A 42151-nucleotide genomic window follows, 5' to 3' on the forward strand; every position below is an offset into this window, starting at 1 on the left:
AGTTTTATACCTTGCCAACCGTATTTCAATTTCATCGCTTCTAGATTTTCTAACCCGCGCTCACCATGTCGAGGATCAAGCGTCCCATTACATATAAAACGATTTGGATATTTTTTTGAAAGGGCATCATTCACATCAAAATCTCCAAACCCGTTTTTGTAAAACTCCTTAAGATATACCGGTTGAAAAATAGCCATATCAGCATATCCTTTTACAATGACATCCTGTACCAACGTTTCAGAGCCATATTTCTCGAATTTTTCCCTTGGCCAAAAATATTCTTCAGGACTCAAGTTCTTATGATAATCATAGAAACAACTAATAAACTGTTCCCCATGTATGTTTAGCTGGTTTTCCTTGCTTCCATCCCAGATTGCCACATGAGAATCAATAACAAAAATTTCTTCCCCGCTTTTCGTTTTATACAACATTATCACCCCTTCAAGTTTTGCCTTTCTCTTTACTTCATTGCAAATACTGTGCCAAAACTTCCTTCTTTACTATCAAAAATTATTAAATGTTTCTTTAATACAAGCAAGAGTACCTCTATTCCGATATTTATCAGGTTCTAAATAATTGGAAATTTGGAATGATAACTATAGATTTAAATAAAAATATTGAAAGTTCTGTATTTTTTTCTAATGATATATGGTGCATTAAGCGACACTGTATCTAAAAGTGACAATCGTAATTAAGCAAAGTGCGACACACCTAACTTATAAGTTTGATTAAGAATAGTAGATTATATTTGAGAGTGGGAAAGCATAGTGGAGACTAACAAGATTGATAATTTAGATAATTGGTATATAATATGTGTAACTATATTACCAACGTGATGGAGAGCTTTTTATTATCAATCACTTAAAAATATTGTAAGCGTTTACTGAAAGGTCAGGGTGATTTCAGAAACATGGCACGTACTTACATTAAAAGGAAGGTACCGGTATGAAGAACCCATATATTTCGTTGGATATTTTCTCTTCACCGAAGACTGAAAAGGATAGAATCGAAAGAGCCTGGGAGAATTTTATATCAGGCCAAAATTTAGTATCTGAAGTGAGATCCTTAACTTATCAATCTTGGGAGCGCTCTATTCGTCATGGAGTACACCCCACCAAAGGGAGAGCCCCACAGGTTCTGTCACAAAATGAAATACAAGAATATCAAACAACCCACACGTTCTTTTCTATTTCAGAATCCCTTCTACCAAAACTTAAAGAATCAGCAATAGATTCAGGTCACTTAATTGTGATTTGTAATCATAAAGGAGAATTATTATATCTAGATGGAAATGCCTCTCTCAAAAAGAAAGCCGAAAATATAAATTTTGCAGCAGGGACTTCATGGTCAGAGAGCTATGTAGGGACAAATGCTATGGGCACTTCTTTGGCTACAGGAGTCCCCATGCAAGTCTTCGCGGGAGAACATTTCTGCCAACCTGTTCACAATTGGGTATGCTCAGCCTCGCCGATTAAAGATCCTGCAACACAAAAGGTTCTTGGAGCGGTCAACTTAACCGGTATTTGGGACGTGGTACATCCCCTCTCTCTATCCGCTGTTGTTTCTATCACTCAAACAATCGAAGAAAAGCTCCAAAGCCAGCTCAAATTTGAGCACTTTTTGCTACTTGAACATTATAATGAAACAACTCGTAAAAGCCCCAGTAAAATAGTGGCTGTGCTCGATCGTGGACATCAAGTCATTAAAGCCTCCACCCCATGGTATGACAAAGGTTGGATTGATTACAATAACCGATTAATAAATTCATTATCAGTTTGCAGTGGCACAGAAGGCATGAAAGACGGATGGATTTTTGAGTCAGTCCCTTTATATCATCAAGGATTCCCTATTGGTTTTATGATACATGCGATTTCAAAAGTCAAACCTTTAAATAAAACGGGATTTAGTACAAAGTACTCCTTCACAAATATGATTGGGAAATCTCCGGAATTCCAATCTGTTATCGATGAGGCGCATACAATGGCCAATTTGGATTTACCCGTTTTAATTGAGGGAGAGAGCGGTACTGGCAAAGAGTTATTCGCCCAATCCATACACGCTTATAGTCATCGATCTGAAGCTGCTTTTGTAGCTGTTAATTGCGGGGCAATTCCAAAAGAACTCGCAGCAAGCGAATTATTCGGTTATGAGGAAGGCACCTTCACAGGAAGTATAAAAGGTGGCCGTTCCGGAAAATTCCAACAGGCTGAAGGAGGAACAATTTTTTTAGATGAAGTTGGCGAGATGCCACTAGATTTACAGGCCATGTTTTTACGCGTGCTTGAAGAAGGAGAAATTGTACGAATGGGTGGAAGAGAACCGATAAAATTAAATGTACGGGTAATTGCGGCAACAAATTGTAATTTAAAAAAAGCCTGCGAGGAAGGCACTTTTCGTAAAGACCTTTACTACAGACTTAATATCCTTTCCTTGGAAGTCCCCCCACTGCGCGAAAGAACAGGGGATGTCCCCTTATTATTAAATCATTTTTTGACAAAAACATGTGCAGAAATTAGGAGACCACCACTTAAAATAGGCGACCAAGACATGTTTGTCTTAGAGCAGTATGGATGGCCTGGGAATGTACGTGAATTAAGGAATTTTGCCTACAAAGTGGCCATAAAGGCAAATGGCAATATAATCACAAACAGTGATTTCCCAAAAGAAATCGGACTAACTAAAAGGATAATAAATTATTCAGCGACAGATCATACACATCAAAAATTGAATAATAAAGAACAGCCATTAATACTTACTAATCCTTCCTCATCCCACGAAGAATCAGTGAGTTATCCAATCTCTTTAAAGCAGCAAGAATTGCATATGATTCTTATGGTACTTAATGAGGCAAATGGCAATGTTACAGCGGCTGCAAAAAAACTTGGCATTCATAGAAGCACAATTTATAGAAAGCTCGGGCGGAATACTAAAAATGAAGGTTTATCTAATAACAATGGATAATGAAAAACCAGGATGTCCTTTCTTGATTTCATTGTGTTTATTGGGAAAATTATAAGTTCTGCCGTTTTTAATTCCTTATTTCACAAATGACCTGATAATTAAAAATCATCAGTATATTTAACACTATTTCTTAAAGGGAAAAAGTATATATATTTTCTGAAGTAAATGATGAACTGTAGAATTTCCACTTCAAAGAGCACCATGATACTTAACTGCACCCCAATTGTTAGACAACATCGAGGTGCTCACATCAATCATAAAATAGTTCTCCGATTGATGAATGAACTAGGATTGAAGTCATTGGTTCGCATGAATAAATACCGTTCGTACAAAGGGAAAATCGGCAAGGTTGCGACCAACATTCTAGCACGTGATTTCAAGGCGGCAAAGTCCAATGAAAAATGGGTTACCGACGTCACGGAATTCCATCTAGCTGGGGAAAGACTTAACTTATCGACTATTCTTGACCTGTTTAATGGAGAAATCATCGCCTATAATATCGAATCTCGGCCTGTTCATCCTCGTTTCCAAAATGCAGGATAAAGCCTTTGATAGCTTGGAATCGAAAGATTCACCCATTCTCCATATTAAAACCTATTGCCTCCCAGCTTTTCACTTTCTGCTGCTGCTTCTTTTAATGCTTCTTCACCACGGCCACAAATTACAACATTGGTTGGTGCCTTCCTTGGCAAACGCGACGGCAATTGCTTTTCCAATACCCTTACTGCCGCCTGTCACGACTGCCGTTTTATCTTTTAATCCCAGGTTCACTTTAGATCCAATCCTTTCTATGGGTGTCTATTGTTGATTACATATTAACAATAACATCTAGTCATAAACAAATAAACTATGGCTGATTTTCTGCTCTAATACTCAAAAAAGGAGGGAAACCAATAAGATGGTTTCCCTTTAAAATGTACCGTCTTGTTTAGTATAAGGTATATTCTTATACCACTGAGGTTCCATTATCAATTCCCTCCCTAAAGCGATTAAAGGTACACCTATTTCAAATGCTTTCATCACTTCATCGGGTGTCCGCAGCATTCCAACACCCATCACAGGAACACGACCGCCGACACGCTCATGGAACATAACAACTCGGGATGTCTGATTGTTATCTTCATGGATTGATCCGTTCCAAAAGCCGCCGACAGAAATATGGAGATAATCCAGGTCCTGGTCTGCTAACTTGTCCACTAATTGCAACGTTTCTTCTATGGTGATGCCAGTTTTGACCTATTTTAGCTGAGTAATTTCTGCCAATATTTCATAGGAATGGAGACGTGCCTTATGATCGTAAACCTGGGCGATTGCCATAATTTCATCGGCTTGACTTTCATCCAGAACCTTTTCCAGCTTTTCTTTTACGATTTGAGGACTGCCGACAATCGAAGTTCCTAATTGATTCTCAAGGGCAGCTATTTCATAGTCGCTAGCTATATCATTAATATTATCCACTGGCGGCTGCAATGGGACTTCCTTCCCGCGCATCAAATTCAAGAACTGCTGCTGCAATGTTGTAGCGAGCCGCTCAGCTTCTTGATCTGTATCGGCCGCAATGATGTTTAGCCCTACCATTGCATGCGGCTTGTCCAGTACTTTAGAAGGCTTAAACGAACGGCGGTACAGCTGGATAGCCGGCAGTGTGTTATGCGGCGAGAAATGGCTCGCAAATGCAAACGGCAGTCCAAGCTCTCCTGCCAGCTGGGCACTGTATCCGCTCGAACCTAACAGCCAAATAGGTATGTTTAATCCTTCACCTGGAATTGCTTTAACATGACTATATCCTTGTGCCAGGGAAGGGTCAAAGTAATTCCGGAGCTCAGCCAGCTGCTCAGGGAAATCTTCTCCTGAACTTCTCAAGTCACGTCTTAATGCACGTGCCGTAAGCTGATCAGTGCCTGGTGCACGGCCCAAGCCAAGATCAATACGTCCTGGATATAATGATTCCAGAGTACCAAATTGCTCAGCAATAACAAGAGGTGCATGATTCGGCAGCATAATGCCGCCTGAACCTACCCGGATTTTTGATGTACCTGCTGCAACATGGGAAATGACTACCGATGTTGCAGAGCTGGCGATAAATGGCATATTATGATGCTCAGCGAGCCAATATCGGTTATACCCCAGCTTTTCAGCGAGCCGGGCCAGCTCCAAAGTATTGCGAAAAGAATCAGCCGGCGTCCTTCCATCTGCAATTGGAGAGAGATCCAGGACCGAGAATGGAATATCCGTAATTTGTTTTGTATCATTTTCAGGCATATGCTCATCTTCTTTCTTTAAAAATTTCGTTTCAAACCTATAAAAGAATTTACAGGTTGTTTTCTTTGTCTTCTTATACTGCTTCAATCTAAATCACATTAATTTAACTGATTTAATATCTGCAGAAAATACATCCTTTATTAGACTAGACAATAATGTTTAATTTACTGCAGCCTGAGCCAAAATTTCATAAGAGCGCAGCCGTGCCTTACGATCAAAAATCTCTGTATGATTCATAATTTCATCAGCGTCAGTCTTTTCTATTAACTCATGGAGCTGCTGCTTCACACCTGCAGGGTCCCCGATGATGGAAGTGAAAAGCTGTTCTTCAACCGCCCTGCGTTCATTATCGTTCCAAAGTTTGACCATATTATCAACAGGTGCCAAAATGAGCGAAGGCTGTCCGCGGGTTAACAAAAGAAATTTTTGATACATCGAAGTGGCAAGCCTTTGTGCTTCCTGTTTCTCATCAGCAGCCACCACTTGAACGGCTAACAGTACATAAGGCTCCTCCAAAAATTGAGACGGACGAAAATAATCCCGCTACAATTTTATGGCCTCCATCATGTTACCTGGAGCAAAATGTCCCGCGAAAGAGAATGGTAACCCAAGCATTCCAGACAATTGTGCACTATAAAACCCTGAACCTAACAGCCAAATTGGCACATTTTTTTTCGCCGGGAATGGCGTGAATGCTAAATGAACCATTCTTTGTGGCTGTTCCTGTACCATAAAGATATGCGATAAGCTCCTCAAGTGGGGCATCAAATTCAGGTTCACCAGCAACCCTATGCCGCAATACATTTGCTGAATATTGGTCGGTGCCAGGTGCCCGCCCCAATCCAAGGTCGATTCGGCCAGGGAAGAAGGTTTCTAATGTTCCCAATTGCTCAGCCACGGAAAGAGGAGAATAATGGGAATGCAGCATTGCACCTGATCCAATACGCATTTTTTCCGTGACAGAGACTACTCGTCCAATTACGATCGGGGATGCTGAACTCGCCATTCCTGCCCAATTATGATGTTCAGCAACCCAAACCGTTTATATCCCCACTGCTCTGTTTTCTTTGCTAGATCAAGCGTGTTTGAAGGGAAAGTCGGCTGATCCTCCCTCGACAATTGGGGAGGGTTCTAGCACTGAAAGTTCTATTTTCTTTGTCATAATTCTTCCTCCTTTTATACAATTAAATTTTTTAAAACTGGCCTGTACCTCTATGGGTTGGAAAGTAGGGTAAAACAAATTCTCCAAGTTCCTGGATTACTTCCTCTGGAGGGCGCTTGGAAAAATACAGAACAAACGCCAAATGGTTGACACCAATCGCTTGAAATTGATGAAGTAGATCAACTAAACGGTTTCTTCCTACGGAATAGCCTAAGGGTATGGGGACAGGCATTTCATCGGGATTTTCCAATAAATTGATGAACAAGCTTTGAGAGAAGGGTTTAAAATCTCCTGGAGCATGAACTTCAGTTAAAGCACGATAATCCTGGATAAGCTGCGCCTGTTGAGTAATGCTTCTTGGGTATTGAAGCCACCCATCCCCATTCCTGGCTATCCAATTGATAGACTGATTGCTAAATCCAGTCACCATGGTCGGAATCGAAGATACAGGCTTTGGGATTAACCTCATATCTGTACCATCGATAAGTCCGGCGTGGCTGTGGATTGTCGGCTGATCTTCTTTTAACAGCCGGTCGAGAATTTCGAAATTTTCTTTAAATAACGGACCGCTTTCTTGCTTAGATATCCCTAAAGCTGTAAAGTCTTTTTCCCTGTCCCCTGATGCCACTCCCATAATCAATCGACCTGGAAACAATTGATCAATTGATGCAGCTTCCTTGGCTACCCTGACGGGGTGGCGCAAAGGTAGAACTACACTTCCTGTCACTAACGCAATGTGCTTCGTATAGGCAGCAAGATACGTCAAATAAATCCATAAATCGAACTTTTGGCCGTTATCATCAATATTCAAATCCTGCATCGTAATATCACGGAGCCATAATGAAGCAAAGCCATATTCCTCAATTTTACGGGCAAGCTCCAGCTGATTCTCCATAATCGGATTTTTAGACATCCTGGCAGTCGGGAGGATAAATCCGAGTGTCATTTTGTCTTTCTGGTACATGCTGTTATAGGCACGATGATTTTGAAAACTCACTCTTGGTCCTCCTTAAAAGGTTATATTTTTAAGCCTATATACTTTTCAAACTGTTTAATGGTTTCCTCATTCCGTCGATAATAAGTCCATTGACCGATTCGTTTCATTTCCACCAAACCGCTTTGCAATAGGATAGATAAATACTGGGAGGTAGTGGACTGTGATAGTCCTACTTTGCTGCGAATATCACTAACACAAACCCCGCCATCAAAGCCTTTTTCTTTGATGATATGGGCCTGCGGGGAAAAGTTATTATCAGGTTCTTTCAACATTTGCAGAATATTTACTCTTATTTGATTTGACAGAGCCTTGAAAATTTCAACTGCCTGTTCGTCATTTATCATATTTGATTCCCGATTCAACGTTGCCCGCCCCTTTCTGATCTTAAAATCTATTTTGCTTGGAATGAGTATAAACTAATCGAACAAAAGGAAATTGATAATTTGCGATATCTCTATATTATTTTCCTTTATACCCAAAATCAAATTTTTTGCTTTAGACAGGGCTAGGAAACGGCTTTAAAGGAACTACACAAATCAGCTTAGAGAACAGGTGGCAAAGAAAGAAGGATTATTTTGGTTATTTAACATGTTTACACCTAATTGTTTAATGGAAAGATTCCCATTTTTTAAAGTTACTTGAAGAAATCGAAAAGTTTGGAATTGAATTTTTCCAGCAGAAGATAATACTATAGAAAAATGGAAACATCCTAATCGAATTATTTTAGGGTTTGGGCATCAAAAAATGAAGAAGTAAAAGAAGGCGTAACCAGATTATATCAAGCAATATATAACGGTAAATCCAAAAGTAACAGCCGAACTTCCTTAGAGTAGGAAAATCGGCTTTTTTGATGTCGAATTTTGCTTAGCGTATGTTTTCCGCGTTTTGCTACCGGAACCCCTTTATGCATAATCCTACTTTTGAATGTAAGACTAGTTTAATTCTCCCAGCTTGTAGGGTAAAGATGACTGCCTTAATTGAGCATGGCCACATTTTGGACATTTTTCATTAATCTGTAGTGATTGTTAAACATCTTTCACAAACCCTTCGTTGATTTGTTTTGAACATTTCCATGGGTACCTCCTCTCTTTATAAGTTTTGTTAACGCAACAGCATACAAAAGGCACTGTTACATGAAAATTAATCACTTCATGTAACAGTGCCTTTTGTTCCAAGCCCTTTTATTAAGATTCATCTATTTTCATTTCATTTCATTATAGAAGTTAATTATGGAGATACTGATTTATTTAAAGATCTATCACCATTGACAGACTTTTGATGTTCTCATGAGTTTTTTTCATGCTTGTTATAGCCTTCCCTTAACTTACAATTGCTAAAATTAAATAAATATACCAATTACTGGGTCTTTGTATAATATTCCTAAAAACGAAAAGGTTTTCCCCTCTGAGTAGACACTCCTTCATTAAGCAAACCGTACACCACCATGGCTAGAGATTTGCACCATGCCGGGTGCATGTGAAAAGGTCAGCGACTATAGAAAAATCGCTAACCTTGGCTTTTAATAACTGATTATTAAATGTTGTGCTTTTCTCTACCTTAATTTGATACGTGACCATATCAAGGTAAAGAAAAAGGAGAAAACATCTTTGAATAAGAAAGAGGGGATAGTTTTTCTACTTGATATCCTCTTTTCTTTTTACTTGGCCCCCAACGACATTCTCCATATAATTTTTACCCCAATTATACATCGAATCAAGAATCGGCATCAGGCTTTCTCCTTGTTCTGTCAGAGAGTATTCCACTTTGGGAGGTACAATTGGATAGACTTTGCGATGAACAATAAGATCTTCTTCCAGCTCTCGAAGCTGGTTAACGAGCATTCTTTGAGTGATGCCCGGCATAAGAGCCTTCAGTTCACCAAAACGCTTGGTCCCCTGCTTGCCTAGGTGCCATAAAACAAGCATCTTCCATTTCCCCCCAATAACAGAAAGGGTCAATTCTTTCTCACAATTGAATGTTTTATTCTGTAGCCTTGTCATTCAAATCAACTCCAAATATAAATCCTAAATCACATAGTATACTTTTTAACACTATGTAAAATTAAAGTGCGTACTTACTAAAATATTATACTTAGTATACGATACATTGTACAGTCCAGTCCATATGAATTTCTTGCTGCGCAATGATTGATTGCCAGAGGGACATACTTACTGTGCAACAAACTAAAACATACTATTAGGAGTGAAGGATAAATGGAATTACAATTGGCACTGGATTTAGTAAACATTCAAGAAGGTATTGAATTGGTTAAACAAGTGGAGGAATATGTTGATATCGTAGAAATCGGTACACCTGTGGTTATTAATGAAGGGCTTAGGGCTGTTAAAGAAATGAAAGAAGCTTTCCCTTCTTTAAAAGTATTAGCTGACCTAAAAATTATGGATGCAGTGTTATGAAGTGATGAAGGCATCTGAAGCTGGCGCTGATATCATCACGATTCTTGGTGCAGCTGAAGATATCTCCATCAAAGGGGCTGTTGAAGAAGCTAGAAAACAAGGCAAAAAAATCCTTGTTGATATGATCGCTGTGAAAGATCTTGAAACTCGTGCTAAAGAAGTGGATGCATTTGGCGTCGACTACATCTGTGTGCACACTGGCTACGATCTTCAAGCTGTTGGAAAAAATTCTTTTGAGGACCTTCAAACCATTAAACGTGTTGTAAAAAATGCAAAAACTGCTGTAGCAGGCGGCATAAAATTAGATACACTTCCGGAAGTCATTAAAGCACAACCTGACCTTGTTATTGTTGGTGGAGGTATCACTGGACAAGCTGATATTAAAGGGACAGCTGCCCAAATACAAAAATTAGTAAAACAAGGCTAATATCCATCATGCAGACTTCTCAATATTTAGCTGAATTCATAAAAGAGCTAAATCGTTCAGTATACTTAATAGCTGATGAAGAAGCTGAAAAACTGGTTAATGGGATTCTTGAATCAAAGAAAGTTCTTGTAGCGGGTGCAGGAATCCGGGCTTATGGGTAAATCCTTTGCCATGCGAATGATGCACATGGGATAGTAGCTTGGTTTATGCCTAAAAAATTTTTAAAGTCTTCAGGTAACTGCATAACACTAGCTCCTTTTTATTTTTTTCAAAGGGGTACCACCAGCAAAACGCAAATTTACAACGTTAAGGAAATACCAATATTAAAAAGCCCAATTTCTCAGCATTAAATTGAGAAATAGGGCTTTTTTCCATACTGAAGATAATGCCTCCATTGTGGAAGATCGATAAATTTGAACAAAAAAGTGATTATTTCTACATCTTTGGGTGAATCATATCATTTCACAGAAACTTTACCTTGAACTTCAATTTTAACATCTGCTTTTTTCAATATATTTCCGACATCGCACCCTTTATCTGCTGCTTCTGTCGCTCTTTGTGCAGATTGAATTTGTTCTTCTGTCGCGCCAGCAGATAAAACGATGTGAGGATAATGGATAATTTTAAACTCATTATCAGATATACTTGCCTCAGAGTTCACTGTAAGTTCCGCTACAGGAAGTTTTCTGCTTTCAAGCACAAATGTCAGTGTTGCTGCATAACAAGTTGTTACAGAAGCAACGAGAACCTCTTTTGGATTTGCTCCGTTACCACTACCTCCTAATGATGTTGGAATAGCGATTTTTGTATCAAGATACTCCGCTTTAAGGGTTCCATTCCCTGTTACCCCACCATCCCAAATTGCATTCACATTTATTTTCATATCACCCATAATTAACACTCCTTCAATATATTAATTGCATATATATCTTGCCTATTCACGTATGTTTTTACTCGATGGGTATCGCAATCACTTCGTTAAAAGACAAGAAGAACATTTTTTTACGTTTTAATCAGTACCTACCAGTCGGTACAAAAAGTAGTTTAACGGATTATGATGGTATTATTCGAGAGTGGAAGTATATTACTCGAAAGTTAAACGCAGATATTGTGGTATTAGAGAATGAGACGCTTTTTGATAGCCGGAAATTCCTGGGAATGGTGATCTTGGGAAGTTAATGGAGGACCAATTTTTAGTCTACTTTCTTATGTTCCTGAGCAAGAACGTAAAAAAAATAGACAACGGCAGGCTGAAGGAATTGAAGTAGCAAAGAATAAGGGAGTGAAATTCGGGCGACGTAAGTACAAGATCAATGCTGATTTCATTCAGGTGTATGATGAGTGGAAATCTGGATTTATTACTTCGACAGAAGGAATGAAGCGTCTTGATTTAAAGCCAAATACCTTTTATCGACGATTCATTGTCATCGCGGGACTACAATCGATTAGGCTTTGCCGTCCAATTAGCACTACTACGTTATGCGGGAATAATTCGAAAAGGATATTAAACTTCCCCGATAAAAAAACTGTATGGAATAAATTCTACACAGTTTTTTTGAAATTCCTATTAGATTGTCAGCAACTCAAACAATATTCCCTCTTTAAAGTGAATTTTCAAATAATATCCAATGGCATTTTCCTAGTAGGTTTAGGAAATACTTGATCTATTCTACTGAGATCTTCTTCAGTAAACTCAATTGCTGCTGCTTCAGCATTTGCTAAAACATGTTCATCTTGAACCGCCTTTGGAATAGAGATGACGTTATTCGAACGGATGGTCCAAGCAAGAGCGATTTGTAATGGTTGGACATTGTATTTGTCAGCAATATCATGAATAGCTGGATCGTTTAAAAGCTGTCTTCTTAAAGAGCCTCCTTGAGCAAGGGGACTATAGGCCATGATTGGCATGTTATGTTCACGCTGCCATGGTAAGAGATCGAAGTCGATTCCTCTTGAACCTAAATGGTATAGCACTTGGTTCGTCACACAATTTTTTCCATGCTTAGTGTTCCATAGTTCTTCCATATCAACCGTGTCAAAATTAGAGACGCCCCATCTTAAAATTTTCCCTTCTTCACGTAGTTTTTCCATTCCTTCAATTGTATCCTCTAAAGGAACACGTCCTCTCCAGTGGAGAAGATATAAGTCCAAGTGGTCTGTTCCTAGTCGTTTTAAGCTGTTTTCACATGCTTTTGAAATCTTATCTAAACCTGCATGATGGGGATACACTTTTGAGACTAAAAAGACTTCATTTCTGCGCCCTTTAATGGCTTTGCCAACTAAGCGTTCAGAGTCTCCATTTCCGTACATTTCAGCAGTGTCAATAAGTTTCATACCCAATTCTAAGCCGAGCTGCAAGGCTTTTATTTCTTTGTCTCTCACTTGGGGATTTTCCCCCATGTACCATGTTCCTTGTCCTAGACTAGGTAAAGAAGTGCCGTCAGGCAGGGTTACCACGTGTTTGTCTAAAGCATTTTTAATTTCCGCTCTTTTCTTTTCTTCCATTAGGCTCGACCCTTTCTTTTATGTATTTGGGTATCATAGAAGTAGAATGTTAACGTCTCTTCGTATAAAGTACGCATATATTTAAAATTTCCGCAACAAAAAAAACCCTTCTTTGTTGCATGATATGGCCATTTCTGCTTCCGTCTGTGCAAAAAACAAATAAGTGAGGATGGCCTATAAGTGTCTGACACTTTGAGTCATCCTCATCTATTCTAAATCAATTTATCAATCGACTTTGATATCAAATGGATTAGATCAGATGAGCTCCTCCATCAATAAGAACCGATGTGCCAGTTGTAAACCCATTTTTCACTAGGTAAACATAGGTTTCAGCAATATCTCTAGGTTGAGCAACACGTCCGACAGGTAATTGCTTAGCAATCCCATGGTACATATCTTGTCTTTGATCTTCTGGCATTCCGCCGTAAAGAGGAGTGTCAACGATACCAGGTGATACTACGTTTACTCTGATGGGTGCCAGATCTACTGAAAGTCCTCGTACTAATCCATCGATTGCTGAATTAATGGAAGCTAGCGTCGTTGCACCTTGAGGAGGACGCACACCATATACACCAGAAGTTAATGTAATAGAACTTTCATTATTCAAGTATGGAAGAGCAGCGCGAACCGAAATATACTGCCCCCAGAACTTACTATCAAAAGCCTCTCTCACGGTTGCAACAGGCAGTTCGCTAAAGTGACCCATGGCGCCTTCACCTGCAGTAACCACCAGGTGATCAAATTTCCCAACCTTCTTGAAAAAGTCTGCAACCTTTTCCTCGCTGCGAAAGTCGATTTCATAGCCCTCTACGTTACCACCAAGCTTCACTTTTGCGTCAGATAATTTTGAAGCAGAACGGCTAGCAATAATAACTTGAGCGGATTCATCGATAAACGCCCTAGCAGCGGCTAAACCAATACCAGATGTACCTCCTAAAACAACCACTCTTTTTCCTTTTAATGACAACGCAATTCCTCCTTTATTCATACGTTTGTTTAACCAACTTGTGGATTCTGATTAAAGAATCCGCAAGTCAGAAATATTTACGTTTTTACATCAGCATTATTTAGCTAAAAGTTTAAGTGATTCACGATTAAATGCTGGAATATCTTTTGGTTCTCGACCTGTTACAATATTTTTGCTGATGACAACTTCTTCGTCTTTAAAATTTGCACCAGCATTTTTCAAATCGTTGCGAATGGATTTATAGCCAGTGATGTCGACACCTTTTAAAAGGTCTGTATCGATTAACACTTGTGGTCCATGACAAATAGCAAAAACAGGTTTTCCATCTTGTATAAATGCTTTTGCAAATTCACCAAAACGATCGTCTTCACGCAATAAATCGGGAGAGAATCCACCAGGGATAAGCAACGCATCAAAGTCTGCAGGATGAACTTCATCAATGGATTTATCAATTTTTACGGTTGTGCCTTTTTTACCAGTTTTGGTTACCTGATTGTTTGTCAATCGTGATAACTTCATGACCAGCTTCTTTAAAGGCTTGTGCTGGTCCAATGTACTCCACATCTTCAAATAGGTTTGTTATAAGTGTAGCAATTTTTTACTCATGCTCATTCACCTCCTTTCAATGACAAAACAGAAGTAAAAATATTCATTTCTGTGCCATGCTGTGATTATCTTCATTAGAAGTTGATTTTATCTCCGTTGTAAGCCGCGATGTAGATTTTTTTCATATCCTCTACAGATACTTCTATAGAGTTCTAATGACAAAGGTTTTACCCACTTCTTTAGCTGTAAAAATTAAGATAGGAATATTTAAGCCGAAAAATACAACATAAATTGGGATTCCCCAAAAAGCATTGCCCATAATCGATAACGCTGTTACACCACCATCTACTAGCCCGTTTGGTGCTAACATCGTTTCTAATCCCATAGCAACGATTGACGCCCCCAAAGTAAAAAAAACATACTCAACAAATTTTTTCATCATCTCACCTGAAAATATGTATTATTCTTGATTCCTTACTATAAAATAGTTCAGCTAAAATCCTTTACAACACAGGAATATTATTTACCTTTTTCCAGAATGTACACCTTTATTTCCTTTATGAACTGGATCATTGCAAATAAAAAAACCACAAGTCTTGACTTATTAAAAGTCTACTTGTGGTTTTTAATCCCCTCTTTTTAGAATGATTGCTATTTAATAGACGCACTTTTATTGGCAGGAGTATCCATCACATTCTCCATATAGTTTTTACCCCATTCATACATGGAATCGAGTATTGGCATTAAGCTTTTTCCTTGTTCGGTCAATGAATATTCTACTTTTGGCGGAACAACAGGATAGACTTTTCGTTCAACAATGAGGTCTTCTTCTAGCTCGCGTAATTGGTTAACAAGCATTCGTTGAGTAATGCCCGGCATAAGAGCCTTCAACTCACCAAATCGCTTCGTTCCCTCTTTTCCTAAATGCCACAAAATCAGCATTTTCCATTTACCGCCAATAACATAAAGCGTTAATTCTTTTTCACAGTTAAACATTTTGTCCTGCATACGTGACATTTGTTTCACCTCCACTTCTATATAGAATAACTCATAGTATACTTTTTAACACTATGTAAAAAAAAAGTGCGTACTTTCACACTTTCAATATACACATTATACTAACACTGTACCATTGTTAAAAAGAGCATTAGTTACGGTTGCCAGGAGAAATGAAAGTGAACAATGGGCATTACTACTACTGTGCAACAAAATTAAAAAATTATGAGGAGTGAAGCATAGATGGAATTACAATTAGCATTAGATTTAGTCAACATTCCAGAAGCAATCGAATTGGTAAAAGAAGTAGAGGAGCATATTGATATCGTAGAAATCGGAACACCAGTTGTGATCAACGAAGGTCTCCATGCGGTAAAGGCAGTAAAAGAAGCATTCCCTAACTTAAAAGTATTAGCAGACCTGAAAATTATGGATGCTGCTGGTTATGAAGTGATGAAAGCTTCCGAAGCAGGTGCTGATATCATCACTATTCTTGGAACGGCTGAAGATATGTCGATTAAAGGTGCTGTAGAAGAAGCGAAAAAACAAGGTAAAAAAGTCCTTGTCGATATGATTGCGGTAAAAGACCTTGCTGGACGTGCTAAAGAAGTGGATACTATGGGCGTGGATTATATTTGTGTCCACACTGGCTACGATCTTCAAGCAGTCGGAAAAAATTCTTTTGAAGATCTACAAACTATCAAAAGTGTGGTTAAAAATGCTAAAACGGCCATCGCCGGCGGCATTAAATTAGAAACACTTCCAGAAGTCATTAAAGTAAATCCAGACCTTGTTATTGTAGGCGGCGGGATTACTGGACAAGCTGATAAAAAAGCAGCTGCTGCCAAAATGCAACAAATGATTAAAGAACAAACGGTTACAGCAGGTTAATCCTAAGATGCAGACTACTCAGTATTTAGCAGAAATCTTAAAAGAGCTTAATCATTCAGCTGACTTAATCGCAGATGAAGAAGCTGAAAAACTCGTCAACGGGATACTTGAATCGAAAAAGGTTTTTGTCGCCGGTGCAGGCAGATCAGGATTCATGGCCAAATCCTTCGCCATGCGGATGATGCATATGGGAATTGATTCTTATGTAATCGGTGATACTGTAACTCCCAACTTTGAAAAAGAGGATATCTTAATCATCGGATCCGGATCCGGGGAAACAAAAAGCTTAGTCTCCATGGCTGAAAAAGCAAAAAGCATTGGTGGTAAAATTGCAACTGTCACGATATTCCCTGATTCCACTATTGGACAGTTCGCAGATATCACCATTAAATTGCCTGGATCCCCGAAAGACCAATCAGAGGGCGATTATAAAACCATCCAACCAATGGGCTCACTATTTGAGCAGACCCTTTTACTTTTTTATGATGCCGTCATCTTGAGATTCATGGAGAAAAAGGGATTAGATACCAATAAGATGTATGGCAGACATGCCAATCTTGAATAAAACATAGTCCTAAGAATGTAATAACCAAAAGACCGCAGACATATTAAAGAAACTTTGCGGTCTTTTGGTTAGTCTTTAAAACATTATTTTGTTATTATTAACAATTATTCTAAAATATTTTTAAAAGGAATGATAGCATGATTTCATTAAAAGGAAAAACTGCTTTAATTACTGGGGCAGGCAGAGGAATCGGGCGTGCTACTGCGATTGCTTTAGCAAAAGAAGGAGTTCATTTAGGATTGATTGGATTAACGATGTCAAATCTTGAAAAGGTAACTGCGGAACTAGAGCAATATGATGTGAACGTTTCAGCAGCAACAGCAGATGTAGCCAATCTTGAAGCAGTTCATCAAGCTGTTGAACACATCAAATCAGACCTAGGTTCTATTGATATTTTAATCAACAATGCAGGTATAGCTAAATTTGGAGGTTTTCTTGATTTAACTCCTGAAGAATGGGAAAACATCATCCAAGTAAACTTGATGGGTGTATATAATGTAACAAGAGCCGTTTTACCTGAGATGATTGAAAGAAAATCAGGAGATATTGTGAATATCTCCTCAACTGCGGGCCAAAAAGGAGCACCTGTTACAAGTGCTTACAGCGCTTCTAAATTTGCTGTTTTAGGACTAACGGAATCACTCATGCTAGAGGTAAGAAAGCATAATATCCGTGTAACGGCTTTAACACCAAGTACAGTTGCAACTGATTTGGCCATTGAAACCAATCTTATTAGTGGAAATCCTGAAAATGTTATGCAATCAGAGGATTTAGCAGAGCTGCTTGTAGCCGGGTTAAAGCTTCATCCAAGAGTCCTAGTAAAGACTTCGGGATTATGGTCAACTAATCCTTAATTGAGAAGCGATCGCCTCTTCTTGTCTATTGGTTAAGAAGTAGGCTAGTTGTAAAGTGTACCCTTTGTAAAGGACATTTTAAAAAAAGGGATTAGGCAGCCTAAAGAAGATGATCTCTGTATTGTGGAGTGACCCCAGTCAAATAGACAGAAATAAAAAAGACCAATTAAACAACCTGAGTTCTATATTGATATGGACTCAGGTTGTTTAATTTTTCTGGAAGCGATGATGGTTATAGAATCGAATATACATACTTACAGCACCTCGAACCTCTTCAGAGGTACCGGAAGAGTTCATATAGAAACACTCCGATTTAAAGTGGCTGAAGAAATTCTCCATACAAGCGTTATCCCAGCAGTTTCCCTTTCTTGACATACTGGATTGCATTTTATATTTTTTTAAATAGGTTATTGTATTGGTGGGAAGTTTATTGGTACCCCTGGTCGCAATGCAGAAGAATTCCTTTAACATTCCGTTTTTTCTTTGCTTTTTTTTATTGTTATCTATTACAAGTTTTGTTTTAAGTCGTTTCTCCGGCTGACTTGATAAGAAATGATTTCATTGTTAAAGAGGTCTCATGGCGGATAGGAAAAGTCTCTGTGTATTAAAAATCAAATATGTAATGTCAGTCACCCATTTCTCCTTAGATCTGGATGCATGAAAATCCCTATTAAGAAGGTTTTTAGAAATGACATATGCTTCTCTCTTCCCGTAATAAGGTTTCCTTTTCCGAATCAAGACTTTAACCCTAGCTCCCGCATAAGACGCTGGACACGCTTGTGGTTCAGGTTTAAACCGTAGGTTTAATCCAGCCATACCTTTTCCCCTTCGATACCCATAGATTCCTTTGAGTTTATTTTAGCATCCTATAATTTTTTTCTTAATCTCTTCATCATCCAGTTGCTTTTCAGAAGCGGATATTTTACGTTTTAACCATTTGTAGAATCCGCTTCTTGCTACATGTGCAATTTCGCATAATAATTGAATAGGGCATAAATATAACATTCCTTTTTGTAAATTGAATTTTTATTTTAACAAATTCCTGCTTTTCAATTTCTTCATCAAGTAATACTTCGCTTTTCTTTGAAAGACAATCCAACCTACCCCCCCTAATTTTTTATGATTATAACTTTAAATGAACTGTTTCCTAGTTAAACTAACCTCCCTCTATAAACATTGACGTATCAACAGTTTGCACCACTCGGTGTATTAGGGGAATTATTTTTTCATTCTACTAGCTGCCTTAAAGACAGCTCAGATCTTCAGCAAAAGCACCCGTTAGTGGAATACCAAAACTACCTAACATATTGAAGAATTAACTGATATAAGGCTATGCAAGGTCCTAAAATACACGCTTTCATTTTAGATGGATGGTTTCTTTTACTGCGAAACAAGTAAAAGAAACCTAATATAAAACCCAACGGAATCCATAGCTGAAAGACACCTTCTTTTGTACTGCGAGAAAAAATTGGAGCGCTGTAAGTGCTTATCAGAAAGTAAAAGAAAGTCGTAAATCGTTGTGTTTCTAATTGCTGGCTCCGCCTTGCAAGCTATAAAAAAAGGGAATTCCATAATCGGATTCCCTTTTCTCACGTCTTCTTTTAATTGTCAAAATAGTTGAACGCTCTGTCGTTCTGGCAGTTTTCACAGATATGAAGAATTCTGGTTCTTTCTGATTCTGTTTCTTCGGTTTCCATTTCCTGCTCACTGCCGCATAATTCACAAATCTGCATAATCTTCCTCCTCTAAATGAGGTGATTTTTGGTTTTCCGTTTTTATATCATAGCCTGAGTCTCTGATGGCCTGTTGAAAATCCTGGAATGAAGCGGCATTTTTATCATAGCCAATTCTTGCTTCTCCGCTTTCTTTATTTACATCCGCCCGGAGAATGCCCCATACATCGTTTAATGACCGAATGATTTCGTCGGAATCTTTTTCCGATAGCGGTCCATGAATCTTGATAACACCTTGTTCTTCCATTACCCTTGTCCTCCTTCTGGATGAAGTTCCTGTGAAGGATGCTGTGTAAATGATTCACCCATGCCATGAAGGAATTCAACCATGGTTGTCATCGCCGCTTTGATTTCTGGATCTCTCAAGCTTTTACCTAATTTCCATAAGCTGTGTTTTTCATGGTTTTTGATGCTTTCGCCCATATGGTCAAGGCCTTTTGTAACACCGCCCAGCATAGATTGCAGCTGGTCCGGTTTTAAGGTGCCCATGAAATTGAAAAGGTAAATGGCATTTTTGATCGTGTTATGCATACCAGGCTGGTTAACTTGCTGCATGGCAATAACCCCGACGTCTGTACGATTTTCCAAAATGGCATGAAGCGCATCGAGAATCCCGATTTCCTGCAGATTCTTTAAAATAGCGAGTGCGGAAAGAATCCCTTCTTTGTTATCAGCAAGGGCTTTTAATATTTCCCCGATTGACTGAGCTTGTTCTTCCATCGTATTTGGCACATGTTTATTAATTTGCCTGATTGCTTTCGCCATTTGCTTCCCCCCCATTTCCAAATAACTCTTCTATCGCTTGAAAATCGTCACGCTGCCATTTTTCCTCTACTCGAACGCTGATCTGCGGATTCCTGTTGCCGAATCGGTGGTTATGCTTAGGCAATGGCGGTTCACCCGTTGCTTCTAAAATCTCCATTTTAACACCAATTTCCTTATATGCAGGAGTATGTGTAACTAGATCATGATAGCTGCTTGTCAGGTAATTGACTGCTTCATCGTCCTCAAAGCTGTTCATCGTGAGGTAAATTTCCTTGCCTTTCACCCGGTCCGTAACAAGCGTCCTTACTTTAACCTGTCCATATGGTGAACTTAATCTAACTAATGTACCGTCACTGAGATTGCGTTCCTCCGCCAATTCGTGCGATACTTCGAGCCATGTGCCAGGTACCTTATGGATAAGTCCTTCTGTCCGGTACGTCATATTTCCTTCATGGAAGTGCTCAAGTAAACGCCCATTGTTTAAATGGAGATCATATTCTTCTCCTGCCATATATGGAGGAGTCCAGTCAACAGCGAACAGCCTTGCCTTTCCATCCGCAAAGGCAAATTTGTCTTCATATAATAGAGGTGTGTCCGTTCCATCTTTATGAACCGGCCAAACCTGGCTGTTAAAGCCTTCAAGACGGTCATAGCTCACACCGGCAAATAGGACAGCAAGACTAGCTGCTTCATCCATAATTTCACTTGGATGCGAATAATTCCAATTGGCACCCATCCGGTTGGCCACTTCCTGGAAAATCTGCCAGTCAGGTTTCGATTCGCCCAGAGGATCAAACACTTTATAGAACCTTTGAATGCGACGTTCCGTATTTACAAATGTCCCATCTTTTTCTAGTGAAGGCGATGCCGGTAATACAACATCGGCAAATTGAGCAGTTTTTGAGAAGAAAATGTCCTGTACGACAAAGAAATCTAATTTTTCAAATGCACTCTGAACATGGTTCGAGTTTGCATCCACAAGCCCCATTTCTTCTCCAAATAGATACAGGGATTTTAATTTTCCTTTGTGGATGGCCTCTACCATGTGGTGGTTGTCCATTCCAGGATCTTTTGGAATTTCAACACCCCATGCTTTTTCATACTTTTCTCTAACCTCGGCATTTCCGACTGGCTCATAACCTGGAAACCATGATGGCATTGTACCGAAATCACAGGCTCCCTGTACGTTATTGTGGCCTCTTAACGGATAGGCACCTGTACCTGGACGGCCATAATTTCCCGTAATCAGCAATAAATTCGAAATGGCTGTGCTTGCGTCTGTAGCGCCGGAATGCTGGGTAATTCCCATAGCCCAGAGGATACAGGCTGAATTAGCTTCATGAATCATTGTAGCTGCCTTGATTAATTCCTCCTGCGAAAGTCCTGTCATCTCTTCTGCGTAGCTTAAGGTGAATTTATCCAGTGTTTTAATATACCCTTCTACGCCTGATACACGATTTGCCAGGAACTCTTTATCATGCCAACCTTGATCGATGATGTATTTCGTTACGGCAGAAATCCAGATTAAATCAGAACTAGGCTTAGGATGCATGAGGAAATCCGCACGCTGTGCTAGCTCATGCTCTCTTATATCAGCTACTATTAATTTTTGTCCAAATAGCTTATGAGCCCGTTTTACGCGTGTAGCGAGGACTGGATGTGATTCTGCTGGATTTGCTCCAATTACAATAACCAAGTCTGTAGTTTCAATATCCTGGATAGTTCCAGAATCGCCTCCCAACCCTACTGTCCTTAAGAGCCCTGCAGTAGCCGGAGATTGGCAGTATCTAGAGCAGTTGTCGATATTGTTTGTTCCGATAACCGCACGTGCAAATTTTTGCGCCAAGAAGTTTTCTTCATTGGAGCACTTGGAAGAAGCGATCACTCCAATGGACTCCGAGCCATGCTCTTCCTTTATTTCCGTAAGCTTACTTGAAATCAGATTTAACGCTTCATCCCAGGTTGCTTCTTCAAACTCTCCGTTTTTACGAATTAAAGGCTTGGTTAAGCGCTGGTCACTGTTAACAAAATCCCAGCCCCATTTTCCTTTAACACAGGTTGAAATGCCGTTAACGGGAGCTTCATGGGTAGGCTCGATTTTTAAAATCTGCCTGTCCTTTGTCCATACTTCAAAGCTGCAGCCAACACCGCAATATGTACAAACCGTCTTAGTCCTCTTAATCCGTGCTTTCCTCATGGCAGCTTCCACTTCTGATATCGCAAAAATTTCTTTATATCCAGGCTCCACTTCTTTAATTAAATCAACCATAGGCTCTAAAATTGGAGCCGGCAGCTTTGTTAAGAAGCCTGCTTCACCGAGCATGGATTTCTCCATTAAAGCGTTACAAGGACACACGTTCACACAGTGTCCACAGGATACACAAGAAGACTCATCGATTGGAACATCATTATCCCAGATAACCCTTGGTCTTTCTCTTCCCCAATCAATCGCTAAGGTTTCATTGACCTGTAAATCCTGACAGGCTTCAACACACCGGCCGCACAAAATACATTGATCCGGTTCATACCTATAGAATGGATGGGAATTATCCGGAGGGTAGGGTTTTTCTCTAAATTCATATTTCTGATGCTCAATCTCTAGGTATTCAGCAGTATTATGGACGGTACAATTGCCGTTATTATTATCACAAACAGTACAATACAGTTCATGATTTTCTAGGATCCGTGACATCGCTTCATACTGGGCATCCTTAACAGACTTTGACATTGTATCAACCGTCAAACCTGGAACAGCCTTTGTCGAGCAAGCACGGACTAATTCCCCACCCACCTGCACAAAACATGTATCACAGGTTTGGATTGTCCCCAGATCGGGATGATAACAAATGCTTGGAATGTACAATTCATGACTTTGGGCGACTTGCAATATCGTTTGACCTGGCTGTGCTGTTAATTCCTTTTCGTTGATTCGGATGGAAAAAGAATGGTCAGACATGTGATTCCTCCTATCTTGCTGCCGTTAAGCTGAATTATTTTATAAATTAAGCCATACACCAGCAAATGCTGTTGATTCATCCTAGTATTCCCAAAAAGGATATGAATAAAATAAATTATATTTTTACAGCCTTAAAAATTATTCTAAAGCCTCTGTGTATTAATCCTTTCTTTTTTGGCAAGTTTATAAGATGATTTGTTGATAGCGAATCGAGTCTACATATATAAAGAAATTTAACTGAAGGCAGGCGAACCGAAGCTATGGAAAAAGAAATTCTTTTACAACTAGTTCAATCAATGATCATGTCCTCATCAAAGAAACCAAAATACATGAGCATCTCTACGGTGAAAGTTGCAGACCTCCTAGAAACCTCCATCTCCCATATCGAAAAAGGATTGCAGGAACTTGTACAAGAAGGACGCCTCCGACAATCAAAACTGGAACAGCCACCGCACAACACCATTTACATGCTGCCATAATGGGGGACTGTCCCCACTTCTCTAATTATTTCCCAGAGTAAAGTGTTTTTTCTCCCTTTTTAAACGGTAAAATGGCCCCATCTTGATGGGGTCCTTCTGATGTATCTTTGATTACCTTAAGCTAGTCCATTAACTTCCAGTGGTCTGTCAGAAAACCTAAACAATTGAAGTTAATGAGTGTTTTAAAAGGGCTAAGAATAAGCAAAGAAGCAAAGAGTTTGAGGAATCTGTTAAAAATTTTACTGATACTCTTAATTATTTGATGTTAGATGCATATACATTAATAACCTTTTTGGAAGTAGAAAACTATTCATGGGCTCTTTAACTGAAAGTGAACGCCAAAAAGCTTTAGACCATGGCGCCACTTTTTATGATCTGTTTTTTCTAATACTTTGGGCTGGGAGTGGTTAAGTGAACCGTCATATAAAAGATTCATTGGACAGACCACTAAGGGATTTAAGGATTTCCGTCATAGATCGGTGTAACTTTCGCTGCCAGTATTGTATGCCTGCTGAAATTTTTCATGATAATTTTCAATTTTTGCCTAAAAGTGAGCTCTTGTCATTTAAGGAAATCGTAAGGCTTTCTAAAATATTTGCAAGCTTGGGAGTTATAAAACTAAGATTGACAGGCGGGGAACCTTTACTGCGGAAAGACCTTACAACTCTTATTTCAAAGCTCGTCAAAATTGAAGGTATAGAAGATATCGGTTTGACTACAAATGGTGTTTTTCTGAAAAAACAAGCCGGGAATTTGAAATCAGCGGGATTAAAGAGGGTGAATATCAGTTTAGATAGCCTGGATGATGAACTTTTTAAGCAGATGAACGGCAGGGGTATAGGGATAAAGCCTGTCATAGAAGGTATAGCTGCTGCCAAAGAAGCAGGCCTTGGAGTTAAAGTGAATATGGTAGTGAAAAAAGAAATCAATCAATCCCAAATACTTCCAATGGCACAATTTTGTAGAGAAGAAGGTATTCAATTACGCTATATAGAATTCATGGACGTCGGACATACAAATGGCTGGCAGATGAAGAATGTACTTACAAAAAAAGAGTTACTCGAGATTCTCCAAGCAAAATTCGATCTTGAACCAGTTGAAGAAGATTATTTTGGAGAAGTGGCAAAACGCTTCCGGTATAAGGGAACTACAACCGAATTGGGGTTTATAACATCCATGTCTGAGTCTTTTTGTTCCAGTTGCACTCGTGCTCGTCTTTCTGCTAACGGAAGTTTATATACATGCCTGTTTAATGGAAAGGGGCATGACTTAAAGTCATTGCTCCGTTCCAAGATGTCAGATGAAGAATTGACTTGCTTCATCATTTCACTTTGGAACCAGAGGGACGACCGCTATTCGGATGAGCGGTCAGCGGGAACAGTGAAAAAACAGGATAAAATCGAAATGTCATTCATAGGCGGGTGACAAACAGCAAGTTCTCCTCAATCATAAAGGGATGGCAACGTTTCCATTCCTAATTCAAAAATTTGATTATGGAGGGCTTATTTGTTTTCATACAAAAAAGAGCTGCTAATCAGCTTCTAGTATTGAAGTAAAATATCGTTACTTTAAGTACAATTTATCATGGTCTTCTAATTCCTTTTTATTATTAGACTAATCCAGTTGAGCTGTAGACTAAAATAATTACAAATGCTGCTAGTGTCTTAAAAATTGTAATCACAAAGATATCTCCATATGATTGTTTGTGTGTTAAGCCTGTAACCGCAAGTAAGGTAATAACAGCGCCGTTATGAGGTAACGAATCCATCCCGCTTGATGCTATCGCTATGACATGGTGCATTACATCGGGAGGAATATTATATTGATTAATAGCTTGTATATACTTATCTCCCATCGCACTAAGCGCAATTCCCATTCCACCAGACGAAGAACCAGTAATACCAGATAACTCGTTTGTTGTAACGGCCCCATTTACAAGTGGATTCGTAAAAGTGTGTGAAATACCATCACGTACAGTTGCGAATCCTGGTAATGAAGCAATGACCCCACCAAATTCAGAAGCAGTATTCATAGCTGCTAGTAACGCTCCACCAATACTGGCATTAATGCCTTGTTGAAACCTCGTTGTAACACGTCCCCAATCGTATGCAACTGTTGCAATAATACCTAATACTAGAGCTAGTTCGACAGACCAAATACCTGTTACTGTCGCAAGATCTACTTTCCCAAACAAATCTAATCCTATCTTGGAAAAGTCAAATCCCTCTGGATACCATATCGAAATAGAAATAGTAAAAAGTTTATTCGCCAACCCACTAAAACTAGCGGTATAAATGCAAATATTTGTCGTACTGGACTTGTATTAACAACTAAAGGAACCGGTAATGGAATTACTGTTTCTGCAGCAACTGCCGTTAAGTGTACGTTTACGAACAGGGTAATTATAGCAAACAGGAAAGGCTTATCAAGTTAGGGATGATCGCATCCATATGGGTCTAATATTTTCTCTTCTTCTGCATCATAGTAAAATCCTCTTTCTCCGTTAATACATTTGAATCAAGTTCCGGTTCTGTTTCAATTATTTCCACAAAGTCTTTTCTAAATTACCTTTATCTATAAACTCTTCGGTAAACTTGTCAATTTTATATCTGAAACATTCATCTTTGCACCTTCCTTTGTCACAATTAAGCGAATTTGCACGTTACCAATTCAAAATTTCAGGATATTTTTTATTTGTCTTAGGATGTAAAGCAACCTAGCCTTAGGTTCTGTAACTGAGGTTTGTTAATCAACGGGGAGCGTGTGTTTGAATTTAGACTTTTTATGAGGTAAATAAGGAAAGGCTTAAGGATTCTACTTCACCTTAAGCCTTTTCTTGCCCTATTTTAAAAACCCATCGATATATATTTTTCTTCTAAATATTCTTCAAGGCCTTGATGGCCACCTTCCCTCCCCATGCCGCTTTCTTTCATGCCGCCAAATGGGGCTTGTGCAACGGTGGGAATGGCGTCGTTGTAGCCGATGATGCCAAACTCCAGAGCTTCGGATACCCTGACTCCCCTGCTTATATTCTGTGTGTAAAAATAAGCGGCCAGCCCGTACTCTGTATTGTTGGCATGCTCGATCACCTCTTCTTCTGTATCAAACGGAATGATTGGCGCGACCGGTCCAAATGTTTCCTGGTATGTGATGAGCATATCCTTGTTCACTCCACCTAGAACGGTCGGTTCATAGAATAATCCATCAGCCAATTCCCCTTCAACTCTTTTTCCGCCACAAAGAAGGCTGGCACCTTTTGCCAGGGCATCTTGTACATGTTCCTCTACCTTTTCCAGGCCATCACTGCTTACAAGAGGACCGACTTCAACCGTTGGATCGATGCTATTTCCGACTTTTAGAGCTTGTACCTTTTCAACAAAAAGTGCAGAGAATTTATCGATGACAGAACGGTGGACGTAAATGCGATTGGCGCATACGCACGTTTGTCCGGTGTTCCTGAATTTGCTTGCAACGGCACCAGCTGCTGCGGCTTCCAAATCAGCATCCTCAAAGACGATGAACGGCGCGTGCCCTCCAAGCTCAAGGGAAAGTCTCTTGAGCTGCGGGGCTGACTTGGTAACCAACAATTTGCCTACTTCAGTAGATCCGGTAAAAGAAATTTTCCTTACTACCGGGTTTTCAAAAATTTCATCCGAGATAGGTCCGGCACTCCCTGTTACGATACTTACCACTCCAGCAGGCACTCCCGCCATTTCCACCAATTTACCAAACGCTAACGCACTAATAGGAGATTGTTTTGCAGGCTTGACAATGACTGTACATCCAGCGGCCATGGCAGGTCCCACTTTCCGCGTCATCATGGCCAAAGGGAAATTCCAAGGGGTAATGGAAGCAACCACTCCAATCGGCTGGCGAATCACCGATAGCCGTTTATTTACAGCAGAAGCAGGGATCGTTTCCCCATAAATCCGGCGGCCTTCTTCAGCAAACCATTCCAGGTAGCTTGCAGCAAAATCCACTTCGCCCCGGGCTTCCGTTAAGGGCTTGCCCATTTCCATACTCATGATTTCTGCTAATTCATCTTTATATTCATGCATAAGGTCATGCAATTTCTTTAGATATTTACTGCGCTCCTGTGCCGTCAGTTTTGACCAGGATTTAAACGCTTCCTCAGCAGCTGCAATGGCCGCATGTGTTTCTTGGCGTCCCCCATTTGGAATCCTTGCCACCACTTTCCCTGTTGATGGATTTGTTACTGGTAAAGTTTCTCGGTTATGTGCTGCAGTCCATTCACCGTTTACATACATTTTCAGTTCAGATAAATTGACTAATCCACTAGTTTTCAGCATGAATATGTCTCCTTTTTTGTTGGATTTGCAAAGTGCTTCATTATATACACAAAAAGATTAGAGTCCTGAAACTTTAGTTCCTCCGTCAATGTCCGTGTTAATGGAAATCCTTTCATTTTTAAGAACGAAGGTATACCCCACAGCAGCAATTAGGCAAATGACTACAGGTATGATCAGAGCTATATTGAAATTATTGAACTTCGCTACTAAGACCCCTGTTGCGACTGGAGCAATCCAGCCAGCGAGGTTCCCCACGAAGTTTTGCAGCCCGGCAAGCTTTCCTTCCGCACCCTTTGGAGCAACATCCGAAACAGTGGCCCAGAGAATGCCCGCAGCCAATCCTTCACCGCCGATTGCTATGGAGATATACGTAAGTGCCATTATGGCGCTGTCTGTATAGATCGTCGGAATTATGGCTAATGGAAAAAGCATGCCTATGGTTAAAACAGTTTTTCTTGCTTTGATGGAATTCCAGCCTTTTTTAATCAAGAAATCCGACAACACCCCTCCTAGAATATTTCCCAGAAAGGACATGATCCAAGGCAGCATCGTGAAAAATCCGGCTTTTAAAAGAGTCATTTGCCTTTCGACTACAAGGTAAGTGGGAAGCCAGGTCATCATTAAATAAGTAAGATAGTTATGGGCAAACAAGCCATATAACATAGGGTAAACACTTTTGAATTTGAAGAATTTAAATGGCGAGATGCTTAGTGTCGCCGCTTTTTCGGTTTGAGTTTGCTCCTCTTTGATATAGGCTACTTCGGCCTCGTTTGCAATCTTACTTTGCTCTGGATGGTTTTTGAAAAAGAATAACCAGAATGCCAGCCATACAAAACCGATGGATCCAATGACCACAAAGGATGCTTGCCATCCCCAAGTCTGGATGATCCATGCTAAAATGGGTGTCGTTATCCCAATCCCGATAGCTGTACCTGAATTAAAGATCCCGTTCGCAATGCCCCGTTCGTGTGACGGCAGCCAGTCTGAAATAACGCGCGTATTGGTCGGAAATGCTGGTGCCTCTCCGATTCCCATTAAAACGCGGATACCGATCAGTCCGCCAAGTGAACGTCCCATTCCAGTAAACACCGTACAGAGCGACCACCATACGATGGCAATCGAATACGTTAAGCGTGCCCCCAATTTATCAACGATTACCCCGACCGGGATCTGCATTAAGGCATACGACCAAAAGAACGCTGACCCCAATATCCCGAATTCGACTGCCGAAAGCGAAAGATCCTTCATCATCGAGGGTCCTGCAATGCCAAGAATTGCTCTATCCATATAATTGATTGTTGTTGCGACGAAAAGGAGTACCACTACAAGCCATCTTCCATTGGTCTTTTTCATACGTCACCTCATTAGATAATTATATTCAGGTAGAAAAATGCTGCGGGAAATCCATATGTCCGAGTTGAAAAGGGGAAACTGATTCGAAATCCCAGGTGATTTTCAAATTGTATGGTTTTTATACATTCACTATGGCCGTTTCTGAATTTTTTGCACCGCTTGCACTTCGATTTCCATTATTAAAACCTTCAAAATCCCCCTCATAAGCCTTCTCTATAATCAGTTGGATATCCGATGCCTTCGTCAGCCTTGGATTAACGACCACGTTACCGCTTCGCATGGAATCTTCCACTAATTTCGGTAAAACGTCCAATGAGACTCCAAGCTCTTTAATATTTAGAGGAATATTCATGCTCCGATTCATTTCGATGATGGTTTCGATTGCTTTTTCGGCTGCTTGTGCATTGGATAAACCGCTTACATCCATTCCTAAAGCTATTGCAATTTCTCTATACTGATCCTCACATGCCGGCAAATTGAATCTCATGACGAATGGCAATAGTGCTGCATTTGCGATGCCATGCGGGATATTAAAGACTCCTCCAAATGTATGGGAAATGGCGTGTACATTACCCAGTCGGGATTGTGAAAAGGCTGCACCCGCTAACAGGGCGGCTACAAGCATGTTTTCCCTGCTTTCCATATCCGTTCCCACAAAGTACGATCGTGTTAAATTTTCACCGATCATCTTAATGGCCTGCATCGCGAAAGCCTTGCTGACAGGGTTGGCAGATTTGGAGGTGTAAGATTCAATTGCATGAGTAAGAGCATCCATACCAGTAGCTGCAGTAATCTCTTGAGGCAAATTCAATGTAAGGGCAGGATCCAATATAGCTAGCTTTGGAAACAGAAGTGAACTAAGTACACCTAATTTAAAAGAGGTTTCCTTATTCGTTACCACTGTCGAATTAGTAGCTTCACTGCCAGTTCCAGCCGTCGTCGGGATTGCTATGATCGGGAGCGGGGGATTGGAAATTTTTCCAACCCCTTCATAATCCAGGATATGGCCGGGATTAGTAGCCATTGCCGCGATGCCCTTGGCAGTGTCAATGCTGCTTCCTCCGCCTACAGCCAGAACCGCCTCCATCTTTTGTTGCCTAAGATACACTGTCCCCTGTTGGATTGTTTGAGCTGATGGATTAGGCTCCACCTCATCGTAAATCTCAAAATAAAGATTTGCCGAAGCAAGGGATTTTTCAATGCCTTGTAAGAGACCTGCTCCTCTAACCCCTTTATCTGTTACGATCAGCACACTCGATACACCTAAATCCCTAATTAGCTCCCCTGTTTTTCCAGATATTCCGTTACCGCACTCCACCCGTGTCGGCATACTATATGTAAAAGGCATAAGAGACATTTTCATCTTCCTCTCCATTTATATTCTATTAGATGGTGAAATCCTTTCAGCCCCGGTCTGCAGATCCATCATGAATGGTTATGATGCTTAACCTTCCAGGGACACCGTTCCTTTACAAGCAATCTATAAAGCCTTTCTAAGTAATTCTTCTAAACTGTGCTGGGTTGGCATTCTTGGGTTATTCCGAATCAGGCGATCGATTTGGAGGGTTTTCTCAGCAATTTCGGGAATATCCTCTTCTTTGATCCCAATCTCCGTCAGCTTTGTAGGCAGTCCAATTTCCCCAAGCAGGGTAAGCACAGCTTTTGAAGCAGCCAAAGCGGCTTCCTTATCGGAGTGGCCATCCGAGTTCACATTGAATGCCTGGGAAATCCTCACCATTTTTTCTGTTTCTACAGCTGCATTATATTCCATGACATATGGAAGCAAGAGCCCGGTCACCTCTCCATGCGGCGACTTCACAAGCCCTCCAATTGGGTAAGCCAATGCATGGGCTGCTGCTGTACCTGCATTTGAAAAGGACATTCCAGCAAGCAGGCTACCCATTAGCATATTGGAACGTGCCTCGAGATTGCTCCCTTGCTGCACCGCAAGCGGCAGGTTTTTTGCAATCAATTCAATAGCTCTGTAGGCGAGTGCATCGCTTATGGGGATTGAACCTTGGAATAAAATGCTTCCTTCTGCCTGGATATATGCAGAAGGTTTGGCTGTGTATGCCTCTATCGCATGTGACAGAGCATCAATTCCGGAACAAGCTGTTACATAAGCGGGAAGCCCTAACGTTAATTCTGGATCAAGCAGAGCAACGGTTGGTCTTAGGTAGTTATCCGAGATACCAACTTTCAGGTTATTTTCCACATCGGTCAATACCGCCACTGATGTCACTTCTGAACCGGTTCCAGCCGTCGTCGGAATCGCTACAAGAGGGGCGATTGGTCCAGGAACCTGGTTTTCTCCGCCATAATAGTCCAGGGGATGTCCGCCATGGGCGACCAGCAAAGCAACAATCTTCGCCATATCAATGCTGCTTCCTCCTCCAAGGCCAATTACTGCATCAATATCCATTTGAGATTTAGCAAACTTATAACAGTCCATCGCCGAATCTACCGGAGGCTCCGGTACGACCTGGTCATAGATAACTGTTTCGTAATTTGCATGTTCCAACAACGATGAAATTCTGTCAACGATTCCTGCATTTTTGATCCCTGGGTCAGTAACGAGCAAGATGTTTTTCGCCTTTAATCTTTGCAGGATTGAATCCAATTGCCCGATTGCCCCGTTTCCAAATACGATTCTTTCGGTAGAATAAAAGTCCCATGTGTTTCTCATATTCCTTACCTCCAAAGTCTAAAGATTGATGACGACAAGTTTTTCGTCTGTCATTTCTTGCATGGCATAATGCGGTCCTTCTTTGCCAATTCCGCTGTCCTTCACGCCGCCATACGGCATGATGTCAGCACGGTATGTAGAAACATCATTGATGATCACACCGCCAAAATGAAGTTCCTGTGTTGCCCGCATGGCTAAAGTGATATCGGATGTAAATAAACCAACTTGTAAGCCGAACTTCGTATCATTGGCCTGACAGAAAGCCTCCTCGATGCTATCGAAAGGAATGATGCTGATCACCGGTGCGAACACTTCCTGGCAGACTACCTTCATTTCCGGTTTCACATCTATTAATATAGTAGGTTCCAGAATCGAATCCCGCCTTTTCCCTCCATATAGCACTTTGGCCCCAAGACGCCCAGCCTCCTGGATCCATTCTTCCGCACGCCTTGCTTCCTTCTCGGAAATCATAGGACCAATGTCCGTGGAAGGATCTGCAGGATTTCCGACCTTCAAGCCCTGTGCCACCTTAACTGCCTTCTCCACAAACACATCGCAAATATCTCTATGAACGTAGATGCGCTGCACAGAGATGCAGGCTTGCCCTGCATTCACATACCCCCGCGTGACACAGAGCTCAACTGCTCTGTCTAAATCAGGGACATCCTTGTGAATGATATTTGGGGAGTTATTCCCTAATTCCAAGGTAACCTTACGAATTCCCGTACTGCTCTTAATGTGTCGGCCTACGCCGGGACTCCCTGTAAAAGTGAACATCGCAATTCGTTCATCCTCCAAAAGGTATTGACCTGTTTCCTGCCCAAACCCGTTAACCACATTCAGAAAACCTGCAGGCAATCCAGCTTCAGAAAAAATTTCTGCAATCTTGCATGCAATGAGTGGCGTCATTTCAGCTGGCTTCAACACGATTGTATTTCCCGCCGCCAACGCAGGAGCTACCTTGTGGATGGTGAGATTGAACGGGAAGTTAAACGGGGTGATCGCACCGATAACCCCAACAGGAACCCTGATGGTGAAAGCCATCTTATTGTCGTTTCCAGACTGGCCCAAAGGAACGCCTGTACCGGCAATCCTTTTTGCTTCTTCCGCTGAAGCTATCATCGTTTGGATTCCTCTATCGATTTCCCCTCTGGCATCCTTCAATACTTTACCGACTTCCTGAACCAGAATCATCGCCAGTTCTTCTTTTCTCTCTTTCGCGATATCCGCTGCACGCATTAGAATCTCGTAGCGTTGATTGGAATCTAGCTTTCTCGTATTAAAGGTTTCCAATGCATTGGTCACCGCTTCAGAAACAATTTCGCGGGATGCCCTGCCAATCTGAGCAATTTCTTCTTTTTTATATTTGTTCATAACAGCGATAGTATGTTGATCGGATATCCATTGCCCATTTATGAAATGGCCATAAAATGCATTTTTTCTACTTAGCGATGTGCTCATTGAAGATTCCTCCTTTGAAAAATAACGATCACATTTTTTCACTTCACAGTTATTTCTGCTAATTCAACAAATTTCAATCAAGAAAAAGGCAAGCATAAAGCGCTTCCATTTTAAACTTAAGATTTTGACTGCCCATCAATACTCTTTAATTGTTGTCTATAGAATCCTGCTCAAAATAGTATGTAATCATTTCCGAAAATATATCACATAATATATGATTATGTAAATATTTAAAATTAAAAAGATTCTGTTTTTTTGAATAAAACCTTACTAATAAAGGATTTGTAGATTTAAATAATATCGATAGATTAATTAATTCATGTTAATTTGAATTATTTTATATATAATTTTTTACAAAACTCACGAATATAATATATAATTATCAGTAATGAGGATATTTTTTTGTAGCTATCCAGCAAACTATAGGTCCCCTTATAAACTCTCTATTCTTGATATCAATATGGTTTCGCCTTATCTTATTGATAGGGCAACAATAAGAAAGCTACTTCAGTAATAATTTAAGTTGTTACATCTATATGAAATAACACTCGTTCTCATAGAAATTTTTTTAAGTTAGGGGCATTTCGATGATAAAGGAAAAAGAACGCGGGGAGACAACGGAATATGTCTACAATTTATTAAAGGAAAAGATTTTTGAATGGGATTTATCGCCGGGACAAAAAATCAATATCAGCCATTTAACCCGGGAAATCAACATTAGCGCCATACCTCTCAGAGAAGCATTATCTCGTCTGAACTCTGAGAACTTAGTCATCTTAGAACCAAATAAGGGGTATCGGGTCAGTGACATATTAGATACTGAAAATATGGCGAAAATGTTGGAGGCCCGGATATTACTGGAAACGCATGCGGTCCGGAATATTATCCGCTTAAATAATGTAAGCGTGACGGAAGAAATGGCCGCGCTTACAGATGAAATGTTTTCCACAAACACAGGTGCTTCCAACAAAAAAATACTAGATTTTACTCATTTAGATCAACAATTTCATCATGCCATCATGAACGCTGGAGGAAACCCGTTTTTATTTGAAGCATATAAAGGCATGCACTGTCATCTTCATATAGGCCGGTTTTATCACGTCAAAGGTGAGATCGACCAAAAAGACGCACCATCGGAACATATGGAAATCATCGAGGCCATCCGGACAAGGGATGTATACAGAGCCGAGATTGCGATCTCCAGCCACATACAGGATTCCATAGATCGTTTATTGGAGAGGACAAAAAGATAATACTTGGAAGCTATTGAGGATAACCTTCTTCGGATATCAGTCATCGTAATCGCTTTGATCAAATTTCCGGAATATGCAAGTGGGGGTAAACAACATTCCCATCTCAAATGCATTAAAGAAAGTGACAGAAAAACATGTGAAAGATTTATGCACCAAGAAGAAAACAAGTGTGTTCAAAGGGATGAAACCGAGGACAAAAGAAAAGAAGCCTTTTGATGCTTCTCTTGTTTTGAAAGATGATGGATCGATTGAATTTGCAAAAAAAAAAAAAAAACATTTGCTAAATCAAAATAACAAACTAAAATCCCTATTACAATTGATAGGGATTTTACTATGAAAGAGTATATGCCGAATGATTCGCTGAATGAATTCACTTACTGCTATAACCTTTTCTGATATTGTTCTCCAAAGAAAAGAAAAAGTATATGTGATAAATCCAAACGAAAAAAGTAAAAAATAACAAAAACCCTATAACTAATTTGCCCTTTATAGTTTTTGTAGGTCGTGGGTTTTACTTAATGAAAAAAAGAAAGCTTAGAGCACAAAAAAAACGATTTTCCCTTAACGTGGGCAAAATCGTCTTTTCTGGTGCTTAATTTGAATAAGGTAAATGTAGCTCTCAAGTTAGGGAGTTCACTTTTCTAAAATCTTCTTCTATTCGTATTTCATCCAAAAGTAAAAATTACTCCAAAAAGGGTTTGATATCTTCCCTTCTTACTCATAGTCCATTTCCATAATTGCAAATCTATTTTTCCAAATGAAAACAACCATCTTTATGGCTTAAGGACCACTTTAATACATCCATCTGTCCTTGTATCAAATACTTCATACCCATGCTTTGCTTGGTCAATTGGAAGTACATGGGTTACAACATCGCCAGGATCTACTTTTCCTTCTGATATTAGTTTATAAAGGTAGGGCATATAAGGAATAACAGGAGCCTGACCGGTTTTAATATCCACGTTTCTTTGGAAAATATCTCCTAGGGGGAATCCATTATAACGGCCGCCATAAACGCCTGTTATTTGTATGGTTCCCGCCTTACGCACGGCTTGGGACGCAATTACAATCCCTCCCATGGCTCCCCCATGTAATTTAAGACCCGATGCAAGATATTCCATCGGAGTCATTTTGCCACTCATCCCGGAACAGTCAATAACGATATCTGCACCACCTTTAGTGATTTCTTTAAGGTATTCGCCAGTGTTTTCATATTGTGCAAAATTTACGGTTTCGACTTTATTCGTCCTTTTTGCATGCTCTAAACGATAGTCGAGATGGTCGACAGCAATCACTCTTTTCGCCCCTTTAAACCAAGCGAATTTTTGAGTAAGTAGACCTACAGGACCGCAGCCTAAAACTATAACCGTATCGCCAGATTTAACACCTGCGTGATCAACACTCCAGAATGCTGTGGATGCTGCATCAGCGAGCAACACCAATTTTTCATCTTCTACCTCGCAGTCTTCTGGGATTTTGAAAGGGGTGAAGTTTCCATAAGGAACACGCATAAATTCTGCTTGCCCGCCCGCATACCCACCAGTTGTTTCTGAGTATCCAAAAAAACCACCCATTTCCCCATGAGGATTTGAATTATCGCACTGACTTGTAAGGTCGTGGTCGCAATACCAGCAGCTCCCGCAGCTAACGTTAAAGGGGATAATGACCCGGTCTCCCTTCTTTACCTTAGTTACCCCTGGTCCAACTTCCTCAACAACTCCCATCGGCTCATGACCAATGACATAATCTGTAGGCATATTGGGAATTAATTGATGAATTAAGTGCAAATCGGAGCCGCAAATCGCTGAAGTAGTGACTTTTACAATAATATCATCCGAATTTTTGATGTTAGGGTCTTTAACTTCTTTAACCTGTACATTTTTATTGCCCTGGTAAGTTACGGCTTTCATGATGCTTTTCCTCCTTTATTTATTCGGCGTTGCGAACATGCCGAGTCTGTCAGTATCATTCGGGAAAAGATTCATTCCAGCGATACTAACCGCCATATCGGCTGATTTCAAATCTAATTCCACCTGTTTACCTACATCGTTCGGATAAAGCCAACCCTTCCTGATCATTAAATCGGATAACTCACCATGTAAGTCAATAGATTGCTCCATTTGCTGGTACAATGCTTTTCTCAATGCAGGATTCGCTGTTTCAGATAATGCAATACCATAAGTATGAATCCCACTTTTGATCGAGAGTAGAAAATCTAGCGCGAAAGAGGAATCAGCCATTTCCGGCATATGTTCAGCACCTTGAGGATCTAAAAAATCCATTTCCATTTAAATTTCACCTCATTTTTCATAGTTTGTTCGGGCTTCTGTATAAAAATTCTTTAGCTCGTTTATAGCAGCTATAGATTGTTGTACGTCTTTTTCCATTAATGCTTTTAAGTCATTGTCAAAGCAAATGCCTTGCATTAATTTTGATCTCATTAAACCTATTGTTTTTAAATTCAAAATTTCATGCGTTTCCATGGTTTCATGAAATGCCAAGCTTTCATTTTCCATACGCTCACCTCCCTAATCTTTATAACAGACATACCTTTCCCAGTTCATCTGTTTGTTATACGGAATATTGACCGATAGGTAGTTTATTTCGCAAAGTACACGTTACCTTTGCAAATGATGATGTATAAAAACTTTTATATTACGAAAGATATTGAAGTAAATTCCCAAAGAAATGGAGTGAAAAATCATGACGAAAAATTTAGGACTGCATGAGACTTTAGAGGTGCACGAAATTTTAACTTTCAAGAGTCTTTGTCTAACAAAGTCCTCTACAATGAGCAGTTTAGTGCAGGATACAGAACTACAAAATATTCTATTAAAAGACTCGAGGACTGGGACACAAGATATTCAAATACTGCAGGAAATTCTGACGAATCGGGGGGAACAGCAATGACAAATTTTTTGCAAAATATGGCAGGTATGGGTGGCATGACTGATCAGGTGATTGCAACGGACTTCTTAATATCCGCAAAATCTGGAATTAGAAATCTTGCTTTTGCCATTACAGAAACAAAAACACCTGAATTGAAAGCAGCCTTAAGAGAACAGCTTCGTGTTGCTGTAGAAAGACACGGAGAGATAAGTAACTATATGATTTCAAAAGGTTACTATCATCCACATGATTTAAGTGAACAATTACAAGTTGATTTAAATACAGCAAATACAGCCCTAAACCTTCCTCAACAATAAAGTCAACTCATGGATGTGAAAACAGACAGATTACACAGAGGTACGGGCAAATGGAAAAAAAGCAATGAATTTCTCGAACTTGAGATACATTGCTTTTTTTAGGGGGATATTATAGAAAGTCCTTAGCAAAACAGGGGAATAATGGTAATGTAGATGATCCAATCTATAAGCTGTTGTGTTTTAACTAATTTTACTTCAATAGGGATTAAATCGATTTCTTCATGCCACACTCTCTGCATTTACGAATATATTTAACCGAACTTTCAAACTAAGTGTTACCGCAATTGTCATAGCGACCACTAACGAGGTCAGGATAATCTTCGTAGTCATAAATAATTATGGTGTCATATTCCTTTTTTTCCTCTAGAATTTCTTCAGATAGTAAAATCACCCTGTTCAATAGCCCTACGATGATACTCAACACTCAACACTTTAGGGACTTCATCTAGCTGAGAGTGTACAACGACTATCTTTTCCATCTTAGACCCTGGAGAAGATGAGACTTTCCCCCTATGAGTAGATGTTATAGACCATGTTTTTTCATTTTGCGGATTAAGGTCGTATGCGAAACGCCCAATACCTTGGCAGCCTTGCGAATACTCCCTTCCCGCTGAATCATGCTCTGGATTAGATTTTTCTCCACAGACTTAAATAAGTTACTTTTGGTATCCTCATTTCTTAAGAGTTTTGATAGACTGACTCCCGTATGTTGTTTTGCAATAGGCAAATCCTTCGGTTCTATTACATCGCTTTTAGTGGTTAGGACAAGTCGTTCAGTAATGTTTGACAATTCTCGGATGTTGCCTGGCCAGTGATATGCGCAAAGAATATCCATAGCATCCATCGTAAATGATTTATTCTTATTATATTCCTCATTAAAATTTTGGAGAAAATGGCCGATTAACAAGGGGATATCATCCTTTCGTTCCCTCAATGCTGGAGTCTGGATTGGGATGACATTCAATCGGTAATATAGGTCTTCCCGAAATTCCCCTCTCAGGACCATAGATTCTAAATCCCTATTTGTCGCTGCCACAATTCTTACATTGACCTGAATCACCTTCGTTCCACCGACCCGGGTAAACTGCTGGTCTTGTAGCACACTTAAAAGTTTTGCCTGAAGATATAAGGGGAACTCCCCGATTTCATCCAAAAATAAGGTTCCTTGATCAGCAAGTTCAAATAATCCTGGCTTCCCATCCTTCTTTGCACCGGTGAAGGCACCGGTATCATAGCCAAAGAACTCAGATTCCAAGAGATCCTTAGGGATGGCCCCACAGTTCACTTTGATGAAGGCTCCGGAATCTTTCCGCTTACTTGTTTCATGAATTTCCCTAGCCAAGACATCTTTTCCTACTCCAGATTCACCCAACAGAAGTACTGTTGAGTCAGTTGGACCGATATGGTGAATAAGGTCGATAATTTCCTTCATCATCCGGTTAGAGGTGATGATTCCCCTTTTGGAATGGTGCTGTCGAAGTGATAAAAGTTCCATATAATATTTTGCTGAAAGCCTCTCTATTTCTTCTACCTTTTTCTTCATAATTATCTGATCGGTTATATCATGGGTAATGGATAACACCCGAATCAAACGGTTTCCTCCATCAAAGATAGGAATTGCAGTAACCAAGACAGTCCTTCCGTTCTGATACTGTTGGAAATCGGTCACCGTTTGTTTTTCCTGAATAGCCCTCAATGTGACTGATTCTTTTTGGAAGATTCCACTTTCCACAATATCCCTTATATTCCGCCCAGCATAAGCTTCGCGAGGTAAACCACTTAATTTAAGCATGGACTGATTGACCAATAGAATTTTCCCTTCCTGATTCATCGCCAAAATTCCATCATGAAAATTCTCCACAATTGTCCGATATAATTCTAAATCAGGTATCCCCGTAAACTCCATGTGCTCCTCCTACGATCCAAATTGTATAGTTATAAACCATTTCCAGTTACGCTTATGTGTCACCTGTTAACCCTTTCTGAAACGGCTTCTCTATACAGTACAAAAGACATGTACTACAAGCAGAACAAATATGAATCTCAATATATAACCGGATCCAAAACGAACAATAATTAGAATAGTAATGTACATAGATCTTTAGCGTACCGCATTGAGGGTAACCCCAAACTCTTTCATCTTTTTGAGAACCATTGTATGAGTGACACCTATGGCCTTACCAGCTTTTCGCACTGATCCATATTTTTTCAGGGCTTGGATTAGCGCTTCCTTTTCCAGATCGACCAGGTTGCCTCCTTCTGCAGGACCGTAACAAGACAGCTTGAGGATTTGCAAGTCTACGTCAGGTTTACCTTCTTGAATCTTCAGTTTATTTTCTATCTCGTTACATCCACTTACTATATTTGGAAGATGCTTCAATTTAATGACCTTGGCACGGCAGGTAAGTACTAGTCGTTCCACTATATTGGATAACTCCCGAACATTCCCGGGAAATTTATACATTAACAATTGATCCACAACTTCTTTTGATAAGCGTTTTGAATATTGATGTTTCTCATTAAATTTCTTCAAAAAATAACCAAGTAGCGGAGTAATATCATCCTTTCTTTCCCTTAGTGGCGGAATTGTTATTGGTATGATATTCAACCTATAATAGAGATCTAGCCGAAATGTTCCTTCCTCCACCATTCTTTCCAAGTTTCGATTGGTTGCAGCAATAACCCTTACATTAATTTTGATCGTTTGTGTTCCTCCAACTCGGATAAGTTCCTGTTCCTGAAGAACCCGCAGGAATTTTACCTGCATGTCTAATGGCAACTCTCCGATTTCGTCAAGGAAAAGAGTTCCGTTATTGGCCAATTCAAAAATACCCTGCTTACCTGCCTTTTTTGCCCCTGTAAAAGCACCCTGTTCATATCCGAACAACTCTGCCTCTAATAGATTAGGAGGAATCGCTCCACAGTTTACTTTCACGAATAATCCTTTTTCAAAACGCAAGCTGTTTTCATGTAGCACTTTGCCAATGACCTCTTTCCCAACTCCAGATTCCCCCAGCAATAATATAGTAGAATCGGAAGATGCAACATGATAGACAAGATCAAGGACATCTAGCATTTCTTGGCTATAGGCTATCACTTCTCCTGAACTTTTTATATTTTGAATGCGCACCTGTTTGAGCTCGGTTTGGTAGCGCGAAGGTAAATTCTTGGATTCAGCAAGTTGCTCCTGAAGTCTAGTTAAGTCCGAGACGTCCCTGACGTTTGCCAGAACCCGGATCAATTCTCCTTTTTGGTTACAAACCGGCGTAGCTGTAACCAGAGTATATATTCCAGTATTTTTATACTTCTGAACGTTTGTATATGATCTTCCTGATTGTAGCGTCTTCATCACCACAGAATCATTCAGAAATAGGCCTTTATCCACCATATCGTTCATGTGCGCCCCGACCATTACCTCCTTGTTTAGTAAAGTGATCTGTTCAAACTCCTTATTGATATGCAGAATATAACCTGTCTCATCTGTTATCAATATTCCATCATAAGAATTGTCTATAACGAGCATCAACTGATTTAATTCATCCTGCAGGCAACGCTGAATCTCATTCCATTTGATACTGCCGTAATAAATTCCATCCTTTACAATAGGAATAATTTGGTGGGTGTTGGAACACGGTAAGCCGTAAATCGCTTCAGTCCCGTCGACTGAAACACAGTCTTTATCAATGTACTCTTCGACGATTCGGTTTGAATCAGTATTTAGTAAATCCCTTGCATGAATTATTCCTATGAAATTTTGACCCGACAAAACAGGGATCTCATTTAATTGTGAAGACTTCATGTATTCAGCCGCTTTCCAGATAGGATCTGCACTTTGAACGACAGGAACATTTTGTTCAATACGATCTAACCAGTTCATGTATATCACCTTTTTTCATTCTTTTCGAACAGATTAAGATATTTGGAATTGTTTCTTGTTAAACAGATGTGTAGAAATGAAGCTCTTATATATGAGGACGGATATGAAAATTAACCTAATAAACGCCATCGTGAATAATATAAGTAGAGTAAACAACCTCTTAAAACAATAATATTATTACTCTTCAAATAGGTATAACTGTATACCATTCGATAGTTCATTGGTCAACTAAGGATAGAAGATTTTTCTATTTGATTATTTTAAATATCCAAAGGTATAAGTCCTTGTAAGGAAGTCAAAAGGAACAAAAAAAGCTTGTAGAGAGAGTAATACCACGCTTTCTCTACAAGCTGGGAAAGAACGGATTCAGGGGTTTCTCAACACCTCAGTTGACTTACTATCCATTATTTACTTTCCTTTAAAAATAGGTTTTCTCTTTTCTACGAACGCATCTACGCCTTCTTTAAAGTCTTCTGTTGTGCGAAGGAGGCCGTAGGCTTTCCCTTCCATTTTCAATCCGAC

At 39.9% G+C, this 42151-nt stretch carries 35 protein-coding genes and 9 pseudogenes (1 of these 44 running past the window's edge); 14 read left to right on the forward strand and 30 right to left on the reverse strand.

Annotated features, from left to right (window positions below; all coding sequences use genetic code 11):
- On the reverse strand, positions 1-428 hold the beginning of the coding sequence (locus ACQKMF_RS19035) for an amidohydrolase family protein (RefSeq protein WP_048689574.1). It extends 598 nt beyond the left edge of the window; the window shows 428 of its 1026 coding nt (coding positions 1-428); the start codon lies at positions 426-428; the stop codon falls past the left edge of the window.
- Positions 429-945: 517 nt separating this feature from the next.
- On the opposite strand from ACQKMF_RS19035, the gene ACQKMF_RS19040 reads away from it, so the two are divergent.
- Both ACQKMF_RS19040 and ACQKMF_RS19045 read left to right on the forward strand, forming a co-directional pair.
- Positions 946-2961, forward strand: coding sequence for a sigma-54-dependent Fis family transcriptional regulator (locus tag ACQKMF_RS19040; RefSeq protein WP_427574455.1), 2016 nt, complete (start codon positions 946-948; stop codon positions 2959-2961).
- Positions 2962-3201: 240 nt separating this feature from the next.
- Positions 3202-3547 (forward strand): annotated as a pseudogene (locus tag ACQKMF_RS19045) (DDE-type integrase/transposase/recombinase); the annotation flags it as partial.
- A gap of 59 nt (positions 3548-3606) precedes the next feature.
- On the opposite strand, the gene ACQKMF_RS19050 reads toward ACQKMF_RS19045, so the two are convergent.
- The 7 genes and pseudogenes from ACQKMF_RS19050 to ACQKMF_RS19080 all read right to left on the reverse strand — a co-directional run bounded on the left by ACQKMF_RS19050 (position 3607) and on the right by ACQKMF_RS19080 (position 9382).
- Positions 3607-3732, reverse strand: a complete 126-nt coding sequence (locus ACQKMF_RS19050; protein ID WP_353051629.1) for an SDR family NAD(P)-dependent oxidoreductase — start codon at positions 3730-3732, stop codon at positions 3607-3609.
- Between the two features lie 138 nt (positions 3733-3870).
- On the reverse strand, positions 3871-4167 hold the full coding sequence (locus ACQKMF_RS19055) for a hypothetical protein (RefSeq protein ID WP_427574457.1): 297 nt from the start codon (positions 4165-4167) through the stop codon (positions 3871-3873).
- 30 nt (positions 4168-4197) lie between these two features.
- Positions 4198-5223, reverse strand: a complete 1026-nt coding sequence (locus tag ACQKMF_RS19060; protein ID WP_040375767.1) for an LLM class flavin-dependent oxidoreductase — start codon at positions 5221-5223, stop codon at positions 4198-4200.
- Between the two features lie 159 nt (positions 5224-5382).
- Positions 5383-6385, reverse strand: a pseudogene (locus tag ACQKMF_RS19065) (LLM class flavin-dependent oxidoreductase).
- Between the two features lie 31 nt (positions 6386-6416).
- On the reverse strand, positions 6417-7382 hold the full coding sequence (locus ACQKMF_RS19070) for a TIGR03571 family LLM class oxidoreductase (protein WP_230175770.1): 966 nt from the start codon (positions 7380-7382) through the stop codon (positions 6417-6419).
- A gap of 20 nt (positions 7383-7402) precedes the next feature.
- Positions 7403-7726: an ArsR/SmtB family transcription factor gene (locus ACQKMF_RS19075; RefSeq protein ID WP_402940068.1), complete on the reverse strand. Its 324-nt coding sequence runs from the start codon at positions 7724-7726 to the stop codon at positions 7403-7405.
- 1290 nt (positions 7727-9016) lie between these two features.
- Complete coding sequence (locus tag ACQKMF_RS19080) at positions 9017-9382, reverse strand: winged helix-turn-helix transcriptional regulator (protein WP_427574460.1); 366 nt, start codon at positions 9380-9382, stop codon at positions 9017-9019.
- 213 nt (positions 9383-9595) lie between these two features.
- On the opposite strand from ACQKMF_RS19080, the pseudogene hxlA (ACQKMF_RS19085) reads away from it, so the two are divergent.
- Positions 9596-10226 (forward strand): annotated as a pseudogene (hxlA, locus tag ACQKMF_RS19085) (3-hexulose-6-phosphate synthase).
- Between the two features lie 8 nt (positions 10227-10234).
- Positions 10235-10418, forward strand: a pseudogene (locus tag ACQKMF_RS19090) (6-phospho-3-hexuloisomerase); the annotation flags it as partial.
- A 265-nt stretch (positions 10419-10683) separates the two neighbouring features.
- On the opposite strand, the gene ACQKMF_RS19095 reads toward ACQKMF_RS19090, so the two are convergent.
- The gene (locus tag ACQKMF_RS19095) at positions 10684-11118 is read right to left on the reverse strand and encodes an OsmC family protein (RefSeq protein ID WP_402937418.1); all 435 of its coding nucleotides are present in this window, start codon (positions 11116-11118) and stop codon (positions 10684-10686) included.
- 158 nt (positions 11119-11276) lie between these two features.
- Here ACQKMF_RS19095 and ACQKMF_RS19100 point away from each other — a divergent pair.
- Positions 11277-11509 (forward strand): annotated as a pseudogene (locus ACQKMF_RS19100) (recombinase family protein); the annotation flags it as partial.
- A 331-nt stretch (positions 11510-11840) separates the two neighbouring features.
- Here ACQKMF_RS19100 and ACQKMF_RS19105 read toward each other — a convergent pair.
- From ACQKMF_RS19105 to ACQKMF_RS19125, 5 genes and pseudogenes are all read right to left on the reverse strand, one after another.
- Positions 11841-12731, reverse strand: a complete 891-nt coding sequence (locus ACQKMF_RS19105) for an aldo/keto reductase (RefSeq protein WP_402937420.1) — start codon at positions 12729-12731, stop codon at positions 11841-11843.
- Positions 12732-12981: 250 nt separating this feature from the next.
- The gene (locus ACQKMF_RS19110) at positions 12982-13698 is read right to left on the reverse strand and encodes an SDR family oxidoreductase (protein WP_402937422.1); all 717 of its coding nucleotides are present in this window, start codon (positions 13696-13698) and stop codon (positions 12982-12984) included.
- A 96-nt stretch (positions 13699-13794) separates the two neighbouring features.
- Positions 13795-14293 (reverse strand): annotated as a pseudogene (locus ACQKMF_RS19115) (type 1 glutamine amidotransferase domain-containing protein).
- Positions 14294-14452: 159 nt separating this feature from the next.
- Positions 14453-14683 (reverse strand): annotated as a pseudogene (locus tag ACQKMF_RS19120) (YitT family protein); the annotation flags it as partial.
- Positions 14684-14895: 212 nt separating this feature from the next.
- Positions 14896-15261 carry a winged helix-turn-helix transcriptional regulator gene (locus ACQKMF_RS19125; RefSeq protein WP_056519732.1) on the reverse strand — a complete coding sequence of 122 codons (366 nt, stop codon included), beginning with the start codon at positions 15259-15261 and terminating at the stop codon, positions 14896-14898.
- 222 nt (positions 15262-15483) lie between these two features.
- Between ACQKMF_RS19125 and hxlA (ACQKMF_RS19130) the strand changes: the two genes are divergently transcribed.
- The 3 genes from hxlA (ACQKMF_RS19130) to ACQKMF_RS19140 all read left to right on the forward strand — a co-directional run bounded on the left by hxlA (ACQKMF_RS19130) (position 15484) and on the right by ACQKMF_RS19140 (position 17550).
- Positions 15484-16131 carry a 3-hexulose-6-phosphate synthase gene (gene hxlA, locus ACQKMF_RS19130; protein WP_048883203.1) on the forward strand — a complete coding sequence of 216 codons (648 nt, stop codon included), beginning with the start codon at positions 15484-15486 and terminating at the stop codon, positions 16129-16131.
- A gap of 7 nt (positions 16132-16138) precedes the next feature.
- Positions 16139-16696: a 6-phospho-3-hexuloisomerase gene (hxlB, locus tag ACQKMF_RS19135; RefSeq protein ID WP_402937425.1), complete on the forward strand. Its 558-nt coding sequence runs from the start codon at positions 16139-16141 to the stop codon at positions 16694-16696.
- A 137-nt stretch (positions 16697-16833) separates the two neighbouring features.
- On the forward strand, positions 16834-17550 hold the full coding sequence (locus tag ACQKMF_RS19140) for a 3-ketoacyl-ACP reductase (RefSeq protein ID WP_402937427.1): 717 nt from the start codon (positions 16834-16836) through the stop codon (positions 17548-17550).
- Positions 17551-17757: 207 nt separating this feature from the next.
- Here ACQKMF_RS19140 and ACQKMF_RS19145 read toward each other — a convergent pair whose 3' ends face one another.
- The 5 genes and pseudogenes from ACQKMF_RS19145 to fdhF all read right to left on the reverse strand — a co-directional run bounded on the left by ACQKMF_RS19145 (position 17758) and on the right by fdhF (position 23004).
- Positions 17758-18021, reverse strand: a complete 264-nt coding sequence (locus ACQKMF_RS19145) for an integrase core domain-containing protein (RefSeq protein WP_402937429.1) — start codon at positions 18019-18021, stop codon at positions 17758-17760.
- A gap of 263 nt (positions 18022-18284) precedes the next feature.
- Positions 18285-18347: pseudogene (locus ACQKMF_RS19150) on the reverse strand (IS3 family transposase); the annotation flags it as partial.
- A gap of 922 nt (positions 18348-19269) precedes the next feature.
- Positions 19270-19530, reverse strand: a complete 261-nt coding sequence (locus ACQKMF_RS19155) for a heavy-metal-associated domain-containing protein (RefSeq protein ID WP_402937431.1) — start codon at positions 19528-19530, stop codon at positions 19270-19272.
- The gene (locus ACQKMF_RS19160; RefSeq protein ID WP_063575957.1) at positions 19530-20048 is read right to left on the reverse strand and encodes a DUF1641 domain-containing protein; all 519 of its coding nucleotides are present in this window, start codon (positions 20046-20048) and stop codon (positions 19530-19532) included. The genes ACQKMF_RS19155 and ACQKMF_RS19160 overlap by 1 nt, the downstream gene beginning before the upstream one ends.
- Positions 20023-23004 carry a formate dehydrogenase subunit alpha gene (gene fdhF, locus ACQKMF_RS19165; RefSeq protein ID WP_402937433.1) on the reverse strand — a complete coding sequence of 994 codons (2982 nt, stop codon included), beginning with the start codon at positions 23002-23004 and terminating at the stop codon, positions 20023-20025. The genes ACQKMF_RS19160 and fdhF overlap by 26 nt, the downstream gene beginning before the upstream one ends.
- Before the next feature lie 260 nt (positions 23005-23264).
- On the opposite strand from fdhF, the gene ACQKMF_RS19170 reads away from it, so the two are divergent.
- Together ACQKMF_RS19170 and moaA are read left to right on the forward strand one after the other, a co-directional pair.
- On the forward strand, positions 23265-23483 hold the full coding sequence (locus ACQKMF_RS19170) for a hypothetical protein (protein ID WP_048683094.1): 219 nt from the start codon (positions 23265-23267) through the stop codon (positions 23481-23483).
- A gap of 411 nt (positions 23484-23894) precedes the next feature.
- A complete protein-coding gene (gene moaA / locus ACQKMF_RS19175) occupies positions 23895-24908 on the forward strand; it encodes a GTP 3',8-cyclase MoaA (RefSeq protein WP_402937436.1) in 1014 nt (337 codons plus the stop codon).
- 184 nt (positions 24909-25092) lie between these two features.
- On the opposite strand, the pseudogene ACQKMF_RS19180 reads toward moaA, so the two are convergent.
- The 6 genes and pseudogenes from ACQKMF_RS19180 to ACQKMF_RS19205 all read right to left on the reverse strand — a co-directional run.
- A pseudogene (locus ACQKMF_RS19180) lies at positions 25093-25805 on the reverse strand (GntP family permease); the annotation flags it as partial.
- A gap of 524 nt (positions 25806-26329) precedes the next feature.
- Positions 26330-27793 (reverse strand): NAD-dependent succinate-semialdehyde dehydrogenase, encoded by a 1464-nt coding sequence (locus ACQKMF_RS19185; protein ID WP_402937438.1) that lies wholly within the window; start codon positions 27791-27793, stop codon positions 26330-26332.
- A gap of 57 nt (positions 27794-27850) precedes the next feature.
- Positions 27851-29146: an MFS transporter gene (locus ACQKMF_RS19190; protein ID WP_402937441.1), complete on the reverse strand. Its 1296-nt coding sequence runs from the start codon at positions 29144-29146 to the stop codon at positions 27851-27853.
- Between the two features lie 118 nt (positions 29147-29264).
- A complete protein-coding gene (locus ACQKMF_RS19195) occupies positions 29265-30509 on the reverse strand; it encodes an iron-containing alcohol dehydrogenase (RefSeq protein ID WP_402937442.1) in 1245 nt (414 codons plus the stop codon).
- Between the two features lie 117 nt (positions 30510-30626).
- Positions 30627-31832: a hydroxyacid-oxoacid transhydrogenase gene (locus ACQKMF_RS19200; protein ID WP_427574468.1), complete on the reverse strand. Its 1206-nt coding sequence runs from the start codon at positions 31830-31832 to the stop codon at positions 30627-30629.
- A gap of 18 nt (positions 31833-31850) precedes the next feature.
- Positions 31851-33293 (reverse strand): aldehyde dehydrogenase family protein, encoded by a 1443-nt coding sequence (locus ACQKMF_RS19205; RefSeq protein ID WP_427574470.1) that lies wholly within the window; start codon positions 33291-33293, stop codon positions 31851-31853.
- Between the two features lie 587 nt (positions 33294-33880).
- Here ACQKMF_RS19205 and ACQKMF_RS19210 point away from each other — a divergent pair.
- Together ACQKMF_RS19210 and ACQKMF_RS19215 are read left to right on the forward strand one after the other, a co-directional pair.
- Entirely contained in the window at positions 33881-34546 is a 666-nt protein-coding gene (locus ACQKMF_RS19210) for a GntR family transcriptional regulator (RefSeq protein ID WP_057215460.1), read from the forward strand.
- 73 nt (positions 34547-34619) lie between these two features.
- Positions 34620-34883, forward strand: coding sequence for a topoisomerase C-terminal repeat-containing protein (locus ACQKMF_RS19215; protein ID WP_427574472.1), 264 nt, complete (start codon positions 34620-34622; stop codon positions 34881-34883).
- Between the two features lie 436 nt (positions 34884-35319).
- Here the strand turns inward: ACQKMF_RS19215 and ACQKMF_RS19220 are convergent, their stop codons facing one another.
- The 3 genes from ACQKMF_RS19220 to ACQKMF_RS19230 are packed head-to-tail and all read right to left on the reverse strand — an operon-like array spanning position 35320 to position 37062.
- Positions 35320-36456: a zinc-dependent alcohol dehydrogenase gene (locus ACQKMF_RS19220; protein ID WP_402937454.1), complete on the reverse strand. Its 1137-nt coding sequence runs from the start codon at positions 36454-36456 to the stop codon at positions 35320-35322.
- A gap of 15 nt (positions 36457-36471) precedes the next feature.
- The gene (locus ACQKMF_RS19225) at positions 36472-36834 is read right to left on the reverse strand and encodes a spore coat protein (RefSeq protein ID WP_048682441.1); all 363 of its coding nucleotides are present in this window, start codon (positions 36832-36834) and stop codon (positions 36472-36474) included.
- A 12-nt stretch (positions 36835-36846) separates the two neighbouring features.
- Positions 36847-37062, reverse strand: coding sequence for a spore coat protein (locus tag ACQKMF_RS19230; protein ID WP_427574475.1), 216 nt, complete (start codon positions 37060-37062; stop codon positions 36847-36849).
- Between the two features lie 187 nt (positions 37063-37249).
- Here ACQKMF_RS19230 and ACQKMF_RS19235 point away from each other — a divergent pair, with 187 nt between their 5' ends.
- Positions 37250-37456, forward strand: coding sequence for a hypothetical protein (locus tag ACQKMF_RS19235; RefSeq protein ID WP_402937461.1), 207 nt, complete (start codon positions 37250-37252; stop codon positions 37454-37456).
- Positions 37453-37752 (forward strand): spore coat protein, encoded by a 300-nt coding sequence (locus tag ACQKMF_RS19240; protein ID WP_048682429.1) that lies wholly within the window; start codon positions 37453-37455, stop codon positions 37750-37752. The genes ACQKMF_RS19235 and ACQKMF_RS19240 overlap by 4 nt, the downstream gene beginning before the upstream one ends.
- Before the next feature lie 523 nt (positions 37753-38275).
- On the opposite strand, the gene ACQKMF_RS19245 is transcribed toward ACQKMF_RS19240, so the two are convergent.
- Both ACQKMF_RS19245 and ACQKMF_RS19250 read right to left on the reverse strand, forming a co-directional pair.
- A complete protein-coding gene (locus ACQKMF_RS19245; protein ID WP_402937465.1) occupies positions 38276-39658 on the reverse strand; it encodes a sigma-54 interaction domain-containing protein in 1383 nt (460 codons plus the stop codon).
- Between the two features lie 195 nt (positions 39659-39853).
- Entirely contained in the window at positions 39854-41629 is a 1776-nt protein-coding gene (locus tag ACQKMF_RS19250; RefSeq protein ID WP_402937468.1) for a sigma 54-interacting transcriptional regulator, read from the reverse strand.
- Between the last annotated feature and the right edge of the window lie 522 nt (positions 41630-42151).

Source organism: Peribacillus sp. NPDC101480 (genome assembly GCF_050277335.1).
Classification (GTDB): Bacteria; Bacillota; Bacilli; order Bacillales; family DSM-1321; genus Peribacillus.

Coding starts and splice junctions, on each gene's coding strand:
- ACQKMF_RS19040 (WP_427574455.1), top strand. CDS start 946: ATGAAGAACCCATATATTTCGTTGGATATTTTCTCTTCACCGAAGACT.
- ACQKMF_RS19060 (WP_040375767.1), bottom strand. CDS start 5,223: ATGCCTGAAAATGATACAAAACAAATTACGGATATTCCATTCTCGGTC.
- ACQKMF_RS19075 (WP_402940068.1), bottom strand. CDS start 7,726: ATGATAAATGACGAACAGGCAGTTGAAATTTTCAAGGCTCTGTCAAAT.
- ACQKMF_RS19080 (WP_427574460.1), bottom strand. CDS start 9,382: ATGACAAGGCTACAGAATAAAACATTCAATTGTGAGAAAGAATTGACC.
- ACQKMF_RS19095 (WP_402937418.1), bottom strand. CDS start 11,118: ATGGGTGATATGAAAATAAATGTGAATGCAATTTGGGATGGTGGGGTA.
- ACQKMF_RS19105 (WP_402937420.1), bottom strand. CDS start 12,731: ATGGAAGAAAAGAAAAGAGCGGAAATTAAAAATGCTTTAGACAAACAC.
- ACQKMF_RS19125 (WP_056519732.1), bottom strand. CDS start 15,261: ATGTCACGTATGCAGGACAAAATGTTTAACTGTGAAAAAGAATTAACG.
- hxlA (WP_048883203.1), top strand. CDS start 15,484: ATGGAATTACAATTAGCATTAGATTTAGTCAACATTCCAGAAGCAATC.
- hxlB (WP_402937425.1), top strand. CDS start 16,139: ATGCAGACTACTCAGTATTTAGCAGAAATCTTAAAAGAGCTTAATCAT.
- ACQKMF_RS19140 (WP_402937427.1), top strand. CDS start 16,834: ATGATTTCATTAAAAGGAAAAACTGCTTTAATTACTGGGGCAGGCAGA.
- ACQKMF_RS19145 (WP_402937429.1), bottom strand. CDS start 18,021: ATGTTAAAGGAATTCTTCTGCATTGCGACCAGGGGTACCAATAAACTT.
- ACQKMF_RS19155 (WP_402937431.1), bottom strand. CDS start 19,530: ATGGAAGAACAAGGTGTTATCAAGATTCATGGACCGCTATCGGAAAAA.
- ACQKMF_RS19160 (WP_063575957.1), bottom strand. CDS start 20,048: ATGGCGAAAGCAATCAGGCAAATTAATAAACATGTGCCAAATACGATG.
- fdhF (WP_402937433.1), bottom strand. CDS start 23,004: ATGTCTGACCATTCTTTTTCCATCCGAATCAACGAAAAGGAATTAACA.
- ACQKMF_RS19170 (WP_048683094.1), top strand. CDS start 23,265: ATGGAAAAAGAAATTCTTTTACAACTAGTTCAATCAATGATCATGTCC.
- ACQKMF_RS19185 (WP_402937438.1), bottom strand. CDS start 27,793: ATGCTGAAAACTAGTGGATTAGTCAATTTATCTGAACTGAAAATGTAT.
- ACQKMF_RS19190 (WP_402937441.1), bottom strand. CDS start 29,146: ATGAAAAAGACCAATGGAAGATGGCTTGTAGTGGTACTCCTTTTCGTC.
- ACQKMF_RS19195 (WP_402937442.1), bottom strand. CDS start 30,509: ATGAAAATGTCTCTTATGCCTTTTACATATAGTATGCCGACACGGGTG.
- ACQKMF_RS19200 (WP_427574468.1), bottom strand. CDS start 31,832: ATGAGAAACACATGGGACTTTTATTCTACCGAAAGAATCGTATTTGGA.
- ACQKMF_RS19205 (WP_427574470.1), bottom strand. CDS start 33,293: ATGAGCACATCGCTAAGTAGAAAAAATGCATTTTATGGCCATTTCATA.
- ACQKMF_RS19210 (WP_057215460.1), top strand. CDS start 33,881: ATGATAAAGGAAAAAGAACGCGGGGAGACAACGGAATATGTCTACAAT.
- ACQKMF_RS19215 (WP_427574472.1), top strand. CDS start 34,620: ATGCAAGTGGGGGTAAACAACATTCCCATCTCAAATGCATTAAAGAAA.
- ACQKMF_RS19220 (WP_402937454.1), bottom strand. CDS start 36,456: ATGAAAGCCGTAACTTACCAGGGCAATAAAAATGTACAGGTTAAAGAA.
- ACQKMF_RS19225 (WP_048682441.1), bottom strand. CDS start 36,834: ATGGAAATGGATTTTTTAGATCCTCAAGGTGCTGAACATATGCCGGAA.
- ACQKMF_RS19230 (WP_427574475.1), bottom strand. CDS start 37,062: ATGGAAAATGAAAGCTTGGCATTTCATGAAACCATGGAAACGCATGAA.
- ACQKMF_RS19235 (WP_402937461.1), top strand. CDS start 37,250: ATGACGAAAAATTTAGGACTGCATGAGACTTTAGAGGTGCACGAAATT.
- ACQKMF_RS19240 (WP_048682429.1), top strand. CDS start 37,453: ATGACAAATTTTTTGCAAAATATGGCAGGTATGGGTGGCATGACTGAT.
- ACQKMF_RS19245 (WP_402937465.1), bottom strand. CDS start 39,658: ATGGAGTTTACGGGGATACCTGATTTAGAATTATATCGGACAATTGTG.
- ACQKMF_RS19250 (WP_402937468.1), bottom strand. CDS start 41,629: ATGAACTGGTTAGATCGTATTGAACAAAATGTTCCTGTCGTTCAAAGT.